Below are 56138 nucleotides of genomic sequence, written 5' to 3'. Positions count from 1 at the left end.
GTCGCTGATGCCCAGCCGTTGGGCCAGCTGGGCCACGTGGGGCCCATCGGGCAGGCTGGCCTGCGTGTCGAGCCAGGCCGAGGCCTGGCGGGCCAATGTGCGCGAGGCATCCATCACGGACCAGGCCAGGCGCTGGCCCGGCGCCACTTCCGGGCGGCATTTCAGGCAGGGACGGAAGCGCGCCGCTTCGGCCTGGGCCGCGCTTGCGAAAAAACGGCAGTTGCGTTGCAGCGGCGTGCGTACACGGCACACCGGCCGGCAGTAGACGCCGGTGGAGGTGACGCCCACGAAGAGCTGCCCGTCGAAGCGGGCATCACGCGATTGCAGGGCGGCGTAGGCGGCGTTGTCATCCAGCATGCAGCCATTATGGGCGTCGCCCGGCGCAGGACTCGCCGTTTTCGGACATGTGGTCGAGCCCGATGGCGACCCTCCCTACAATGAGCGGTTGGACCAGACCGGACAGAAGGGACCACCGTGCAGCCAGCCGCATCGATCTTCAAGGCCTACGACATCCGTGGCATCGTCGGGACCACCCTGGACGAGGCCGTGGCCGAGCACCTGGGCCGCGCCTTCGGGACCGAAGCTCGAGCGATCGGCGAAAAGGCGGTGGCGGTGGGCCGTGACGGCCGCTTGTCGGGCCCGTCGCTGTCGGCGGCGCTGATCCGGGGCCTGCGCTCCACCGGCGTCGATGTCATCGACCTGGGCGCCGTGACCACGCCGATGAGCTACTACGTGGCCGCCACGCGGGGCGAGCAGGGCTGCCATTCGAGCATCCAGGTGACGGGCAGCCACAACCCCAAGGACTACAACGGCTTCAAGATGGTGCTGGCCGGGCGTGCCATCTATGGCGACGAGATCCAGGGTCTGCGCCGCCGCATGGAGGCCGAGGACTACGTGCAAGGCGAGGGCGCGCTGCAAGTGCTGGACGTGCTGCCCGAGTACACCCGGCGCATCGTGGGCGACGTGACGCTGGCCCGTCCGATGAAGATTGTCGTCGATTCCGGCAACGGCATCCCGGGCGCCTCGGCGCCGGGCATCCTGCGCGCCCTGGGCTGCGAGGTGATCGAGCTTTATTCCGAGGTGGACGGCGACTTCCCCAACCACCACCCCGACCCGTCCAAGCCCGAGAATCTGGCCGACCTGATCGCCGCCGTGCGTGAGCATGGCGCCGAACTGGGCCTGGCGTTCGACGGCGACGGCGACCGTCTGGGCGTGGTCACGCGCGAGGGCCACAACATTTACCCCGACCGCCAGATGATGCTCTTCGCGCGCGACATCCTGCAGCGCAACCCCGGCGCGACCATCATCTACGATGTCAAATGCAGCCAGCGCCTGGCCCAGGTGATCCGCGAGGCCGGTGGTGTGCCAATGATGTGGAAAACCGGTCATTCGCTGGTCAAGGCCAAGCTGCGCGAGACCGGCGCACCGTTTGCCGGCGAGATGAGCGGGCATGTCTTCTTCAAGGAACGCTGGTACGGCTTCGACGACGCCACGTACACGGCTGCGCGCTTGCTGGAGATCCTCAGCCGCCATGAGGACCCGAGCGCCGTGCTCGATGCACTGCCTACCAGCTACAGCACGCCCGAGCTCAACATCGCCTGCGCCGAGGGCGAGCATCATCGCCTGGTGGAACAGCTGCGCGAGACGGCTCGCTTCGACGGAGCGCGCGAGGTGGTGGACATCGATGGCCTGCGGGCCGAATTCGACGATGGCTTCGGGCTCGTGCGGGCGTCCAACACCACGCCGGTGCTGGTGCTGCGCTTCGAGGGTCAGACGCCGCAAGCGCTGGAGCGCATCCGCGAGCAGTTCCTGGCGGCCGTGCGCGCGGTCAAGCCCGACGCCCAAATCGGCGGGGCGGCCCATTGACCACCCCCGGGCTGCGCCTGGCGGAACGCTGGGCGCTGCGAACCTATGCCGCGCTGTTGTGGCTGCTGCAGCCGGCCTATGGTCTGAAGCTGTGGTGGCGGGGACGCCGCGAGCCGCTGTACCGCTGGCGGATGGGCGAACGCTTCGGCTGCTATCGCGACCCGGCCCCGGCGCCCGGTGCGCTGTGGCTGCACGCGGTGTCCCTGGGCGAAACGCGTGCGGCCGCGGGTCTGATCGAGGCCTTGCGTGCGAGGCAACCGGACGTGCGTTTGCTGCTCACGCACGGCACGGCCACGGGCCTGGAGGCCGGCCGAACCCTGCTGCGCGAAGGTGATGCCCAAGCCTGGCTGCCCTACGACACGCCAGGGGCGGTGCGGCGTTTCCTGGCTCATCACCGCCCGACGCTGGGCCTGTTGATGGAGACCGAGGTGTGGCCGGTGCTTCAGCAGGCGGCTGTCCGGCACGGCGTGCCGATGGTATTGGTGAATGCACGCCTGAGCGAACGCAGCCTGCGCCAGGGGCAGCGGTTGCGAGCCCTGATGCAGCCGGCGGCGCGCAGCCTGGCCCTGGCCCTGGCGCAGACCGAAGGCGATGCTGCCCGCCTGCGTGCGATGGGGGTGATGCGGGTGGAGGTCTGCGGGAATCTCAAGTTCGACATGACCCCGCCCGAGGCGCTGATGACCCAGGGTCAGGCTTGGCGCCAGCAATGGCAGGGCGGGTTGCCGCGGCCGGTCGTGCTGGCGGCAAGCACCCGCGAAGGCGAGGAAGGACCGCTGCTGGCCGCCTGGCGCAGCCTGCCGGTGCCGCGTCCGCTGCTGCTGGTGGTGCCCCGCCACCCTCAGCGCTTCGACGAGGTGGCTGCGCTGATGTGCGCTGACGGCTGGCACCTGCTGCGGCGCTCGAACTGGGGTCACACCCCCCCGCCGATGGCCGGGGACGTGGACGTGATCCTGGGCGACAGCCTGGGCGAGATGCCCGCCTACTACGCGGCGGCCGATGTGGCCTTGCTGGGGGGCAGCTTTGCGCCGCTGGGGGGGCAGAACCTGATCGAAGCGGCAGCCTGTGGCTGCCCGGTGATCATGGGCCCGCACACCTTCAATTTCGCCGAAGCGGCGGAGCTTGCTCTGCAGGCGGAAGCGGCCGAGAGGGTGACGTCCATGCAGGACGGTGTCGCCCGGGCCGTGCAGTTGGCGACTTCACGGCAAGTGCAGTCGGAGATGTCACAACGCTCGCGCGCTTTCGCTACAGCTCATCGAGGTGCCGCGGCGCGCATGGCACAGCAGATCCTCGCGCTCAGCGGGACAGCAATCCGTTGATCGCAGCGAGGTCTTCGGGCGACAGCACACCGGCGGCCTGACGCAGGCGAAGGCTGCCCACGAGCACGTCGTAGCGTGCGCGAGCCAGGTCGCGCTGTGTGGAAAAGAGCTGGGTCTGGGCGTTGAGCACATCCAGGTTCACCCGCACACCCACCCGGTAGCCCGTCTGGGTGGCTTCCAGGGCCAGCTTCGAGGAAGCCTCGGCCGCTTCCAGTGCCCGCACCTGGGCCTGCAGGGACTGTACACCCAGGTAGGCCTGGCGGGTGCCCAGCGTCACCCCACGTCGAGCAGTCTCCAGGTCGTTGCGCGACTTCTCCTGCAACGACAGGGTTTCCTTCACGCGGTTCTGGACTGCAAAGCCGGCAAACAAAGGCAGGTTGAGTTGCACCCCGACGCTGGCATTGGTGCTGGAACCCGCCGTGCGCTGGGCCTCGTAGAGTGACCCATTGTTGCGGTTGCGCGCCAGCGTGCCCACCAGGTCCACCGTGGGCAGGTGCCCGGCGCGGGCCTTGTCGGTTTCGAGCTGGGCGATCTCGTAGGCGAGCTGGGCGCGACGCACCGTCGGGGCCTCCACGGCCTTGGCCACCCAGACGTCCGGGTCGGACGGGGTCACTGGAGGCAGGGCCACGGGCTGGGCCAGCGGCTGAGGCGTGATGCCGCTGCGACCGACGAGCTGGTCCAGTGCGAGCTGGCGGGTGCGCAACTCATTCTCGGCGGCCAGCTCCTGGGCGCCTGCCAGGTCGAAACGGGCTTGCGCCTCGCGCGTATCGGTGATGGTGGCTGTGCCCACCTCGAAGTTGCGCCGGGCCGAGGCGAGCTGTTCCGAGATGGCGGTCTTGTTGGCGCGTGCCGTGGCCAGTGCGTCCTGCGCAGCCAGCACATCGAAGTAGGCCTGGGCCACCCGCACGATCAGGTCCTGTTCGGCACTTTCCAGCTCGGCGCGTGAAATCTGGAGCGCCCGGTCCGCCTGGTCGATGCTCACACCATTGCCGCGATTGAAAAGCGGCTGCTTGGCCTGCAGCGCCAGCTGGTGGGAGGTGCCGGACAGATCAGTGCCCTGGGGTGGATCGGACTCCGTGCGGGTGCTGGAAGCGCCGAGACCCACGGTAGGCAAGCGCAGGGCGCCCGACTGAGCGGCGCGGAATTCGGCCGACTCCGCCTGGGCCCTGGCCGCCAGATAGGTGGCGTCGTAGCCTCGCGCCGCCTCATAGACCTCCATCAGGCTCTGGGCCGGCACGGCCGCTGCCCAGAGCAGGCCCACCCCCAGCAGGAGCGGCCGCAGCGGCACAGACAGGCTGCGCATCACGGCGTTCTTCGGGGAGGAAAGGTCTGAGCGCGGACGCGAGGGCATGGAGGATCCTTGTGTCAGAAAGTGAAGCGCGAGGGCTCATCGAAGCCCAGCAGGCGCGCAGCGACGGTGTCGAAGATCTCGACGGTGCGGAATTCATGTTCGCCCGTGCGCGTGACGATGACCGCGCGCATCACCGGTTCCTGGCCGACGATGGCCGCAAGTCGGCCGCCCACCTTGAGCTGGGACAGCAGGCTTTGCGGCACCTGGGCCACCGAGCCCGAGGCCAGGATGGCGTCGAAGGGGCCCTCGGCCAGCACGGTCTTCGAGCCATCGGCCTGACGGACCTCGGCGTTGTGCACGCCGGCGCGACGCAGGTTCTCGGCGGCCATGCGGGCCAGCTCGGGATGAATCTCCAGGCTCACCACGCGCTGCGCCTTGTGGGCCAGCAGCGCGGCCATGTAGCCCGAGCCAGCGCCGATCTCCAGGACCTTCTCATGCTTGCCCAGGGCAAGTTCCTGCAGGAGCCGGGCCTCGACCTTGGGCTGCAGCATGCACATGCCCTTGGCACCGCCCTCGAGCAGGGGCACTTCCATGTCGACAAAGGCCATGGCGCGGTAGGCGGCGGGCACGAAGTCCTCGCGGCGCACCACCGAGAGCAACGACAGCACCGACGGATCCAGCACCTCCCAGGGGCGGATCTGTTGCTCGATCATGTTGAAGCGGGCTTGTTCGATGTTCATGACTGGGTCCTGAAGGCCGTTCTAGGGGAAGACACGGATTTTATTTCGCCTCGCTCGTGAGGTCCGTCGGCACGGGCGGAGTTCCCGCACCGAACTTGCGCCGCAGCCAGTTCGACAGATCGTCGAGGTAGCAATACACCACCGGCACCACCACCAGGGTCAGCAGGGACGACGTGATCACGCCCCCGATGACAGCCTGTCCCATCGGGGCGCGCTGCTCGGCGCCTTCCGACAGCGCAAAGGCCAGCGGCACCATGCCGAACACCATCGCCAGCGTGGTCATCAGGATGGGGCGCAGGCGCACGCGGGCCGCCATCATCAGGGCTTCCTCACGCCCCAGGCGCTGGCCTTCCAGCCCTTCGGCGCTGTGGCCTTCACGGGCGCGATTCGCAAAGTCCACCAGCAGGATCGCGTTCTTGGTGACCAGGCCCATCAGCATGATCACGCCGATGATCGAGAACATGTTCAGCGTCGATCCGAAAACCAGCAGGATCAGCACCACGCCGATGAGGGTGAGCGGCAGCGAGGACATCAACGCAATCGGTTGCACGAAGCTCTTGAACTGCGAGGCCAGGATCATGTAGATGAAGATGACGGCCAGGCCCAGGGCCGACAGCGCATAGGCGAAGGACTCCTGCATGTCGCGTGTGGAGCCGCCAAAGCTCACGCGATAGCCGGCCGGCAGAGCCAGACGGTCGATCACCGTGCGGATGTCGGCTGACACCTCGCCCAGCGAGCGTCCGGTCACGTTGGCTGTGATCTCCACTTCGCGGTTGAGGTCGCGGCGATTGATCTGGCTGGGGCCCACCGAGGGTACGAGGTCGGCCACTTGCGACAGGCGCACGATGCGCGCGCTGCCATCGGCCTGCTGGCCCACGGCCAGGCCGAGCCCGGCCAGATCGTCTGCCTGCATGCGAGCCTGCGGCGCCAGCCGCACCTTCACGTCATAGCTCTGGTCGTCCTCGGCGCGCCAGTTGCCCACGGTCTGGCCGGCCACCAGGGCGCGAAGGCTGCTGGTGATGGCGCCGACGCTCAACCCCAGGTCGGAGGCAGCGTCACGCCGCACCTGCACGTCCACCGTGGGCTTGTTCGGCTTCATGCTGGTGTCCAGATCCACCAGCCCGGGAATCGTGCGCAACTGATCGAGCAGGGCCTGGGTCTGGCGCTGGAGTTCGCGCAGGTCGTTGCCTTGCAGCGACAGCGAAATGGGCTTCTGACCCCCCACCGCATCGAGCAGGCCCACTTGCGTGACGGTGATGCCGGGCACGGTGGCCAGTCGCTCGCGCAGCGGAGCTGACATCTGATCCACATTGCGTTCGCGCTGGTCGCGATCCACCAAGCGGACATAGAGGCTGGCCTGGTTCTTGTCAGGCGCCGAGCCGGTGTTGATCGTGGCCACGGTGTAGCGCACCTCGGGAAACTCGCGCAGGATGGCGTCCACCTGGCGCACCTTGGCCTCGGTGGCTTCCAGCGAGGAGCCGGTGGCCGTGTAGAAGCTCACGTTGGTGTCGCCGAAATCGGCCTTGGGCACGAACTCGGTGCCCAGCAGCGGCACGAGGGCGAAGCTGGCGACGAGGCTGGCCACCGCAATGCCCATCGTGGCCGCCTTGTGCCGCAGCGACCAGGCCAGAATATCCTGGTAGGCCTCACCCAGCCAGTGCGAGAAGCGGTCCATCGCGCCGGTCACACGTCCCAGTGTGCGGTCGTACAGGCTCTTGCGCGTGCTGGCATGCGGCATCACCGCCGGGTCATGCCACACGCTGGAGAGCATGGGGTCGAGCGTGAAGCTCACGAACATCGAGATCATCACCGCCGCGACCATGGTGATGCCGAACTCGTGGAAGAACTTGCCGATGATGCCGCCCATGAAGCCAATGGGCAGGAACACGGCCACGATGGACAGGGTGGTGGCCAGCACGGCCAGGCCGATCTCGTTGGTGCCGTCCAGGGCGGCTTCGCGCGGGCCCTTGCCCATCTGCATGTGGCGCACGATGTTCTCTCGCACGACGATGGCGTCGTCGATCAGCAGGCCCACGCACAGGCTGAGGGCCATCAGCGTGACCATGTTGATGGAGAAACCGAACGCATGCATCACGCCGAAAGTACCGATCAGCGCAATGGGTAGCGTCAGGCCGGTGATCACGGTGGAGCGCCAGGAGTTCAGGAAGAGGAAGACGATGGCGACCGTGAGCACGGCGCCTTCGATCAGCGTCTGCCGGACATTCTTCACCGCCACGCGGATGGGCCGTGAGTTGTCGCTGACCACGTCCAGGGCCATGCCCTCCGGCAGCTCGGGGCGGATCTCGGTCAGGACTCGGTTCAGGCCATCCACCACCTCGATGGTGTTCTGCCCCTGCGCTTTCAGCACCGTGAGAGCGAGCGTGCGCTGCCCGTTGTAGAGGGCCAGCGACTCGATTTCCTGTGGACCATCCACCACGCGCGCCACCTGGCCCAGCCGAACCGGCACGGCGCTGCCGGCTCCGCGCCGGGCGACGATGATCTGGGCGAAGTCCTCGGGTCGTTGCATCCGGGCGTTGACCTGCACCACCCGCTCGGACTGCCCCGTGCGCAGGGCCCCAGCCGGCAGATCCCGGTTTTCCGTGCGCACGGCCTGCACCACCTGGTCCACCGTCACGCCCAGGGCCTCCATGGCCTGGGGGTCGAGGTAGATGTTGATCTCGCGCTTGACCTCGCCCACCAGCGAGACCGAGCCCACACCGGGCACGTTCTCGAGGCGCTTCTTCAGGATCTGATCGGCGTAGGTGCTCAGGTCCACGGCGCTGCGCGAGCCGTCCGGCGAGGTCAGCGCCAGGATGTAGATCGGCCGGCCCGCCGGGTCAAAGCGCAGCACGCGGGGTTCCTCCACCTCATCGCGCAGGGCCGGCCGCAGGATGGACATCTTCTCCCGCACATCGTCCGCGGCGCGGCGATCATCCACGTTGAGGTTGAACTCGATGATCACCACCGAGCGGCTCTCGTAGCTGCGCGAATACAGTTTCTTGATGCCGGCGATGGAGTTGACGGCTTCCTCGACCTTGCGCGTCACCTCGGTCTCGACGATCTCGGGCGACGCGCCGGGGTAGTCGACCTGGACCACCACGATGGGGAATTCGATGTCGGGGAACTGATCGACCTTGAGCCGCTGGTACGAGAACAGGCCCAACACGACGAAGGCCAGCATGACCATCGTGGCCATGACCGGGTTCTGGATGGAGACGCGGGTGAACCACATGGTATGCGTTGGTGCTGATGATCAGCGTGCCGGCTGAGACGCCACTTCGGTCACACGCACGCGCACGCCATCGCGCACCAGGCCGACCGATCCGGCCAGTACACGGTCCCCTGCGGCCAGGCCGTCCACGATCTCGACCAAGGTTTCGCCGCCGTTGGCATCGCGTGCCGTGCGGCCCGTCCTGACCTCGCGCTGCTCGACGCGATCGTCATGCACCACCAGCGCGATCGTGCGACCGGCGTCCTGGCGCAAGGCCGACGCCGGGAGTGCCAGGCCGCGAGTGCGATCGAGCACGATCTCGCCCGTGGCGAACAGGCCCTGACGCAGGGCCGGGTGGGGGTCGAGCGCGAGATAGACCAGCACAGCGCGGGTTCCCGGCTGGGTGCTGGGGTTGATGCGTGCGAGCGTGGCCTGCACCGGTTCGGCCAGGCCATCCACGCGCAGACGGGCGCGGGCCCCTACGGCCAGCTGGACCACCTGCTCGGCTGGCACGGGGGCCTCCAGTTCCAGGCGGGTCAGGTCCACGATGTCCACGATGCGGGCTTCCACGGCGACGCGTTCACCGGGCTGGGCATTGCGCGCCGCAACGACGCCATCGATGGGCGCACGCAGCACGGTGTCATTGAGCGCCTTGCGCGCCAGATCCACGCCGGCACGGGCCTGCTGGAGCCCTGCACGGGCCGCGGCCGCGTTCGAGACGGAGGTGTCCAGGGCATTGCGCGAGATGAAGCCCTGGTCCACCAGGGCCCGGTTGTTCTGGAGGCTGCGCTCGGCAATGTCGAGCTGGGCCTGAGCCGCCGCCACTTGCTCCTGGGACTGCCGCAGGCGCGCCTCGTACTCGGCCGGATCGATGCGCCCGAGCACCTGGCCGGCTCGCACCGACTCTCCCTCACGCACGGCCAGCTCGCGCAGTTCCCCGGCCACCTTCGCCTTCACCTGGGCGCTGCGCACGGCACGCAGTCCTCCGGACACCGCCACCGACTGGTCCAACTCCGTTTCCTTCACGGTGACCAGATCGGTGGGCGCCAGCTCGATCTGGGACGGGGTGCTGGTGTTCTGGCTGGCCAGAGCGGCGGCCGCTCGGCGATGCTGGACGGCGCGCAGCGCACTGGCAGCCACGATGGCCACGAGCAGGATCACAGTCAGCCAGAGCGCGGTGCGCTTTGAAGTGCGGTTCATGAGGTGGAGGCGCTCAATGCTGACCGGGCTGGCAGCACAGCCCATGGAGCATCAGGTCGATGTGGTTGTGGATGAAGGCGCGAGGGTCCTGGGTGGCCACGTCGCCCGAGCAGGCCCCCACCGAGTGCTTGTGCAGACACAACATGAGCATCGGGAAGATGAGTGCGTGAACGGTGTCGTCCAGCGGGACCGCACGGAACTCCCCGCGAGCAATGCCACGCTGCAGCAGGGCCTTGAGCAACTGCCGGCCGGGTTCGATCACTTCGGCAGCGTAGAACTCCGCAAACTCCGGGAAGTTACGCACCTCGGTGATGATGAGCTTGAAGATGCCCGACGCCTGGGTCTCCCCCACGCGCTCCCACCAGGTCATGGCCAGCAGGTGCAGCAGTTCATGCGTCGAGCCGGGGAATTGCGCCACCAGATCACCACCCTGGGCGATCGTGAGGGACAGGTTGTGCCGGATCACCGCCTTGAGGAGTTCTTCCTTGCTGGGGAAGTAAAGGTAGACGGTGCCCTTGGACACACTGGCCAGGTTGGCCACGTCCTCCATCTTCGTTGCAGCGAAGCCCTTCTCGACGAACACCTGCAGCGCAGCATCAAGCAACTCCTGCGGTCGGGCTTCTTTGCGACGCTTGCGGGCGGGTTCGGTGTCCGGCGTGGCGACAGGTGTGGAAGTGGGCATCTGAAATACTGACTGACGAGTCAGTAATGTATCCCTCTGCGCACCAGGGGTCAAGTCGGGGCCTTGGGCGTGTCCAGCCCCGCATTGCGGGAGCGGCTCCCGAGGGGCATTGGCTAAGATGCACGGTTTGCTTGGATGCCCGTGGGGAGGTGGTTTGGATCTGGTATTGCTGTGGAAAGCTGCCCTGATGGGTGTGGTGGAGGGGCTGACCGAGTTCCTGCCCATCTCATCGACCGGGCATCTGATCCTGGTGGGCGCCCTGCTCGACTTGCAGGGCGACAAGGCCAAGGTCTTCGAGGTGGTGATCCAGGTCGGGGCCATCCTGGCCGTGCTGTCGGTGTATGCGGCCAAACTGCGCGAAGTTCTGGTCGGTCTGCCGCGGGGCGAAGAACGTGCCCGCCGCTTCACGGTCAACGTGCTGCTCGGCTTCGCACCGGCGGCTGTGATGGGAGTGCTCCTGGCCGATCTGATCAAGAACGTCCTCTTCAACCCCCTGGTGGTGGCCACGGGGTTCATCGTGGGCGGGCTGATCATCCTGTGGGCCGAACACTGGCAGCGCGACGGCCGCCATGTGCGCGTTCACGAGGCTGATGATGTGGGCTGGCGCGATGCGCTGAAGGTGGGCCTGGTGCAATGCCTGGCCCTGATCCCGGGCACGAGCCGCTCGGGGGCCACCATCATCGGTGGCATGTTGCTGGGTCTGTCCCGTAAGGCGGCCACCGAGTTCAGCTTCTTTCTGGCGATCCCCATGATCGTCGGTGCGGCCGTCTACGACCTGGCGCGACACCGCGCGCTGCTGCAGATGGTGGATCTGCCCTGGTTCGCCGTGGGCCTGATCGTGTCCTGGCTGTCGGCCTGGGTCTGCGTGCGCTGGCTGCTGCACTTCGTGGCCCGGCACAGCTTCGTGGTCTTCGGCTGGTATCGCATCGCCTTCGGGCTGGTCGTGCTGGGCACGGCCTGGGCCGGATGGGTCGACTGGCACCTCTGAGTCTGCCCCCGGGGCGAGGGGCCTCTCACAGGCGGGTGAACACCAGGTCCCACACCCCATGGCCCAGCCGCAGGCCCCGGTTCTCGAACTTGGTCACCGGGCGGTAGCTCGGGCGAGGGGCGTAGCCGACCGCCGTGTTGCGCAGTGCCGGCTCGGCCATCAGCACCTCGAGCATCTGCTCGGCATAGGGCTGCCAGTCGGTGGCGCAGTGCACGTACCCCCCCGGCTTCAGCCGTGAGGCCAGCAGCGCCACCAGCGGCGGCTGGATCAAACGGCGCTTGTGGTGACGCTTCTTGTGCCAAGGGTCCGGGAAGAACACGTGAACGCCGTCGAGGCTGGCCGGGGCGATCATGTGCTGCAGCACCTGCACCGCATCGTGTTGCACGATGCGTACGTTGTCCAGGCCCTGCTCGCCGATCCGCTTCAGCAGTGCGCCCACGCCGGGCTCATGCACTTCGCAGCCGATGAAATTGCGGTCCGGCAGGGTTTGGGCAATCTGAGCGGTGGCTTCGCCCATGCCGAAGCCGATCTCCAGCACGATGGGGGCATCGCGCCCGAAGACACGCGACCAATCCAGCGGATCGATCTGGAAGGGCACGAGGAAGCGCGGCGCCCAGGTCTCGAAGGCTCGGGCCTGGCCTTCGGTGGTGCGGCCGCCTCGTTTCACATAGCTGCGCACGCCTCGGCGGAAGACCGGCGCGGCTTCGTCGGGAGCCTGAGGAGGCGGGGGAGGGCTGGGGGTGTTCATCGGGCCGCGATTCTAGAGCGCGCCCGAGGTGTCAGGTCGTTGCCGCCCGAGGTTGGGTGCTGAGCTTGAGCTTGCGGTAGATCGCCTTGATGTGGTCGTTCACCGAGAGCCACTTGATGCCCATGAGGCTGGCGATCTCCTTGACCGTGAATCCCTTGCTGAGATAGGTGAGCACTTCGTTCTCGCGCGGGGTGAGGCGATCGTGCTCCGACAAGGCCGGGCTGGGGTCCAGCGGTGTATGACCCGAGTCTCCAAACTGCGAGCTGCTGTAGCCGGTGTCGCGGAAATGTGCGAGCAGGCGGCGGGCGATGGCCGGAGACAGGGGCGGTTGCCCACGCACGATGCGTTGCAACTCCTCCACCAGCACCTCGTAGCGATCTTCCTTCAGCAGATAGCCATCGGCACCTTGCTGCAAGGCAGGAAAGAGGTGCTCGTCGTCGGCGTAGAGCGTGGTCACCACCTTGAGGGCCGGATAGTTTGACATCTGGCTCAGCAACTCCAGCCCGCTGCCATCGGGCAGTTCGAGGTTGACGATCACGAGGCCAAAGGGTGGGGTGGATCCCTTGGGAGCGTTGGCGTCGAGCAGCGGGCCTGCGGTGTGCAGGTCACCGGCCTCCGACAGATCCAGCGCATCGCTGAAGCTGTCGCGCACCACACGGGCCAGGAAGCCGCGGGTCATGGGGTTGTCGTCGACGATCAGGACAGGAACGGCCATGGCGCGCGCGGACAAAATGCGAAGGAAGGCTGGCATGGTAGCCCAGGCCTGGGCCTCCACCCACCCTCGGAATGGAGGGTGGGCCTTCAGCGGCTCAGGCGGGGTTGGTCAGCACCAGCTTGCCTCGCACCTGCCGGGCGGCCATCAGGTCGAAGGCCTTGGGCAGGTCGGTCATGGCCAACTGGTGCTCGATCACGGGACGGATCTTGCCTTGGGCGTACCAGGTGGCCAGCTCGGTCAGGGCCTGCGCATTCCGCTGGGGCTCGCGACGGGCGAACTCGCCCCAGAACACGCCCACGATGGAGGCGCCCTTGAGCAAGGCCAGGTTCAGGGGCAGGGAAGGAATGCTGCCCTGGGCGAAGCCGATCACCAGGTAGCGTCCGCGCCAGCCGATGGAGCGGAACACCGGCTCGGCGAGATCGCCGCCGACCGGGTCATAAACCACATCGGGCCCCTTGCCGTCGGTCAGGGCCTTGATCTCGTCGCGCAGGTGGCCCGTGCTGTAGTTGATCGTGGCATCGGCCCCGATCTCCCGACACAGGGCGCATTTGTCATCCGACGAAGCGGCCGCGATCACGCGGGCGCCGGCGGCCTTGGCGATCTGGATGGCCGCCGTGCCCACGCCGCCCGCAGCACCCAGCACCAGCACGGTTTCGCCGGGCTTCAGCGCGGCGCGGTCCATCAGCGCGTGGTGGCTGGTGCCATAGGTGCACAGGAAGGCCGCGGCGTCAGGAAAGCTGAAGCCCGCCGGCAGCGGCACCACCGAGGCCGCCGGCACGACGGCCTGCGTGCCGAAGCCGCCCAGCCCGCCAAACGCCGCCACGGCATCGCCGGGCTTCACATGTCGCACGCCCTCACCCACGGCCTCGACCACGCCCGAGAACTCCGAGCCCGGAACGAAGGGCAGGGGAGGCTTCATCTGGTACTTGTTCTGGACGATGAGCAGGTCCGGGAAGTTCAGGCTGGCCGCGCGGATGGCCACACGCACCTCACCCGCCTTGGGCTCGGGCGTGGGCACTTCCTTCCAGGTCAAGGCCTGCGGGCCGATGGGGTTGTCGCAGATCCAGGCATGCATGCGCGTGTCTCCTTGGTCGTGGTGTTGATCGATGATAAGCAGCCCGGTCGGGCGGGCGAGTCGCCGAGGTGACGAATCCCTACAATCTCCCGCCATGCGCATCCTGATTGCCAACGACGACGGTTACCTCGCACCCGGCCTGCAGGCCCTCGTCGAGGCCTGCAAGGGCCTCGCCGACATCGATGTGGTCGCCCCGGAGCAGAACGCGAGTGCCACGTCCAATGCCCTCACGATCAACCGCCCGCTGAGCGTGTTCACCTCGGCTCAGGGCTATCACGTGGTCAATGGCACGCCGTCGGATTGCGTGCACGTGGCGCTCACCGGCATTCTGGGGCGCCGTCCGGACCTCGTCGTCTCAGGCATCAACAACGGTGCCAACATGGGCGAGGACACCTTGTATTCAGGCACCGTGGCGGCGGCCATGGAGGGCTACCTCTTCGGCATTCCCGCCATTGCCTTCTCCCTGGTGGACAAGGGTTGGCAGCATCTCGACACGGCCGCGCGCGTGGCGCGCGAACTGGTCCAGCAGGCGCTGGCCCGGCCAGCCACCTCCGGCCCCTACCTCTTGAGCGTGAACATTCCCAACCGCCCCTATGAGAAGCTCACGGGTCGGCAGGTCTGCCGCCTCGGTCGCCGGCACGCCAGTGCGGGGGTCATCCGCCAGGCCAACCCGCGAGGCGAACCGATCTACTGGATCGGCCCAGCCGGCGACGCGCGCGAGGCGGGAGAAGGGACGGATTTCCATGCCGTCGCTCAAGGGTGTGTGTCCATCACGCCGCTGCAGTTCGACCTGACCGATCACGCGGGCGTGCCCGCTTGGCGGGATTGGCTGGCCCGGGCGTGAGCAAACACCTGCACTGGAGCCGCTGACATGGCCGATTCCCGCCAGCGTCCGCGCACGTTTCCCCTCAGCCTGGACAAGGTGGCACCCAAGGCCACGCCTGCCGCCGCGCCGCCGCGGCGCAGCGATGAGCTCCTGCGCCCCCAGCGTCCGGTGGAGGCGGCCGCCAGGGATCAGCGCCAACGCAGCGCTCCGGTCGGCCTGGGTCTGGACTCCGACTACGTCAGGCGCCGCATGGTCGATCGCCTGCGGGCCCAGGGGGTGCGCGACGAAGGCGTCCTGGCAGCGATGTTGCAGGTGCCTCGGCATGCGTTCGTCGACACGGCCCTGGCCACCCAGGCCTACGAGGACACCAGCCTGCCCATCGGTTTGCAGCAGACCATCTCGAAGCCTTCGGTGGTGGCGCGCATGATCGAGCTGATGTGCGCCGGACGTGGGCCGGCAAGCATGGGCCGGGTGCTGGAGATCGGCACAGGCTGCGGCTACCAGGCCGCGGTGCTCAGTTTTGTTGCTCGCCAGGTGGTATCGGTGGAGCGCCTCAAGCCGCTGCATGACAAGGCGCGTGAACTTCTGGCGCCTTTGCGGCGTCACAATCTGCGCCTGGTGTATGGTGACGGCATGCTCGGGCATGCCCCGAATGCCCCGTACGACGGCATCATCGCAGCTGCCGGGGGGCAGTATCTGCCCCAGGCCTGGCTGGATCAGCTCGCACCGGGGGGGCGTTTGGTCGCGCCCATGGTGGCCCCTGGTGGGGGCCAGGTGCTGGTCCTGGTTGAGAACCGCGAGGGCCGTTACGTGCGCAGCGAGCACGAAGCCGTGCATTTTGTCCCCTTAAAATCAGGCACGACCTGAGTTCTTGCAAAGGAAGTCATGAGTTTCCGTTCCCCAGGCCGTCCGTGGTGGTTCGTCACTGTGAGCATGGCAACGGTGGTTCTGCTGTCTGCCTGTGCCTCACCACGTCATCGCGCGCCGGTCGAAGAGCGCAACCTCAACGCCTTGGGCACGCCGCCTGCTGCCGCCAACGGCATGGCGACCGCTCCCGCGACGAACCCGAATGCCGGCCAGCCGGGCTATTACACGGTCAAGCCCGGCGACACGCTCATCCGCGTCGGTCTCGAAACGGGCCAGAGCTGGCGGGACATCATGGCCTGGAACAACCTGGAGAACCCCAACGTTCTCGAGGTCGGCCAGGTCTTGCGTGTCGTCCCGCCAGCCGCCAACGCGGCGGTGGCGTCCACCAATCCGATCAGTACCGCGCGGGTCGAGTCCCGACCCCTGGACGCCAGGGCGCCGGCGCCAGCAGCATCCGGGCCGGCTCCCGCCACGCCTGCGGCCGCCGCACCCGCGGCTCCGGCGGCTGCCACCACCCCCGCTGCGCCAGCCCCCGCTGCGCCGGTGGCGACCGGGCCGGCTCGCGAGGTGGATGACATCAACTGGACCTGGCCCGCGGCCGGCACGGTCGTGGCGACCTTCGACGATGCCCGGAACAAGGGGCTTGGCATTGCCGGCAAACCGGGCGACCCTGTCTTCGCCGCCGCCGACGGCAAGGTGGTGTACGCTGGTTCGGGCCTTCGCGGCTATGGCAACCTCGTGATCGTCAAGCACAACAACAGCTACCTGACGGCCTACGCACACAACCAGGCCCTGCTGGTGAAGGAAGATCAGTCTGTGAGGCGGGGGCAAAAGATTGCGGAAATGGGCTCCACCGACGCCGATCGCGTGAAGCTGCACTTCGAGATCCGCAAGGAAGGCAAGCCGGTCGACCCGGCTCGTTATCTGCCCCCGCGCTGAGCGCCGATCCAGGATCCTCCCATGACCAGGAAGCGTGCCGAACCCAACGGACATGCGAGGCCTGGACTGCAAGGGGAGGGAGCTGATCCTGCCGCGGAGTCGCCGGTGTCCGATGACGACATCGCTCCGGTGCCGCCGGTCGGTGCGGCCGATGGCGAGCGCGAACTCGATGCCGGTGAGCCGGAAGTCGGCAACACGCTGCAGACCTATCTGCGCGAGATCCGCCGCACTCCGCTGCTGACACCCGAGGAAGAGTTCGCCACGGCCACGCGGGCGCGGGAGGGTGATTTCCAGGCGCGCCAGGCCATGATCGAGCACAACCTGCGCCTGGTGGTCAGCATCGCCAAGAACTACCTCGGGCGTGGCCTGCCCATGACCGACCTCATCGAGGAAGGCAACCTCGGCCTGATGCACGCCATCGGCAAGTTCGAGCCCGATCGGGGTTTCCGCTTCTCGACCTATGCCTCCTGGTGGATCCGCCAGAGCATCGAGCGGGCCATCATGCACCAGGCCCGTCTGGTGCGCCTGCCGGTGCACATCGTGCGTGATCTGAACCAGGTGCTCAAGGCGCGTCGTCAGATCGAGGCCCGCAGCGATCGCCTTGTCGAGGGGGACCGCCCGGCGCGGGTGGAGGACGTGGCGGCCCTGCTCGGGCGACCCGTCCAGGAAGTCGCCGAGTTGCTGCGCTTTGCGGAGATGCCCACGTCCCTGGATGCCCCGCTGGAGCGCGATGCCTCCGAAACGATGATCGACATGGTGGCCGATGAGCAGGCCACTGACCCCATGGGCCTGGCTCTGCACAATGAGGTCGAGCAGCTGCTCGACACCTGGCTGGCCGAACTCAGCGAGCGTGAGCGCGAAGTGCTGGCAGGCCGCTACGGGCTGCGCGACCGTGAGCCCGAAACCCTGGAGGTGCTGGCCGAGCGACTGGGTCTCACGCGCGAGCGCATCCGCCAGATCCAGCAGGAAGCCCTCGTGAAGCTCAAGCGTCGCATGGCGCGCCAGGGCGTGGATCGCGACTCGATCTTCTGAGCCGCGCCGGGCGCTCGGGCAGGGATAATCCTGCCCATGAGTGAACCGAACGAATGGCTGCGCGTCGAGTCCCTCGACCTCGAAGCGCAGGGTGTGGCCCATGACGGCCAGGGCAAGGTGGTCTTCATCGAAGGTGCGTTGCCGGGCGAGGAGGTGCAGGTCAAGGTTGTGCGCCGCAAGAACCAGTGGGAGCAGGCGAGCGTCGTGGCCATGCGTCGCGAAAGCTCTCAGCGGGTCATGGCTCGTTGTCCCCACTTCGGTACCTGCGGCGGCTGCAAGATGCAGCATTTCCATGTGGCGGCGCAGGTGGCGGTGAAGCAGCGTGTGCTGGAGGACAACCTCTGGCACCTGGGCAAAGTGAAGCCCGAGCGTGTGCTGCGGCCCATTGAAGGCCCCGCCTGGGGCTACCGCTATCGCGCCCGGCTGTCGGTGAGGCATGTGCCCAAGAAGGGCGGGGTGCTGGTGGGTTTTCACGAGCGCAAGTCCAGCTACGTGGCCGACATGCAGCGCTGCGAGATCCTGCCTGCGCATGTCAGTGCCTTGCTGATGCCCCTGCGTGCCTTGGTGGCATCGATGGACGCCCGCGACCGCCTGCCTCAGATCGAGGTGGCCGTCGGCGACGCCGCCGAACGCACGGTGACGGCCCTGGTGCTGCGCCACCTCGAACCGCTCAGCGAGCCCGACCTGATGCGTCTGCGCGATTTTGCGCGGACCCACGACGTGCAGTGGTGGCTCCAACCCAAGGGGCCCGATACCGTGCATCCGCTCGACGCGATCGACGTACCGTTGTCCTACCGGCTGCCGGAGTTTGACGTCGAGATGCCCTTCCGGCCCACCGATTTCACCCAGGTCAATCACCACATCAACCGCGTGCTCGTGGGCCGCGCGCTGCGCCTGCTGGAGGTGTCGGCGCAGGAGCGGGTCATCGACTGGTTCTGCGGGCTGGGCAACTTCACATTGCCACTGGCGCGCCACGCGCGCGAGGTGCTCGGGATCGAAGGCAGCGAGACGCTCGTGCAGCGTTCTCGGGAGAACGCGGCTCTCAATGGGCTGGCCGAGCGAGCCCGTTTCGAGGCCCGTAACCTGTTTGAACTCGAAACGGCCGACCTGATGCGCTATGGCCCGGCCGACAAGTGGCTGGTGGACCCGCCCCGCGAAGGCGCGTTCGCCCTGAGCAAAGCCCTGGCCGACATTCATCAGGAGCCGCAATCGGCGCCAGGTTTCGTTCCGCCCCGGCGCATCGTCTATGTGTCCTGCAACCCAGCCACCCTGGCCCGGGACGCAGGATTGCTGGTGCACCAGGCCGGCTACCGTTGCACCCAGGCGGGTGTGGTGAACATGTTCCCGCACACGGCGCACGTCGAGAGCATCGCCGTGTTCGATCGAGAGTGAGTTGGCGCCTGCGCGGCGCGCCAATGAAACAAGGGCCCTCGAGAGGGCCCTTGTCCGTTGCGCAGCGGTCCGGGTCAGTCGCCGTCGCCGCCGAAGATGCCCAGAAGGGCCAACAAGGACTGGAACACGTTGTAGACGCTCAGGTAGATCCCCAGCGTGGCCATCACGTAGTTCGTCTCGCCGCCATCGAGGATGCGCTTCACGTCGTACAGGATGAAGGCCGAGAACACGCCCAGGCACAGCACCAGCAGGGTCAGCATCAACGCCGACGATTGCAGGAAGAAGTTGGCGATGAAGCCGACCAGCACGATCAGGGCACCCACGGTGAGGAATTTGCCCATGCCGCTGAGGTCACGCTTGACCACCGAGGCCAGGCTGGCCATCACGAGAAAGATGCCAGCCGTGCCACCGAAGGCCATCATCACCAGCGTGGAGCCGTTGCGAAAGCCCAGCACCGCACCAATCATGCGCGAGAGCATCAGGCCCATGAAGAAGGTGAAGGCCAGCAGCAACAGCACGCCGGTGGAAGAATCCTTGGTCTTCTGGATCGCGAACATGAAGCCAAAGGCCCCCGCGAAGAAGACGATCATGCTGATGCCAGGGCTCAGCAGGGTGGTGATGCCGGTGGCGACCCCGATCCAGGCGCCCAGCACCGTGGGCACGAGCGACAGCGCGAGCAGCCAGTACGTGTTGCGCAACACGCGGTTGCGCTGCTCGGCCAGGACGCCAGAGCCGGAATAGGCGGCTTGCAGACTTTCGTTCATTGATCAGCTCCTCTCTCAGGATTGTGTTGCGGACGCGGCTTTCACCGCGACTTCCTTCAGATCACGGCGGCCGATTCTAGTTCCCTGCGATCCAGGCACCAAATTCGTCCCGGCGAGGCCCATCTCGGGTAGGCTTTGCACGACGGCGGGGCAGGCTCGCCTTACATTTGTGGATGGACACATGAAGCAAAAACACCAGTTGACGCTGGAAGACGTCAAGAAAATCGCCCAGGCCGCCGAGGCAGAGGCCCTGGCCAACCACTGGGCGGTGAGCATCGCCATCGTCGATGACGGCGGGCATCTGTTGTGGCTGCAGCGCCTGGACGGTGCCGCACCCATCTCCGCCCAGATCGCGCCGGCCAAAGCTCACACCGCGGCCCTCGGGCGCCGTGAAAGCAAGGTGTATGAAGACATCATCAACCAGGGCCGCACGTCCTTTCTCAGCGCTCCCGGGCTCCAAGGGCTGCTCGAAGGTGGGGTGCCCATCCTCGTGGAAGGGCAGTGCGTGGGGGCCGTGGGGGTGAGCGGCGTCAAGTCCATCGAGGACGCCCAAGTTGCCAAGGCGGGCATCGCCGCCTTGCTGGGCTGACCTGACTTCGCGGGCCAGCGCTCCGGATGGCGCGCTCCCGCGGACGATCACTTGGTGAGAATCAGCTTGCCGAACTTGGTGGCACGCAACTGGTAGAGCGCACCGTTGTGCTCGATCTGGACCGACTTGCGGCCCTGCAGCAGTCGGCTGCTGGACAGCGCCGGCTCTGCCGCGGATCCCGCGGGCGGGGGGGACGTGTCGGCCATGCCGCTGTGCTCCGAGGGCTGGGCCGCAGGCGGCCGGGGTGGGGTCAGGGTCGATTTCATTTCACAGACCTTCGCGGCCGCTCTGGCCGTGGGTGCATGACGTTGGATTGACATCGCGGGCGCCTCAGGACAGCGCCCACCAGGCGGCCGCAGCCACCACCAGCAGACTGAGCAACCACTCCACGGAAGCCCTCCCGCCGGGTTCAGGCCGGAACCAGAGCCCCTGCCGTGGCAGGCGGGCGGGACACCATGCCCCGCCCCGGCGCGCAAGCTTCCAGCGTGGCTTGCGCACAATCGGCGCAGCGGCCACAACAGGTGGCCACCCCCAGCTCCATCTGAAGCTCTTCGAGGGACGCGCAGCCACCAAGGGCGGCCCGCTGGATATCGCGTTCCGAAACACGACGGCACACACACACGATCATCGGGGCTTCCTTCAGGGGATTGATCGAGTAAGAGTATAAATAAGAATGATTCGCAATACAACAGTGACCTCTGTAGAAAACCCTGCAAAGGCTTGCAATCGGTTGCGATTCCAGGGGTGGATTCCCACCTCTGGGGGGCGCCAGGCCAACGGCGGCACCGCATACTGCCGCCGCGGCGCCCCTGGATGGGCGTTGCGTGTTCATTGCTTGTTCACCCACCTGTCCACGATCTGCCATGACGCCTCCACTTCACCCCGTCGTCTGCCAGCCCTCCATCTGCGCCCTGCGGCCCGTGGGGAGCTTTGCATGAAGCCCTTGCAGGCGGCAGCGGCTCAGGGTCGCAACAACGCCACGGCCGGCGTCTATGGGGCGCGTCTGCGGTTCTGGTTTCCGATCTTCCTGTTCGCGCTTGTGCTGGTGGCTTACTTCTGGCGCAGGGGGGAAGACTGGCGCTGGCCCGAACTCGCCTGGGCGGTGGCGGCCTTGCTGCAGGCGGCGATCCGCTGGCCGCACGTGCAGGCCAACCGGGCGAACCAGGTTCGGATCCAGCGCGTGGACCGCCTCGAACAATGGCTGATGTTCGCCGTGTTCATGGGGCTGCTATGTCTGCCTTTGCTGCATCTGGCCACCCCCTGGTTCGACGCGCTGGACTACCGCCTGCCTGACGGGGCCCCTTGGGTGGGGGCGGTGATGATGCTGGTCTCACTGGGCTATTTCCATCGCGCCCATGTGGACCTGGGGCGGAACTGGTCGCCATCCTTGGAGGTGCACACCGAGCATCGTCTGGTCACCCAGGGGGTCTATGCGCGCGTGCGGCATCCGATGTATGCCTCGATCTGGCTGTTTGCGCTGGCGCAGCCACTGCTGGTGCACAACTGGCTCACCGGCGCCTTCGGGGTGCTGGCCTTCGGCTTGCTGTACGCGTTGCGGGTGCCCCGGGAAGAGGCCCTGATGCTCGACACTTTCGGCGACGAGTACCGGGCCTACATGCAGCGCACCGGCCGTCTGTGGCCAGTGCCGCAACGCTGAGTCACGACACTTCGCCCATCTGGGACTGCAGGTAGTTTTGCAGTCCCACCTTGCCCACCAGTTCGATCTGGGTTTCCAGGAAGTCGATGTGTTCCTCGGTGTCGTCGAGGATGTCCTGCAGCAGGTCGCGTGAGACGTAATCGCGCACCGTCTCACAGTGGGCGATGCCGTCCTTCAGGGTGGTCTGCGCCGCAGTTTCCAGCTTGAGATCGCAGTTCAGGATCTCCACCACGTCCTCGCCCACCAGGAGCTTGCCCAGATCCTGCAGGTTGGGCAGGCCATCGAGCATGAGGATGCGGTCCATCAGCCGGTCGGCGTGCTTCATCTCGCCGATCGACTCCTCGTATTCCTTCTTGGCCAGCTTGTCCAGGCCCCAGTGTTTGAGCACCCGGTAGTGCAGGAAGTACTGGTTGATGGCTGTCAGTTCGTTCTTGAGCTGGGCATTGAGGTATTCGATGACCTTGGCATCACCTTTCATGGGGACCTCCTCTGGGGATGAACGGATGGTGGCGTGTACGCACTCATTCTGAACGGCCCGGCGCAGAAGCTCAATCCATTCGGTTCGCCTCACGGTGGAGAAGCTCGGCTGCGCAGGCTATAATTGATAGGTTTACCTGCAACCACCCCCCGCCTAGCGAAACTCCCCGCCGTTTCCTCACCGGACGTCTGCTGGAAGAGCAGCGCTGGGCGCGCACAACACCGGAGAACCCCGTGCTGCCGCAACTGCCCCAAGCTCTTTTAGCACTCGCAGACGGCACGGTCTTTCGTGGCACCTCGATCGGCTCGGCCGGTCATACGGTTGGTGAAGTGGTGTTCAACACCGCGCTCACCGGCTACCAGGAAATCCTCACCGACCCCAGCTACTGCCGGCAGATCGTCACGCTGACGTATCCGCACATCGGCAACGTGGGGGTCAACGACGAGGATGTCGAGGCCTCGAAAGTCCATGCCGCCGGCCTCATCATCAAGGACCTGCCGGTCCTGGAATCGAACTTCCGCAAGACCCGCACCCTGTCGCAGTATCTGGCCGACGAAGGCACGGTGGCGATTTCGGATATCGACACGCGCCGCCTGACCCGCATCCTGCGCACCACCGGGGCCCAGAACGGCTGCATCCTGGCGCTGCCGGCCGGGCAGGCCCTCACGCAGGCTCACGTCGAGGAGGCCATCGCCAAGGCCAAGGCGGCGCCCAGCATGGCGGGCCTCGACCTTGCCAAGGTCGTGAGCGCCACCGAGCGCTACGACTGGACACAGACCGAATGGCGGCTGGGCAGTGGCTACGGCACGCAGGCCGCGCCGCGTTTCCACGTGGTGGCCTATGACTTCGGCGTGAAGTACAACATCCTGCGCATGCTCGCCGAACGGGGCTGCAAGGTCACGGTGGTGCCTGCGCAGACGCCGGCCCGCGAGGTGCTGACCCTGCGTCCGGACGGCATCTTCCTGTCCAACGGCCCCGGCGACCCGGAGCCTTGCGACTATGCGATCGCGGCCGCGCGCGAGCTGATCGACACCGGCATCCCGACGTTCGGCATCTGTCTGGGGCACCAGATCATGGCGCTGGCCTCGGGTGCGCGCACCTTCAAGATGAAGTTCGGCCACCACGGGGCCAACCACCCCGTGAAGGATCTGGACAGCGGTCGCGTGAGCATCACCAGCCAGAACCACGGCTTTGCGGTGGATGAGACGACGTTGCCAGGGAACCTGCGCGCCACCCACGTGAGCCTGTTCGACGGCACGCTGCAGGGCCTGGCCCGCACCGACAAGCCGGCCTTCTGCTTCCAGGGCCACCCCGAGGCCTCCCCAGGACCCCATGACATCGGCTATCTCTTCGACCGGTTTGTGTCGCTGATGGAGAACAAGAATGCCTAAGCGCACAGACATCCAGAGCATCCTCATCATCGGCGCCGGCCCGATCATCATCGGCCAGGCCTGCGAGTTCGACTACTCCGGCGCCCAGGCCTGCAAGGCGCTGCGCCAGGAAGGCTACAAGGTCATTCTGGTCAACAGCAACCCGGCGACCATCATGACCGACCCGGACACGGCCGATGTGACCTACATCGAGCCCATCACCTGGCAGGTGGTCGAGCGCATCATCGCCAAGGAGCGTCCGGATGCCATCCTGCCCACCATGGGTGGCCAGACCGCACTCAACTGCGCACTCGACCTGCATCGGCATGGCGTGCTGGCCAAGTACGGCGTCGAGATGATCGGCGCCAACGAGCATGCGATCGAGAAGGCCGAGGACCGCCTGAAGTTCAAGGAGGCGATGACCAAGATCGGCCTGGAATCCGCCAAGTCGGGCATTGCCCACTCGATGGAAGAGGCCTGGGCGGTGCAAAGGCGCATCCAGGCCGAGATCGGCGGCTCCGGCTTCCCGATGGTGATCCGGCCGAGCTTCACGCTGGGCGGCACGGGCGGCGGCATCGCCTACAACCCCGAGGAGTTCGAGGAGATCTGCAAGCGCGGCCTCGACCTCTCGCCCACCAACGAGCTGCTCATCGAGGAGTCGCTGATCGGCTGGAAGGAGTATGAGATGGAAGTCGTGCGCGACCGCGCCGACAACTGCATCATCGTGTGCTCCATCGAGAACCTCGACCCGATGGGCATCCACACCGGCGACTCCATCACGGTGGCACCCGCGCAGACGCTGACCGACAAGGAATACCAGCTGATGCGCAATGCCTCGGTGGCCATCCTGCGCGAGATCGGCGTGGACACCGGCGGCTCGAACGTGCAGTTCTCGATCAATCCGCGCAACGGCCGCATGATCGTGATCGAGATGAACCCGCGCGTGTCGCGTTCGTCGGCGCTCGCCTCCAAGGCCACGGGTTTTCCCATCGCCAAGGTGGCGGCCAAGCTGGCCGTGGGCTACACGCTGGACGAACTGCGCAACGAGATCACCGGCGGCGCCACCCCCGCGAGCTTCGAGCCGAGCATCGACTACGTCGTCACCAAGATCCCGCGCTTCGCCTTCGAGAAGTTCCGCGAGGCCGACCCGCACCTGACCACGCAGATGAAGTCGGTGGGCGAGGTCATGGCCATGGGCCGCACCTTCCAGGAAAGCTTCCAGAAGGCCCTGCGCGGCCTGGAGACCGGAATCGACGGGCTGACCGAACGCAGCACCGACCGCGAGGAGATCGTGCAGGAGATCGGCGAGCCCGGCCCCGAGCGCATTCTCTTCCTGGCCGATGCCTTCCGCATCGGCATGAGCCTGGATGAGGTGTACGAGGAAACGGCCGTCGATCCCTGGTTCCTGGCCCAGATCCAGGAACTGGTGCGCCTCGAGCAGCAGCTGGGGGGGCGGACCCTGGCCTCGTTGTCGGCCGAGGAGCTGCGCTTCCTCAAGCGCAAGGGCTTCTCGGACAAGCGTCTGGCCAAGCTGCTGGGCACCAACCAGCATGAGGTGCGCAAGGCTCGTCACGCCCTGGGCATCCGCCCGGTCTACAAGCGCGTGGACACCTGCGCGGCGGAGTTCGCCACCCAGACCGCCTACATGTACTCCACCTACGACGAGGAGTGCGAGGCCGAGCCGACGAGCAAGAAGAAGATCATGGTGCTGGGCGGCGGGCCCAACCGCATCGGCCAGGGCATCGAGTTCGACTACTGCTGTGTCCACGCTGCGCTCGCGATGCGCGAAGACGGCTACGAGACCATCATGGTCAACTGCAACCCCGAGACCGTCTCGACCGACTACGACACTTCCGACCGTCTCTACTTCGAGCCGGTGACCCTGGAGGATGTGCTCGAGATCGTCGAGAAGGAGAAGCCCGTTGGCGTGATCGTGCAGTACGGTGGCCAGACGCCGCTGAAGCTCGCGCTCGACCTCGAGGCCAATGGCGTGCCGATCATCGGCACCACGCCTGACAGCATCGACATCGCCGAAGACCGCGAGCGCTTCCAGCAACTGCTGCACACCCTGGGGCTGAAGCAGCCGCCCAACCGCACCGCGCGCACCGAGGAACAGGCCCTGCAGATGGCCCAGGACATCGGCTACCCGCTGGTGGTGCGTCCGAGCTACGTGCTGGGCGGCCGCGCGATGGAGATCGTGCACGGGGACAAGGACCTGGAGCGCTACATGCGCGAGGCCGTGCGGGTGAGCGAGAAGTCGCCCGTGCTGCTCGACCGCTTCCTCGACGATGCCATCGAGGTCGATGTGGACTGCATCGCCGATGGCGAGTCGGTGATGATCGGCGGCATCATGGAACACATCGAGCAGGCTGGTGTGCACTCGGGCGACTCCGCCTGCTCGCTGCCGCCCTACACGCTGCCTGCCAGCCTGCAGGACGAGCTGCGCCGCCAGACCGCCCTGATGGCCCAGGCCCTCAAGGTGGTGGGCCTGATGAACGTGCAGTTCGCCATCCAGGGCGAGGGCGACGCGGCCACGGTCTACGTGCTGGAAGTCAACCCGCGCGCCTCGCGCACCGTGCCCTATGTGTCCAAGGCCACGGGCCAGCCGCTGGCCAAGATCGCCGCGCGCTGCATGGCCGGGCGCAAGCTGAAGGACCAGCAGGGCCTGGGCGGGCGCCCGCCGCACGAGGTGATCCCGCCGTATTACTCGGTGAAGGAAGCGGTCTTCCCCTTCAACAAGTTCCCCGGTGTCGACCCGGTGCTGGGCCCCGAGATGCGTTCCACCGGCGAGGTGATGGGGGTGGGACAGACCTTCGGCGAAGCCATGCTCAAGAGCCAGCTCGCCGCCGGCTCACGCCTGCCGGCCAAGGGTACCGTGTGCATCACGGTGAAGGATGCCGACAAGCCCCGGGCGGTCGAGGTGGCACGCGAACTCCACGCCCTGGGCTTCCAGCTGGTGGCGACCAAGGGCACCGGTGCTGCGATCGCCGAGGCAGGGATTCCGGTGCGTGTGGTGAACAAGGTCAAGGACGGCCGCCCTCATATCGCCGACATGATCAAGGGCGGCGAGATCCAGCTGGTCTTCACCACCGTGGACGAAACCCGCACGGCGATTGCGGATTCCCGCTACATCCGCACCGCCGCCCTGGCCAACCGCGTGACCTACTACACGACCATGGCAGGGTGTGAGGCGGCCGTGGAAGCGATGAAGCACCAGGCCGACCTGGTCGTCTACTCGGTGCAGGAATTGCACAAGGCGCTACACTAAACTCAAATTTTTCAGACCCCAGGCCGCCGCCGGCCGTCCCGCAGTGGACCCGGCGGCGGCTGATTTTTTACTGACCCACCGTTCCAGATCCAAGAGCAAGCCTATGGCCACCATTCCATTGACCAAGCGCGGCGCCGAGAAGCTCAAGGCCGAGCTGGTGCGCCTGAAGACCGTGGAGCGCCCGGCGGTGATCAACGCCATTGCCGAGGCCCGCGCCCAGGGTGACCTGTCCGAGAACGCCGAATACGACGCGGCCAAGGACAAGCAAGGCTTCATCGAAGGCCGCATCCAGGAAATCGAGGGCAAGCTTGCCGTGGCACAGATCATTGACCCGGCCGCACTCGATGCCGGCGGGCGTGTGGTCTTCGGCTCGACCGTCGACCTCGAGGAAGAAGAGTCCGGCGAGGCCGTGACCTATCAGATCGTCGGCGACGATGAGGCCGACCTCAAGCAGGGCCTGATCTCCATCAGCTCGCCCATCGCCCGCGCCCTCATCGGCAAGGAGGCGGGGGACGTGGCCGAAGTGCAGGCCCCGGGCGGGATCAAGCGCTACGAGATCGTCGAGGTTCGCTACGTCTGACGGGAGGCCTGCCGTGCTGCAGCGATGGATGGCGTGGTTGGCGGGCCTGTGGGCCGGCCTGGTGCTGACCATCGGCGCGGTGGCGGCCCCCTCGGCCTTCGCGGTTCTGGAGCGGGCCCAGGCGGGCCGCTACGTGGCACGGGTCTTCGCGATCGAGGCCTACGCCAGTCTGGCCTTGGCCGTGGTGATGATCCTGCTGGCCCGTGCCCAGGCGTCGGCCACGGCGGGGGAGGGTGCCGGGTCGCGGTTCAGCCTGGAACTCGGTCTGGCACTGGGAGCTCTGTTCTGCACCGTGGCGGGCTATTTCGCCGTCCAGCCCCTGATGGATGCAGCGCGGGCCGGCCAGGGCAGCCTGTCCTTTGCGGCCCTGCATGGCATCTCGCTCGGCTTTTTCGGCCTGAAGGGTGTGTTGCTGCTGGTGCTGGCCTGGCGGGCGAACGCGCCGGCCCGGCGCTGAGCTGGCACGGGATCAGGATTCGAGGGCGCGCTTCTTGCGGCTGGCCACACGTTCCTTGGCGCGCTTGACCGTGCCGCCCTGGGTGAGACGCTGGTTGCCCAGCACAGTCACCTTGCGTACTTCGGGGCGCTGGCCGCCCCGCTTGGAGTATTTCAGGACCTTGACCACCTTGGGGCCGGCCTTGCGTTGTTCGTCCGGGGTCTTCTCCTTCGGGGGAATCGGGCGCCACAGCACCAGCAGCTTGCCGATGTGCTGGATGGGGGCGGCTCCGAGCTGATCGCTGAGCTGGGCCAGCATGTCTTCGCGGGCCTGGCGGTCGTCGGAGAAGACACGCACCTTGATGAGGCCGTGGGCCTTGAGGGCGGCGTCGGTCTCCTTCAGGACGGCCTCGGACAGACCCTCGGCACCGATCAGGACGACCGGGTCGAGGTGATGGGCCTCGGAGCGCTTTTCCTTGCGCTGGGCCGGAGTGAGTGTGATCGCGGGCATCCGCCTATTATCGTCGGGCAATGAAGATCAAGACAAAAAGCAAGAAGGTCAACAAGGCGTGGCTGCACGACCACCTGACCGATCCCTATGTGAAGCTGGCCCAGAAAGAGGGTTACCGCGCGCGCGCGGCCTACAAGCTCAAGGAGATTGACGAGACCCTGGGACTGCTCAAGCCCGGGCAGCTTGTCGTGGACCTGGGGGCTGCACCGGGCGCGTGGAGCCAGTATGTGCGGCAGCGCTTTGCACCCAAGGAGGCGGGCAGCGGTGGGGCCGCCGTGGGCGCGCTGAACGGGCAGATCATCGCCCTGGACCTGCTGGATTTCGAACCCATCGAGGGGGTCCAGTTCATCCAGGGCGATTTCCGCGAGGAGGCTGTGCTGGCGCAACTCGAAGCGGCCGTCCAGGGGCGCGCCGTGGACGTGGTGATTTCGGACATGGCTCCCAACCTCTCCGGCATCCCTTCGTCGGATTCCGCCCGTATCGCCCATCTGGTGGAACTGGCAGTGGAGTTTGCCACCCGGCACTTGCACCAAAATGGTGCAATTGTTTGCAAAGTCTTCCACGGCAGCGGTTACAGCCAGCTGGTTCAGCTTTTCAAGCAGCATTTCCGCGTGGTCAAGCCGATCAAGCCCAAGGCCTCGCGGGACAAGTCTTCGGAAACCTTCCTGGTCGGCCTCGGTCTGAAGCAAAGCGGCAAGTCGTGACGCTATCGCGGTCATAGCGCAGGCGTTGCAACACGATGCGCTGGCATGGGTCAAACTTCGGCAGGAAACGGGGTCACCTGTCGAGAGTCGCAAGGCTTGACTCGTCTAGAATGACCCTCATCTTGCTTGTCAATAGGCAATTCATGTTGTTCGGATCGGAGAAGGAGCCGCGGTGAACAATCAATGGTTCTCGAAGGTGGCTGTGTGGCTGGTGATCGCCCTGGTGCTGTTCACCGTCTTCAAGCAGTTCGACCGCACGGCGGCCACCACCGGGCAGATCGCGTACTCCGACTTCCTGGATGAGGTGCGTGCCAAGCGCATCAAGAGCGTGACGCTGCAGGAAGGCGCCGGCGGCGGCACCGAGATCGTGGCGATCACCAACGATGATCGCCGCATCCGCACGACCGCCACCTACCTCGACCGGGGTCTGGTGGGTGATCTCATCAACAACAACGTGCGCTTCGATGTGAAGCCCCGTGAAGAGCCGTCCCTGCTGATGAGCATCCTCATCTCCTGGGGGCCGATGCTGTTGCTCATTGGTGTGTGGATCTACTTCATGCGCCAGATGCAAGGCGGCGGCAAGGGCGGGGCCTTCAGCTTCGGCAAGTCGCGCGCCCGCATGCTCGACGAGACCAACAACTCTGTCACCTTTGCCGACGTGGCCGGCTGCGACGAGGCCAAGGAAGAGGTCAAGGAGCTGGTCGATTTCCTGAAGGACCCGCAGAAGTTCCAGAAACTGGGCGGCCGCATTCCGCGCGGCGTGCTGATGGTCGGCCCCCCGGGTACCGGCAAGACGCTGCTGGCCAAGTCCATCGCCGGCGAAGCCAAGGTGCCCTTCTTCTCGATCTCCGGTTCCGACTTCGTCGAGATGTTCGTCGGCGTCGGTGCAGCTCGCGTGCGCGACATGTTCGAGCAGGCCAAGAAGAACGCGCCTTGCATCATCTTCGTCGACGAGATCGACGCCGTGGGCCGCCACCGCGGTGCCGGCCTGGGCGGCGGCAACGACGAGCGCGAGCAGACGCTCAACCAGATGCTGGTCGAGATGGATGGTTTCGAGACCAACCTGGGCGTGATCGTGATCGCCGCGACCAACCGGCCCGACATCCTCGACCCGGCACTGCTGCGCCCGGGCCGCTTCGACCGCCAGGTCTATGTGACGCTGCCGGACGTGCGCGGGCGTGAGCAGATCCTCAATGTGCACATGCGCAAGGTACCCATCGGCACGGACGTCAAGCCCGACATCCTTGCCCGCGGCACGCCGGGTTTCTCGGGCGCTGACCTGGCCAACCTTGTGAACGAGGCGGCTCTGTTCGCTGCGCGCCGCAACGCCCGCGTCGTGGAGATGCAGGACTTCGAAAAGGCCAAGGACAAGATCCTGATGGGCCCCGAGCGCAAGTCCATGGTCATGCCCGAGGAAGAGCGCAAGAACACCGCCTACCACGAGGCTGGCCATGCCCTGGTGGCGAGGCTGCTGCCCAAGACCGACCCGGTGCACAAGGTCACCATCATTCCGCGTGGCCGCGCGCTGGGCGTGACGATGCAACTGCCCGAAGGCGACCGCTACAGCATGGACAAGGAGCGCATGCTCAACACCATCGCGGTGCTGTTCGGTGGGCGCATCGCTGAAGAGGTCTTCATGAACCAGATGACCACCGGCGCCAGCAACGACTTCGAGCGGGCCACGCAGATCGCCCGCGACATGGTCACCCGCTACGGCATGACCGATGAGCTGGGCCCGATGGTCTATGCCGAGAATGAAGGCGAGGTCTTTCTGGGTCGATCGATCACCAAGCAGGTGAACGTCTCCGAGGAGACGATGCAGAAGGTCGACAAGGAGATCCGCAAGATCATCGATGAGCAGTACGCCCATGCACGCCGTCTGATCGAGGAGAACAAGGACAAGATGCACGCGATGGCTAAGGCCTTGCTGGAATGGGAAACCATCGACGCCGAGCAGATCGACGACATCATGAACGGCAAGCCGCCGCGTCCGCCCAAGGACTGGACGCCCAGCAGCACGAAAGGGGCTGGAGGGCCGACCCCGCCGGTCAACCCTGATCAGGCGCCGGCAGCGGCCTGAGCTGAAATACGAGTCGCACACACTCGACGGGGCTTCGGCCCCGTTTGCACTTTCCGAGCTCCCATGCATTGGCAGACCACCCGTTACGACATCGACCTGAGCCGCCCCCGGGTGATGGGGATCGTGAACATCACGCCGGATTCGTTTTCCGATGGGGGGCAGCACGGCGATACGCGGTCGGCCTTGGCGCACTGCGAGCAGCTGCTGCGAGAGGGGGCGGACATCCTTGATCTGGGGGGAGAATCCAGCCGACCCGGGGCCGAGGCGCTCCCCCTGGAAGAGGAACTGAACCGTGTGCTTCCGGTGCTGCGCGAGGCCGTCCGGCTGGGAGTGCCGGTCTCTGTGGATACCTACAAACCCGAGGTGATGCGTGCAGCGCTCGACACAGGCGCGGACATCATCAATGACATCTTTGCTCTGCGCAGTCCCGGCGCCGAGGCTGTGGTCGCCGAGCATCCTCGCTGTGGGCTGTGCCTGATGCACATGCAGGGCGAGCCCAGATCGATGCAGGCCGCGCCACACTACGATGATGTGGTCGCCGAGGTCCACGAGTTCTTGCGGGAGCGGGCCGAGACGCTGCGCATCCAGGGCGTGGCAGCCGCACGCGTGGTGCTGGACCCAGGCTATGGCTTCGGCAAATCCGTCGAGCACAATTTCGAGTTGCTGCGCCGGCAGGCTGAACTGCTGGCCTTGGGCTACCCTGTGCTGGCCGGCTGGTCGCGCAAGTCGTCGCTGGGGGCCGTCACCGGTCGCCCGGTGAGCGGGCGGCTGGCGGCCAGCGTGGCCGCAGCGCTGGCCGCCGTGGAGCGCGGGGCCCGCCTCGTGCGCGTGCATGATGTGGCTGCCACGGTGGACGCCCTGAAGGTGTGGTCCCACGCCGGGCTGCCACGGGCGCAAGAGGCCGTGGCATAGTCCTTGTCCTTCAAGCGGTCATCCATTCATGAGTCAACGACAATTTTTCGGTACCGACGGCATCCGCGGCACCGTCGGCCAGTTTCCCATCACACCGGATTTCGTGCTGACCCTCGGGCACGCCGTGGGGCGTGTGTTGCGTCGTGCCCATACCGGCACCGGACGACCGACGGTCCTGATCGGCAAAGACACCCGCATCTCCGGCTACATGCTCGAATCCGCGCTGGAGGCCGGGTTCTCGTCGGCCGGCATCGATGTGCTGCTCAGCGGCCCCTTGCCGACACCGGGCGTGGCCTATCTGACGCGTGCGCTGCGGCTGGATCTGGGCGTGGTGATCAGTGCCTCCCACAATCCCTACGCAGACAACGGCATCAAGTTCTTCTCGGCGCAGGGGGAGAAGCTCCCCGATGCATGGGAATTGGAAGTCGAAGCGCTGCTGGGCCAGCCCGCACAGTGGGCTGACTCGGCCGCGCTGGGCAAGGCCCGCCGACTGGACGATGCGCAGGGGCGCTACATCGAGTTCTGCAAAGCCAGCTTCAGCACAGACCTGTCACTCAAGGGCTTGCGCATCGTCGTCGACGCCGCGCATGGTGCGGCCTACCAGGTGGCGCCCAATGTGCTGCATGAGTTGGGGGCCGAGGTGGTGGCCATCGGCTGCGCACCTGACGGCTACAACATCAACGCCGGTCATGGGGCCACAGCGCCCCGGGCCTTGATCGAGTCAGTGCGCAAGCATGGTGCTCACTATGGCGTCGCGCTCGATGGCGATGCCGACCGCGTCTTGCTGGTCGATGCCACCGGGCGCCTCTACAACGGTGATGAACTGCTGTACGTGATGGTCGCTGACCGGCTGCGACAGGGGCAGGCCGTGCCGGGTGTGGTGGGCACCTTGATGACCAACCTCGGTGTGGAGCAGGCCCTGGCTCGGCGGGGCGTGCCTCTGGTGCGTGCCAAGGTGGGTGACCGTTACGTGCTTGAAGAACTGGTGGCTCGGGGGTGGCTGTTGGGTGGCGAAGGATCTGGCCATTTGCTGGCGCTTGATCGGCACACCACGGGCGACGGCATGGTCAGCGCGTTGCAGGTCCTCCAGGCCACGATGCGTTCAGGACAGACGCTGGCCGAACTGCTGGCCGACGTGCAACTCTTTCCCCAGACGCTCATCAACGTCCGTTTGCAGCCGGGTCAGGACTGGCGCCAGAACGCGCGGCTTGCTGCCGAGCAGGCGTCCCTCACGCAGGAACTGGCCGACACCGGCCGGATCCTCATCCGTGCCTCAGGAACGGAACCTTTGTTGCGGGTGATGGTGGAAGCACGTGATGCGGCGGTCGCCCAGACCAGCGCCGAGCGCCTGGCCGCGGCGGCCCAGGCGGGCTGAAGTTCCTCTACTGGCTGATGCGGAACTCGATGCGTCGGTTGCGGGCCCGTCCTTCGGCGGTTTGATTGCTCGCAACCGGACGGGAAGCTCCGGCGCCGGAGATGCTGATCCGCTGGCCATCAATCCCCTGGGATTGCAGGTAGGCCCGGACCGCGTCGGCTCGGGCCACAGACAGCGCCAGGTTTGCGTCCGGCGCCCCGAGGGCATCGGTGTGACCGATGACCTCAATGCGTCGTGCACTCAGCCTGACGAGGGTGGGCAGCATGCCATCAAGCACCGCCCGGCCCGCCGGTGTGAGCACGGAACTTCCGGGTTCGAACTCCACGATCCGATTGGCGAGTGCCTGATCCAGCAGCGTCTGCTCGTTGGTTCCGACGCGCAAGGCGTTGCGCACCGTATAGGTGGGGTTCAATCGTGTCGCCACGGCACTCACCACTTGCTGGCGCTGGGCCTCGTTGGTCACCTCCCCTTGCAGATCAATCTGGGTGCCTCGGATCGCCAGTTGTCCACGGCTGACCTGCCGGAGCTCCGGTCCGAGGATGTTCTGGACGTGCTGGGTCCACTGCGGTGGGGCGATGACGCTGCCAACGGCGATCTGGTCGACCACCCGATGTGCGCCATAAAGGTCGTGCAGCCGCTGCAGCACGGCGGCGCGTGTGGCCTCGTCGGGAACGGTTCCGGAGACCAGGACTTGTTCGGGCGAAGGTTCGGTGCGTCCTCCTGCCAGGCTGGGGGAGGTGACGGCACCCCACAAGCACAGTGCTGCTGCCAGGCCGGATAAAGCGCAATGATGAGGCATGGTCCACATGTCGTATCTCAGACGAGAGCACTCAGACTCCCAGAAAAGTTTCACGAAAGGTCTGGCGCGCCTGACTGAGCGTGAGCTGCGGGTCCCGCAGATAGCTCGACAGCTTCTTGAGGCCATAGTCGGTATCCACCGAGCGTTCGACCCAGTCTGAGCGAGAGAACTCGATGTTGTCGTGGGAGCAGCTCTGTGGGTCGAACACGGTGCGCAGGCTACGGGGGCATGCGCCGTTGAAGCCCACGATCAGGATGGGCGTTCCCTGCGTGCGGGTGACGAAGATGCCGAGTTCAAGCGCGCTGCGCCTGACAAATCCAGCAATGAGGTCCAGCCAGAACGCAGCAATGAAAGGTCGATACAGGGGGTCCTTCACAAGGGGCAGCATCACCCCTCGCTCCAGCCGCGCAGCGCCATGCGTCAGTACGGGCTGCAACAACAGGCCCAGGGCCAGAAGGGTCTGGCGCAGCGAGGAGAGGGGTCTTCCGTCCCCCAGCAGCGCCTCCAGGGAAGCCAGGGACTGGGTCTGCAAAAACTCCTGGAAGTGCGGTGTGGGTACCGGGAGCGGTTGGTGGAGTTGCTGCTCCGCTTTGGCCAGAGCGTCGTGAATACCGTCAGCGTCCTCACAGGCATGGGCGAGTTGAGAGGCTTGTTCTAGACGTGTCCACAAGCCCGACAGGGTCAAGGGGCTGGTCCCCAGAAAGCTTGCTGGCTCAGGCACATCGAAGGATCCGGCCACGATGAAGGGGTAGCGCCGACCGGAAGCGTCATGGCTGGGCATCAGGTGCCCGGCCAGTCCGACGGTGCGGCGGGCACCCAGGAAGGCAAACTGAGCCGGGGGAGCTTCGTCGTACACCTGCTTCCACCGAGGATCACTGGCCATCAGCTCCATGGTGCGTGACATCCATCGATCCAGCGTCTGGACCAGCGGGGTACTGGCCGAACTGCTGCGCAGAAAGTCGCCTCGGGATGGCAGTTTGCCGAAATAGACGAACTGGATCGGTGCGCGCGAAGCGGTCATCGGGCCCCTCCGGACGTCACGCTGGTCCGGGCAAATCCGTTGCCTGCAATGGTGCGTGGTAGCGGAGCGCTGCCCAGGCCAGCCGAGCCGTTGCCTTGCCCTTTTGCGGTGGCACCGGGAGTGGCGATGATGCGCAGATGCACCGCAACGCTCTGGTTTCCGCGCGTCCATCGCAACTCGTGGGTCTGGTCATCGATGCGGCGGCGCTGGGCACTGTTGACCATGCGCTCCAGTCCGAAGCGGCCAGGTTCGTGCAAGAACTCCACGGTGGTGCCGTCAAAGCTCACGCCATGCAGACGCACCCCGAGAGTGTGCTGCGGACCGGGCCACACGAAGTGTGTCCAGGTTGCCGCTGCATTGCGGTAGCGCAGGGCCTGGCCATCGATCTCCAGGCTGTACTCGGTCAGGCCTGGAGCGGGCTGGGGCAGGATCTGGAAGAGGGTCTGTTCGGCAGAAGCCTCCGCGTGCTGTGTGGATCCCGAGCCTGCTGCAGCCCCCAGCGGACCGACCCAGTTGGCGAATCGAGCCGTGAATTCCGGATTGAGCCGGATGCCCATGTCGGCCCAGGTGCGCGGTGCCAGGGTATCGCCACGCCGGATCACCAATGGGCCCAGCGTCTTGTCTGCAAAACGGGCGACCGCCCCCTCCGGGCCGAAGATCTTGGCGAGGTCTGAGGCCGAAGCTTCCACACGAGCCTGCGGCTTGAAGGGATAACGGTCGGCCAGCGTGGCCTCGAAGGGCCCATGCACCTGGGCCTCCCAGATACGGTTGATTTCGTCCTCGGCCGAAGGGATGAGGATGTCGTAGGCCTGCATCAGTGGGCGGACAAGGAGTGGGCGCAGGCCGTCCCTGGCACTGTCTCCCAGGCCATTGAGCATCTGCTCGTCCACAAGCTTGAGCAATTCCGACAACTCGGACTGTCCCTGGAGCGTCTGCTGCAGCAACTGCACGCTGGCCGGGCCGGCCTCGCCCTGGGTATGGATTTGGTTGAACCGGCTGCGAAGCCTGGCCAAGCCTTCCAGGTAGGTGCGCATCAGGCTTCCGCCATCGTCCCGGGCGACCATCAGGCGCGAGATGCCTGAGAATGCCTGACTGACCAGCAGACCCTGCGCGCGATCCGGCGGTGCAGACCCTTCCGCGCCGGTCTGGACATTCACCTGCGGCGGTGCGCGGCGAAGCACCACCTGTCGGAACCACTCCGCAAAGCCACGACGCATGGCGGCCGAACGTTCGGTCGTGATGGGCGGCTGGTCCCAGGCTGTTTCCTCGTGCACCACCGCCACGAGGCGCCCCAGCGGAGAACTGGCCGGGTCGCCCAATCGGTTCATACGCACGACGGCCTGCTCGAAGCTGCCAAAGGGCTGAACGTTCACGCCTTGGACGAAACGTTGCCATTGGGCGATGTATTCCGACTTGTAGGCCTCGGTCAAGGCCTTCTGGATCTGCTCCGGGCTGCCATCGAGTGTGAGATCGTTATGCACCGTGCTCTTGAGGACCCAGTCGTCCGTCTGCAGGGCCTGATGGGCCGCGTCACGGATGGCACCTTGCACGTACTCGCGCCAGGCCTGGCGAGTGAAAGCACCAGAGACGGCATGGCTGCCGGACAACAGATCCCGGTCGGCTTCTCCCAGTGCCCGAGCCACCGTCATGGGGGCGAATCGGGTGGAGGCGCGGGCCTTGATCTCGGCATACACGCGTTCACGCGCGGGCATCCCGCGTACCACGCCGCGCAGGGCGCCTCGCGTCTCGTCCACCAACGCAAGGTTGTTGGTCAGCTGGGGGAAGGCGGGATCCTGCGTCTGGGTCACTGTATGGGCGATCAGACGCTCTGCCACCTCCAGCATGCGCTCGCGGGCCATGCCGCCTCGGTTCACCTCCAGCCACCCCCGCCAGAATCGGGTGATCTGGTCACCCAGGTGACCGGGTTCGGCGCGCTGACGGTCCGCGAGCATGAGATAGGTCTTGAGCGCGTTGTAAGCATCCGTGACGCTGGTGGGTGAAGCCGCGGTGTACGCGGAGCTGGCGGCTGCCGGGGCAACGGCAGCGGTGGTCGCTGAAGGAGAGCCTTCCTGTAAGAGAGCAGCGTTCTCGCGCACTGCAGCCAAATAGGCCTCGATGCTCTCAGCCACGGGCTTGAGCATGACTTCACGCACGCCGTGGAAGTACTCCCGCCGCAGCAGTTCCTCAAGCTGAGAACCCTGCTGGAGGCCGAACGAGAGCGCCCACGGACGGTTGCGCTCGAGGGCCTGCACCTGGATGAGTCGGTCTTGCAAGATCAGGAGGGCCTCGAGGCGGGACGCAAGATCAGGAGACGCGGCCTGCAGGCGTGTCACCTGGTCCAGATCGCGCTGCAGGTTGGTCACCCACTGCCGGTTGTTTGCATACGACCAGGTCCACAAGGCGAGGCACAGTCCGAGCGTGGCCATGCCCGCAATGACGGTGACCTGGCGCCAGCGTTGCGTGGACTTCGATCGGTGCTGACGCACGAGGTCGCGATCGGCGAAGATGACACGCGAAAACAGTTCCTTGAGAAAGAAACCGGCATGCGAGTAGACGCTGGCGGTCGTGCCAGACTGTAGTGACAACCCGAAGCGGCGCGCCACACGCTCGCTGGCCCGGCTGGAAGACTCGCCTTCCTGCACGGCGCTGGTGAAGTAGAAGCCGCGGAAACTGGGGCGGTATTGGTAGGGGTTGTCCTCGAACAGGGTGGCGATGAACACCGACAGCGCAGGCTTGAGCCCGGCGAATTCCAGCGGGAAAGTGAGGACGCCGGGTGGAAGCTTCTCGCCCCGATGCAGCGACATGCGTGCCACGGAAGCTGCCTTGAGACCTTCGTAGAGTTCGTCGAAGTGCCGCTCAAAAAGGCCCAGGGTGTCTGCGCGCCCCTCGGCGTCGTAGGGCAGGGTGGCTCCCCACACGCGATCGCGTTCGCTGCGCTCGCGGTCCTCGAAGAACTCGACGAAACCGCTGATGAGATCGGCCTTGGTGAACATCACATAGACCGGCGCGATCACCTCCAGCTTCTCGGTCAGTTCCTGCATGCGGTGGCGCAACTGCTTGGCCAGATGGATGTTCTGCTCAGGCCGCTGGGAAGAGAGCTCAGCCACGCTGACTGCAATCACGATGCCGTTGATCGGCGCCTTGGGACGGTACTTTTTCAGCAGACCGAGAAAACCCAGCCATTCCCCGCGATCCTCTTCGTGGACGCTGTAGCGGCCCGCGGTATCGATCAGGATGCCTTCGGCCGTGAAGAACCAATCACAGTTCCGGGTCCCTCCGATGCCTTGGATGATGTTCCCAGCGTCGTCCGAGAACGGGAACCGCAACCCTGACCTCACGATGGCCGAGCTTTTGCCGGCAGCAGGGTTGCCGATCACCATGTACCAGGGAAGCTCGTAGAGTGCGGCTTTTCCGGAGGTTTGCCCGAGACGGGATCCCTTGATGGTCTGCAGCGCCTTGCGCATGCGCTCGCGGAGCACCAGCACATCTTCCCGATGCTTGCGGGCTTCTTCCAGTCGGGAGGACTGGGCGTTCTGTGCATCGAGTGCCTCTTCCAGCTCGCGTGAAGCGCGCCGTGAGCGCCACCGCCTCACGAGCCACGAAGCCAGCATGACGACTGCGATCATCAGAACGAGCGCGACGGCCCAAATCATCGGGAGGTCGAAGCTCAGGGCACCCACGGTGACGAAACCCATCAGCGCGAGCCAGCCCATGATCCGCAGGAAGACGGGGTGGGACAGGAAGTTCAGGAGGCTTTGCATGGTGGAACCGGGGAATGTCAGATCAGCCCTGGTCGAGGGTCTGCCCGGAAGGAGTCAGAAGGGCCACGGCTGGCCTGAGGCCAGACAGCAGCATCATCGTCGGAGCTTGAGAAGCTGCCTGGCTGGCCAGGGCCAATGCAACGAGGGACGTGGCAGCGCCCAGGTCGCCGCAGGCCACACCCATACGGCACAGACGCTGTGAAAGATCCAGTCCGGGCAGTCGCTCGACAAGGCAGTCCAGCACATCGCGTGCAGATGGACCTGTCAGACCGATGTCAGAGACTGCCCAGGTGACGCGCTTACAGGCTTCAGGGCCCTCAAGCGCCCGCTCGACGAGTTCCCGCAGCGAGGGCGAGCCTGTGGGGGCGGCTGCATCGCCAGAAGGCTGCGTGGGGGTGAAGATTTGCACCCGTGCGCACTGCCGTTCGGCCGTCGGCATCATCGACGGTGCACCCTCGGTGCTTCGACGCAAGGCCAGCGCTGCAGCACCTTCTCCGGGAGGCAGAGGGGGGGCTCCGCGCGAAGCATCCACTCCAGCCTCTGCATCCACACGAGAGTCGCAGGCCAGTGCGAGCACGAAACCTGTAGGCACATCGTTGCACCGTGACGTACTGGCGTGAACAAGCAGGCGCTGCAGTGTGGTTGCAGGCTCACTTGCACCAACCAGGTGAATGCGAGGGGCGGGGGTACTGGCTCCTTGCAACCCCGACAGCGCTGCTGCAAGCCAGGCCTGGGCCTGTGCCCGCTCCCGCTCAGACCAGTGCGTGGGAACCATCCAAAGCACGTCGAGGCCATCAGCCGCTGGCTTGCGAGCAAGCGTGTCCTGCAAACCCTCCAGCGCGATCAACTGCAGTGCCAGGGCGCGCTGGACACTCGGGCGTGGCAGAGGTGATTGCGGCTGCACCGCACTCAAGGCAGATGCCAGACCATCGAGTTCGAGATCCTGGCAGCGGGCGCTGAGGCGAGGCAGGCCGCGGTCATCGATCAGTTCGGGGTCTGGGGACGGCAGCGGGGGAGCATCGCAGAGAGTCTGCAGCACTGTCGCGGTGTCCCGACCTGCCACGGTGGCTACCGCGCATGCCAGGATGTTCAAGGGCGCTGGCGAGGCCGTTGGGTGGGGTGCTTCTTCTGTGGGGGCGTGGACGGATGCCGCGCTGCTGGGCGATGCGGCGGCAGGAGCCTTGATGTGGCGGTTGGACAAGGCGTGGAACGACCCCAGAGTGATGGCGCCAAAGCCGACCAGCAGGAGCCACGGCATCCAGGGGCGACCACCCGCGTCGTGGGCACCGTCGGGTGGCGACGTGACGATAGCGGCAACGATTGCCAGCACGAGGGCGAGCACGGCCAAGCCGAACCACATGGTCTTGCGCATGGGCTGAATTCCGGCAGGCTGCGATCAGCCGACAGTGCTGATGGATTGGGAGGCGATCAGTGTGGCCCCGCAAGCCGTAAGGTCTCCATGGCGTGCGGCAGGCTTGCCATCGATCAGCATCGTCGGATCACCGGTGGCGATCGTGGTGACACGACCATGGCCCTTGCGAGGGCAGGTGACTTTGTCGCCAACGCGCGCGATGCGTTGGCCGTGGGTATCGGTCGAGGCTGAAGCTTCCACGACGGTGCCGCCGTGGCTGGTCTTGTCGCCGAGCACGATGAATGGACGTGACATGTGCACTCCCTGCACGTTGATGTTCTGTTGTGACACGAAGTCTAGCGATGGTGACGTGTGTAACCTGTTACTGATGGTGTCGTCTGCCGATCGCAATGGATCGCAACTCCACGTGGCCGTAGTCGCGCATCTTCCAGCGACCGCCCCAGGTGAGCCCTGCGGATTCGGCCAACTCGCCATAGAGTCGGTAGCCCTCCATGGCCCATGGATCTTTTTCCGAGAGGACCAGCTTGCCGTCACGCAGAAAGGCGCTGTCGGCGGCCAGACCGTGCTGGTGATAGCTTTCGTGAGGACCCGCGTTGGTGACATGCACCCCCATCGATTGCAGCTGTGCCTGCCGCTGAGGACTTCGATATCCCTCGATCAGCACCATCTCGTAGCCGTACCGCTCCTGCATCAGGCGAAACACGAGCAGCAGACGTTGACGGAAATCCTCGTCCAGCAGCGACCAGTCACGACTGGCCTGCGCAAGACCAGGTCGCAGCGTTTCGACTTCCGTCGTCTCGAACACGGCTGGCGGTGGTGGCGCGGGTGGGCTGAGACGTTCTCCTTCCAGAAGCCAGGCCACGTGGTCGTTCACCGCGCGAGTCTGCACATGGGCGATCCCATGGTCGGCAACGCGTCGCTCGTCGTGTAACCACCACGCAAGTGCGGGGGGGAGACCGACCAGCAGCAACGCCATCAGCGTCTCTTGCCATCGGAACTGGTTCTCCGGAAGACGCGCCAGGCCAACCAGGTGCTGTCGGATCTCTGTGCCAATCGGTTGGCGTGGTTCGTTGCTTTGGCGGTGGCGACGGCGTGAGTTCCAGGCCCCGAGGCGTCGGCGGATCCATTCGCCTGAGACGGCGCGCAACTCCGGCAGGGCCCACCAAGACAAGGCCAGGCCGCCAAGGATCGCGAGGGTCAGGATCCAGGGCATCAGGGAATCTCCTTCGTTGTAACCGGTCATTGCGGTATCACACAAAGCCGTGAGGCCTTTCTAGAATCGAGGCCGCGCTGCGCTCGCATCTGTGCATGTGCTGCGCACCAGGGAGCACATATGGATAACAAGTTGCACACCCCTTCCGGACAAGGGCTCGTCCCCAGTCTGTTCGCATCGCCGTCCGGCCGGGCACCCTCGGATGTGAATGAGTTGGACGATGGTCCAGGCATCCTCGACGTGGTTGACCATCGCCAGCGAGCCCAGAGCAAGCCTCGCTCGCTCATCAGACTGTGGATGACGTTGGCAGGCGCCTTCGCCGTGGGCATCGTGGGCTGGGTGTGGTGGGTGGGGTCATCGCGGCCCGCGAGACCATCATCATGGCCAGCCACACCAGTGGCTGTCGATGTCAGCAACGTGTCGCAGCAGCAAGCGCGCATTGCCGCACCTTGGCCAGATCCCAAGGCCGTGGCGGCGCCGGATGCCGCCCGCATTGAATCGGTGGAACTGCAGGTCTCCAATGACCGGGCCATTGAAGATGCCGTGTCTGAAGCCGTCCACCCGCTCTCTGAGGTTCCGCCGCAAGCTTCACCCTCGCGGTCGAGCGAATCACGCAGGCCGTCGGCCGTGCCCGTCGTGCGTGAAACGAACCCAGCCAGCAAACGCATCGCAGGGCGTCGTGCGACCGACCCGGATGCAGAGGTGATCGAAGTGCTGATGACGCGTGCAGCGCCCGCAGGTCTGGGCTCGTATCGTTCCAGCACGGCGGGTGCGGGCGCACCGCCAGCCAGCCAGGATGTGGTGCTGATCCAGCCCACGCTTCCAACAGAGGAATTGCTGCGTCGCTGCAACTCGCTGGGCGGGCTGGAAGCACAGCTTTGCCAGGCCCGCATCTGCCAGGCGCGAGGTGCCCAGCACGCCGGCTGCGCTGTTGACGGACTGAACTCCGGGCGTCCGTGAAGGGCTGCAGCCTGCTGGGCTGGCCGCGTCGCAGACCTTTCGGTCATGGAAGCGTGATGACGAGGTGTGCCGCCTGTGGTGGCAGCTGAACGAGTTGCTGGTACTCGGCCAGCGTGCTGCGGGTTTGGTGAGAGAGCGTTGTTCTCAGGCCGGCAAAAGCGGCCAGTGCGAGCAGCAGGAATCCGCCTGCCAGCACCCACAGCGGTGTGACCGAGCGCAACACATGCCGGATGCGATCCGGAGGGGCCCAGTGAGGTGCAAGGCTGGACTTGCGACCTTTCAGGTGGGCAATCTCGTCACTCAGCCGTGCGGTCAGGTAGCCAAGCTTTTCAGGTCCTTCCAGGAGATACTTCCCTTGGAAACCGAGCAGCAGGCACATATGGAAGACTTCGAGTGCGGCCAGTCGGGCAGCACCTTGTTGGCGAAGCTGTTCCAGATGCACGAAGAAGTTTTCGCCGGCCAGCTGGTCACCGAAGAACTGGAGCTGGAGGGGTTGCCGCTCCCATTCGTCTCGGACCTTGAATGACGACGTGAGGACGGTTTCGTCCACCAAGGCGCAAAAGGCGTACTTTGCCAAGTAGACATCCTCCGCGCTGGCGTCCGCCTGCATCGAGTTGCGTTCGAACTCGGTGAGGAAGTCCCGGATGCTATTGCGCAGGGTCTGTGCGTCGGTGGGGCTGTGCTTGTTCTTGAGCAAGAAAAGCATGTAGAAGCCCTCGTAGAGCAAGTCCACGAGACGGCCTGATGGGTGATGAGGCCCTGCTTTCGCTGCAGCGGGCTGCAGAACCTCGGTATCGGCGAAGAGCGAAGGCGCTTGTGTGTGGGTCATGGGTTGACAGCGATCAGTTCGAGCTTCAAGTCTGGCCATCCTTGCGGCACATAGAAAGCCACCGCCTGAGACTTCAGCATCCGTTCGTACAGCGGTCCTCGGGCTTCGAGCGAGAAGTACTGCATGCCTGGGCGCACGGGGATGGCTGCAGGCACCTGCTGTGCGTGCAGCAAGCGCACCCCGGGCATGGCAGACAGCACGAGCTTGTCAACGTCGTCGGGCCCGCCGACCTTGATGCGCAGCGGCGCAGACTCGATCAACTCCGATGCGGGCAAAGCTGCCGAGATGCCAAGGAAAAGAGACGTTGAAGCCTGGATCTGTTCACTGTCGATGCGGCCGACGTGGAAAGACGGCTTGCTTTCATGCAATGCTATGGCGAAGTAGCGCGTGGAGATCACTGCCTCCAGCAGCTCGCGCACGATGTGGTCGACCTGGGTGAAGCAGGTTTCCGGGTGATTGTGGTCATAGGCAGGCAGGTCCGCCAAGGTGTAGGACTTCGAAAAGGTCGTCAGTGCTCCGGCCAGTTCGAGCAAGCCCTGGTAGAGACGTTCTGGATGGAGACCGGGGTGCCGCGCGAGGTGCGCCAGCGATGCGTAAGCCATGTTCACCGTGTGCAGCAGCCAAAACGAGGCAACGTCCCCGGAACGGAACTCAATGATGTGCTTTGATGGTTCTCGGTGCAGACCGATCAGGGCATCGGCCTTGGCCTGGAGCGCTTCCAGGAGCCTGCGCAGCATCGCCAAAAGGGAGGCCGACGACTCAATGCAGACCGAAGGAGGCATGAACTGGCGGTCCATCTCGAACCCTCCGGAGGCCTTGCGCCGAACGCGCAGCAAGGGCAGGCTCACCACATGATCACGCGCTGCATGCTCGGTCAGGAGATGCGCGGTCTTTTTGAGCAGCACCACTTCGGCGGCCACGGCGTCGGTGAACCAGTCCGCAGCTTCATCCTCGCGGCTTTGCTGGTAGCGCATGTCCATGCCGCTGTGTACGTCGGTCTCGTGGTGGTTGCGCCCCGTACGGCGCATGGGTGCCACTGCGACGTGGAAGACCGTGTCGGCATGCTGGGTCTCCAGCTGACTCAGGTTGACAGCGTCGGGAAGGATGTCGTCGCGCGGCGCGTCGTAGAGGTCACCGTCGGGCAGGATGGCCTGAAGTTCCAGAACGCGCAGCAGGCCCGTGCGCAACGCATCCTCGTCGATGCGCAGGTGGCGGATGCCCCATGCATAAGGGTGCACGGCCTGCATGGCTTGAGCCAGGCGCCACTCGTGGTAGGCATCCTGTCGTTGGAAGTGTTGAGGTCGCAGGAACAGGCCTTCGCCCCAGAGAATTTTTGAAGAATGAATCACAGGCGGTTCGAGAAAGTAAGGGGCCTTACCGAGCCGTGCACGTCGCGGCCGCTGGAACGGACTGAGCCAAGGATTGACTGAGTTCCCGGCCAGTGGCCACGCTCATCGTGCAAGCATGCAGGCCCAGAGAGATTCCAGTTCCAGCTACATCGCCGGCGGCGAAGACCGCGCGCCAACGCTGAGCATCAGGCGTGCGGAAGAGCGCCACCACCCCGAGAAAGGGTGCGTCCGCAGGCATGACCTCTCGCCACTCGCGCTGCTGACCTGGAAGCATCTGGATCTCGCGCGTTTCGATGAGCTCATCGCCCAACAGTTCGCGCTCGCGCGATGAAGAGGTGAAGGTTTCGTAGGGAGCGGAGAGAAAGGCCTCGGTTCCCCGGAGCTTGTAGATCCGGGTCACCAGGGACAGCGGCTGTCCGGAAGGATTCACGTTCAGCGAACTGCTCGCATGCATGCGGACCGTGACCGTGGTGGCACGGTTTGCGGCTGCAGGAGGATCGCTTGGCGCCAGCCCCACGAGACGCAGCGCGCGGGTGGCAAGACCTCCTGTGCCTTCAGTCATCTTGTCAGCGCTGGCGCAACCACCGATGGTCCCGAGAGCGATCACCCAGAAGAGGTGAACGAGCAACGTGAACATCGGTGGCGCGCGGCGCAACATGGCTTTTTTCCCTGAGACGATGCTTGTTGTGATGCAAAGCGGGCCGAGTCTAGGAAAGTTGTCGGGGAGAAGGCACTCACCCGTTCGGGGGGGATATGGTGACGCACTGTTTCAACAGGTAATTCTGTGTAACGCTGCCCCGGAAGGCCTAGCCGCAAACGGTGAAGCTGCGCTTTAATCCGCAGCCATTCGAGCGGGACGAAGGTGCAGCACGAAGACCGTCATCAGCGGCAGATGCGCAACCCGCCACAGGACCAACGACAGGTGAGGGGTCTTCTTGATGGACCAAAAAGCACTCAAGGCGGCGCTGCGTCACGTTTGCGCCACAGGCGCAGTGATGCTGCTGGCGGCGTGTTCCAGCACACCCATGGCGACCGACAAACATGCGCCAGTCGATTTGCCTCAGGCGCTTTCCCAGGCCCGCTCCGCCCAAGAAGCGGGTGATCTCAGCCAGGCATTCAGCCTGCTTGAACAGGCTGCCAGAGCCCACCCCGCGGCCAAGGAGCCCTGGGTGAGACAAGCCCAGATGCATCTCGAGGCCCGTCGGTACGGACAGGCCATCGTGGCGGCCCAGGAGGCGTTGCAGCGAGACCTCGCCGATACCACCGCGCACAGCATCATGGCCGTTGCCGGTCTGCGTTCCTCGGCCCTGGCGCTGAGCCACCTCAGAGAGCGCAATGCCGTGCAGGGAAGCACACGCGAGGAGGCCCAGTCTTTGGCGCAAACCATTCGCGAAGCGGTCGGTGAACCGCTGCTGGTGCCGCCCGCGGCGTCCATCCAGCCCGACACCCCGTCGCAGAGGACGGCGCCAGTCGCCGGCCGCCGCAAAGAGGCCGCGGCGGTTCCCGCATCCCGACCCTCGGTCCGGGTTCCCGACGAAGTTCCCCCCAGGCCGGCAGCCGCTGGCTCCCGCAATCCCTTCAGCGCCCTTCAGTAAGCGCTCATCCATCAGCAGGAACATTCATGGCCAAGAAAGACAGCGTTCAGAAGCGCCTTGAGAAGGTGCGCCCGCCTCGGGTCCAGTTGACCTATGACGTCGAGATCGGCGATGCCATCGAGCAGAAGGAGATTCCCTTCGTGGTGGGTGTCCTGGGCGACTTTGTGGGGAAGCCCTCCGACGATGCTCCACCGCCGCGGCTGAAGGACCGCAAGTTCGTCAATGTCGATCTGGACAACTTCGACGAGGTGATGGCGGGGATGGCGCCTCGGGCCTCCTATCGTGTTCGTAACGTGCTCAGCGAAGAGGGCGGAGAGTTTGCCGTCAATCTGGAGTTCAAGCAGATCGATGACTTCCGGCCTGAATCCGTGGTGGCGCAGGTAGAGCCGCTGCGCCGGCTGCTGGAGGCGCGGACCCGACTGGCTGATCTGCGCAACAAGCTGGCTGGCAACGAGAAACTCGAGGACTTGCTCGACGAGGTGCTTCGCAATACCGATCAACTGCACCGCCTGGGTCAGGAAGCCCAGACGACCAAGGAGTGAAGCCATGAGCGCACAAGTTCTTGCCCCGGCACCCCAGGCCCGTGCTGACGAAGGTTCTTTGCTGGATCGCATCGTCGAGCAAAGCCGTGTGGCCAAGTCTGCGACCGAGCATGAACGGGCCCGGGACATCATTTCCGAGCTCGTTCGCGAAGTGCTTCAAGGCACGGTTGTTCTCTCCGAGAATCTCTCGGCCACGCTCGATGCCCGTGTTGCACAGATCGATGCGCTCATCTCCGCGCAGCTCAGCGAAGTGATGCATGCGCCCGAGTTCCAGAAGCTCGAATCCACCTGGCGGGGGCTGCACTATCTGTGCAAGCACACGTCCACTGGGTCGATGATGAAGATCAAGGTCATGCACGCGACCAAGAAGGAGCTCGTGCGGGACTTCAACACGGCCATCGACTTCGACCAGAGCACGCTCTTCAAAAAGGTCTATGAGGAGGAATTTGGCACGTTCGGCGGCTCCCCCTTTGGCGCATTGATCGGCGACTACCAGATCGGCCGCCAGCCGGAGGACATGTACTTTGTCGAACAGATGTCCCACGTGGCCGCGGCGGCACACGCCCCGTTCGTGTCCGCAGCATCTCCGGAACTGTTCGGCCTGGAAGAGTTCACGGATCTGGGCAAACCTCGCGACCTGGCCAAGGTCTTCGACACGGTCGAGTATGCAAAGTGGAAGTCCTTCCGCGAGTCTGAGGATTCGCGCTATGTGGGACTGACCCTGCCGCGCTTCCTGGGCCGTTTGCCCTACAACCCGAAGGACGGTACCACGGTCGAGGGCTTCAACTTCGTCGAAGATGTGGATGGAAGCCACCATGACCGTTACCTGTGGGTGAACACCGCGTATGCCTTTGCGGCTCGTTTGACGGCGGCTTTCGAGAGTTATGGGTGGTGCGCGGCGATCCGCGGCGTCGAAGGCGGTGGTCTGGTGGAAGACCTTCCCACCCACACCTTCAAGACCGATGACGGTGAAATCGCCTTGAAGTGCCCTACCGAGATTTCCATCACGGACCGGCGAGAGAAGGAGCTCAGCGACCTGGGTTTCATTCCCCTGGTGCATTGCAAACACACCGACTATGCGGCCTTCTTCGGTGCGCAGTCCACCCAGAAGCCCCGCAAGTACGATCTCGATGCGGCCAATGCCAATGCCGTTCTTTCCGCGCAGTTGCAGTACATGTTCGCTGTGTGCCGCATTGCGCACTACATGAAGGCGATGATGCGCGACAAGATCGGCAGCTTCGCCTCGGCCTCCAATGTCGAGGACTACCTCAACCGATGGATCTCTCAGTACGTGACCTCGGATGATGCGGCGTCCCAGGAGACCAAGGCCCAGTTCCCCTTACGGGAGGCTTCAGTGCAGGTGTCGGAAGTTCCAGGCCGTCCCGGCGTGTACCGGGCGGTGTCATTCGTTCGTCCTCACTTCCAGCTGGACGAACTTTCCGTGTCCTTGCGCCTTGTGGCTGAATTGCCGCAAGGTGGCAAGGGCTGATTCACAACGCTCCATCCATATCAGCGGAGGACTATTTAATGGCAAAGGACATTTACGTCGAATTCAAGGGAAGCGACATCAAAGGCGACTCCCGCGACTCCAAACACAAGGACACCGTCGAGGTCTATACCTGGAGTCACGTGGTCCGTCAGCCGAAGTCAGCTACGGCATCCACCGCGGGAGGCCACACGGCCGAGCGTTGTGAGCACGGTGAAATGACCTTCACGAAGGACATCGATGGCGCCACCCCGAAGTTGCTGCAAGCCTGCTCGGCCGGCACCATCATTGGCGATGTCGTCGTGTACTTCTACCGTGCACATGGCGGCAAGAACAACGTGGGCAGCCCTTCGGGCACGCAGAGCCGTCACCAGTACCTCAAGGTGGAACTGAAGAACGTCATCGTTTCGTCGGTGGCTCCCACGGTCAATGGTGAGGGTGTGCCGTCCGAGACTTTCACGCTGAAGTATTCGGCTGTGCGCTGGACCTACGACGAACTGAACATCACCGGCGACAAGTCCGGCAAGGTGAACATCACCGGTGCGTGGGATCTGGCCAAGAACGTGCCCAACTTCAGCTGATCCAGAGGGCTCAACGAAGAGAGGCGGACTCGTCCGCCTTTCTTTTTGTCCCTCACGAGATGCCCCATCCAACGCCATGCAGCGCTATCGACCCTCGCTCCTGGATTGTCTGATCGACGAGGATCCTGGTGAGTCTTCCTCCCATGCCTTGCCTTGGCTGTCTTTGGAGCAGATGAAGGACCGTGTGGCTCGCGATCTTGAGGCCTTGCTCAACACGCGAAGCTGCTTGACCGCGGAGACCTTCGACGATTGGCCGCTGAGCGCCCGTTCTGTGCTGTCCTACGGGATGGTGGACTTCTCTGGGATGAGCCTGGCGAGTCCGGATGATCGGCGGCGCATCTGTCGATCGATCGAAGCCGCCATCTCAGCGCACGAACCCCGGCTGAGCGCCGTGGAGGTGTCCCTGGAGACAGGTGAGTTCGCGTCCCAGAAGATTCATTTTTCCATTCGTGCCTGGCTGGTGCTTGAACGCAGCCGAGAGCCTGTGAACTTCGATGCGGTGGTGAACCAGACGAACCAGCACTACCGGGTACGTCGATCCGCGCGCCACACACCCTGGGGAGATTGAGCATGCAAGACCTGTTGCCGCACTACGAGCGAGAGCTGGCCGTTCTACGCAATCAGTCCCGGGAGTTTGCCCAGCGCTACCCGAAGATCGCCTCGCGCCTTCAGTTGAATGGCGAGTCGTCCGAAGACCCGCATGTGGAGCGGCTCATCGAGTCCTTCGCGTTCCTGGCTGCACGAGTCCACAAACGGCTCGACGATGATTTCCCGCTGTTCACGGAATCGCTCCTGGAGGTTCTCTACCCACACTACATGAGACCCTTTCCGTCGTGCTCGATCGCGCAGTTTCATCTGGGTGCAGCCGCTGCGCAGATGAGCGAGCCGGTGCGAGTGCCGAGAGCGGAGCTGCTCAAGAGCCGTCCCCTGGGGGGTGTGACCTGCCAGTTCCGCACCGCCTACGATGTGGACCTGCTGCCTGTGCGCTTGGTGCAGGCCGAGTTCCGCATGGCGATGCGCACCCCCATGGGCACGCGTTGGCCTGCCGGGACGACCGCCGTGATCTCCCTGCACTTCGAGGCGTCGTCCCCGCAGTTCTCCCTGGCTTGGATGTTCGGCCGCCAGTTGCGGGTGTATCTGGACGGTGAACCGTCGATGGTCAGTGCCCTGAGAGAAGCCCTTTGCGCGCACTCACTGGGCGTGATGCTGGAGTACGGGGAAGGGCAGACCTGGTCCGGACCGCACCCTGAGCGGCCCTGTGTGGTGGGCTTCGAAGACGATCAGGCCTTGATCGAGCAGGACGCCCGCTCTCATCCAGCCTATCGGCTGTTGACCGAATACTTCGCGTTTCCCGACAAGTTCAACTTCGTGGATCTGCCCTGGCCGGGTCAACCGATGACAGGCTCGGCCACAGTGGGGGCCATGCTGCGCCGCGCGACCCTGCACGTGCCCGTGAGGGGCCTGCGAGCAGATTCCGACGCTGCGCGACTTCTTGAGGGTCTGCAGGCGAGCCACCTGCAGCTTGGCTGCACCCCGGTGGTGAACCTGTTCCCGACACCGGCGGATCCGATCCGCGTCACGCACACCCGCACCACTTATCCTGTCCTCGTCGATGCCCGCCGGGCTCATGCCTACGAGGTGTGTGCTGTCTCCCGGGTATGGAGCGTGCGCCAGACACCCCACGGAGAGCGGGCTGAGGAGTTCAGGCCTTTCTACTCCTTGCGCCATGATGATCTTGCCCGTGGAGAGGTGGCTGCCCGCTACTGGTACACGCAGCGCGATGCCGCTGTAGCTCAGCGCAGTCCAGGTTACGAAGTTGAGATCGGCTTGGTGGACCCCGAGTTCAACCCGGCCGAAGCACAGCAAGAGACCCTCTCGATCGAGGTGCTGGCCACCAACCGGGATCTGCCGGCGCAACTGGCCATCGGGCAGCCCGGAGGCGACCTTTCGGTCGAGGGGGGAAGCTTGGCCAAGGAGATCCGTCTGCTGCGCAAGCCGACCACCTCACAGCGCTTCGAGCGGGGGAACGGTGCGCTGTGGCGTCTCATCTCGCACTTGTCGCTCAATCACCTGTCGCTCAGTCGCGGCGGTCTTGATGCACTCAAGGAGATGCTCAGGCTCTATGACCTGCCGCGCAGCGCGATCAACCAGCGTCAGGTGGATGGGATGGTGGCTGTGGACTATCGTTCGGCCACGACCTGGTTGCCAGGACGCCCCTACGCCACCTTCGTGCGTGGCACGGAAGTTCGCCTGACGGTGGACGAATCCAGCTATGTGGGTGTGGGTCTGCACTTGTTCGCGCAGGTGATTGATCGGTTCGTCGGGTTGTATGCGCATCTCAACAGCTTCACGCAACTGAAGCTCGTCTGCGCCCGCACGGGCGAGGAACTGCTCTCATGCTCTCCACGCAGCGGCGCTCAATCTCTCCTGTGATCGATCGGCTGCTGGCTGATCCCCATCGCCACGAATTCTTCCAGGCGGTGCGACTGCTGGCGCGCTGGCTTGTCCAGCAGGAGGGCTTGGACGACGAAGACGTTCTCGTTCACCGCTTGCGCTTCCGATCTTCTCTTTCCCTGAGCTTTCCAGCCAGCGAGATCGAGGCCTTGCGGGTGGTCGACAGCCACACCTCGCAGGACCCTTCGGTCTCGGGGATTCCACGTCGCTTCGAGATCACGCCCGCCTTCATGGGGCTGCTGGGCGTGCATGGCAGCCTGCCGCTGCATTACACCGAGACACTGGTTCACCGTGAAGTGTTTGCACGAGATGCCGGTGCCCGTGCGTTCCTCGACCTCTTCAGCCACCGAGCCGTGGCGCTGTTCTATCTGGCATGGAAGAAGCACCGACTGCCCATCGGCTATGAAGCGGAGCAAGGCGAGCGCTTCCTGCCCTTGGTGCTATCGATCGCCGGATTGGGGCACCCAAACCTGCGCGATCGTTTGCTGGGCGAAGCAGGAGGGGGCGTGCATGATGAATCCATCGCTCATTTTGCCGCCGCCCAACAGCGGCGACAGATCTCCGGACCGCAATTGCGAGCCTGGGTGTCGGCCCACTTCGGTGTGCCGGTCGAACTGGAGTCCTTCGTGGGGCGCTGGGTTCGTCTGCCTGCAGGGGCACGCACCCGGTTGGGCGAACCGGGGGGCGTGCTGGGCCACAGCGCCGTGGTTGGCGAGCGCCTGTGGCAGCGGGATCTGAGGGTGCGTCTGCGTCTCGGTCCGCTCAGCCGCCAGCGATTCGACCACTTCCTGCCTGGTGCCCCCGGTGCGCGGGCGTTGCGGCAGTTGCTCACTCTGGCTTGCGGAGTTTCTCTGGAGTTCGAGGTCTGTCTTTGCCTGAGCCGCGAACACGTCCGGCCCACGCAGCTTCACTCCAGGGCCGACACGTCGGGGGCCCGCCTGGGGTGGACCTCCTTCCTCAGCACGCGACCCGCCGATCGCGATCGCGAAGACCTTGTGTACGACGCCATGGCCTTGGCCTGATCCGTCCATTTTTCTTCGACCATCATGTCAGCTTCCCTCAAGACACTGATCACCAAGCTCAATGACGTCACGCGCCAGGCGGCCGAGCGGGCTGCCAGCCTGTGCATGAGCCATGGACACCACGAGGTGGACATCGAGCATGTCCTCCTGGCCTTGCTCGATGAACCGCGCAGTGACCTGGTCCTTCTGTGCGACCGTTGTGAGGTGTCTCCCTCCAGACTGCGCCGTGATCTGCAGTCGGCACTGGCCCGGCTTCCCAGCGGCAACACCCGCACCCCGGTGTTTTCTCAGCGCCTGCCGCTCTGGCTGGAGCATGCGTGGCTCATCGCCTCTTTGGACAACCACGCAGCCCGCATTCGCAGTGCGCACCTGCTGTTGGCGCTGATCACCGACCCAGGCTTGAGCCAGATGGCGGCCCGTGCCTCAGCGGCGTTGCTCGAGTTCCCGGCGCACGAGCTCAAGCATCGGCTCGATAGCCTGACCGATGGTTCCGCTGAGGCCTCCACAGGGCTGGATCTCACGGCCGGTGCCTCGGTGCCGCCGCTTCAGATCGCTCCGGGGGATTCTTCTGCCTCCACACCCGCACTGGATCGCTACACAACCAACCTCACGCAGCGAGCACGTGATGGCGCGATCGACCCCGTGGTGGGGCGTGAGGCGGAGATCCGCCAGGTCATCGATATTCTCTTGCGTCGTCGCCAGAACAACCCCATCCTCACCGGTGAAGCAGGCGTCGGGAAGACCGCCGTGGTGGAGGGGCTGGCGCTGCGCATTGCCGCAGACGATGTGCCCGAGCCGCTGCGAGGCGTGGCTGTGCACGTCCTTGATCTGGGCCTGCTCCAGGCCGGGGCATCGGTGAAAGGTGAGTTCGAGAATCGACTTCAGCAGGTCATCGACGAGGTCAAGCGCAGCCTGCACCCCATCGTGCTCTTCATCGACGAAGCCCACACCATGATCGGCGCGGGCGGCCAGGCCGGTCAGAATGATGCGGCGAACCTGCTCAAGCCTGCGCTGGCCCGCGGAGAACTCCGTACCGTGGCAGCAACCACCTGGGGTGAGTACAAGAAGTACTTTGAGAAAGACGCGGCCTTGGCTCGCCGCTTCCAGGTGGTGAAAGTCGAGGAACCCTCCGAGCCTGTGGCGGCCGACATGCTGCGGGCCATGGTGCCGCTGATGGAGCGGCACTTCAAGGTGCGCATCTGCGATGAGGCGATCGTCGAAGCCGTCCGACTGTCTCACCGATACATCAATGGCCGCCAGTTGCCCGACAAGGCCGTGGGCGTGCTCGACACGGCGTGCGCGCGCGTCGCCTTGGGGCGCCGCGCCACTCCGGCTGTCATCGAAGAGGGCCGTCGCCGCCTGAGCGCTTTGGAGGCGGAGCGTCAGGCCCTGACCAAGGAGGCGGCCAGCGGCAGCGACCACCGCACACGTCTGGCCGAGCTCGACACCGAGGTACGTTCTGTTCAGTCCACGCTGGAGGCTGATCTGGTCCGTTGGGCGCGGGAGCAGGACTTGGCGGCGGAGATCGAGAGCCTGCGTGAACGCCTGGAGCAAGGCGGCGACGGCGATGAAGCGCCGGTGTCCGAAGGCGCTTCGGCGGCCTCCCCGTCGAAGGCGCGCAAGAAAGGGGAGCAAGCCCTGCGCCTGAGCCCCTGGCAGGCGGCGCTGCAGGCCAAACTGGCCGAACTCGCTGCGATCCAAGGCGAATCGCCGCTTGTCCCGGTGCAGGTGGACGCCCAGGCCGTGGCCCAGGTGGTGGCGGCCTGGACGGGTGTCCCTTTGGGCAAGATGGTCAAGGACGATATCCAGGCCGTGCTGCAGTTGCAGGAGACCCTGGAGTCCCGTGTCATCGGGCAGCCGCATGCCCTGGCCGCGGTGGCCCAATGCGTGCGCACCGCGCGTGCGCAGCTGGAGGACCCGAACAAACCTCAGGGCGTGTTCCTCTTCGTGGGCCCCAGCGGTGTGGGCAAGACGGAAACCGCCCTGGCTCTGGCCGAAGCCCTCTACGGCGGGGAACGCAGCCTGGTCACCATCAACATGAGCGAATACCAGGAAGCGCACAGCGTCTCGGGCCTGAAGGGCTCTCCGCCCGGCTATGTGGGCTACGGCGAAGGTGGCGTGCTCACCGAGGCCGTGCGCCGCAAGCCCTACAGCGTGGTGCTGCTCGATGAGGTCGAGAAGGCTCACCCCGATGTGCTGGAGCTTTTCTACCAGGTGTTCGACAAAGGCGTGATGGAAGATGCCGAAGGCCGTGAGATCGACTTCCGCAACACCCTGATCATCCTCACCTCCAACGTGGGATCGTCCACGCTGATGCAGGCCTGCCTGAACAAGACAGGCGACGATCTGCCCAGCCCCGAGGCCTTGGAGGAACTGCTTCGGCCGCAGCTTTACAAGGCCTTCAAGCCCGCCTTCCTGGGGCGGCTCAAGGTGGTGCCTTATCGGCCGCTGTCAGACGACGTCCTCGAGCGCGTCATCCGACTCAAGCTCGACCGCGTCGGCGAGCGCTTCCAGACGAACCACAACGCCAGCTTCGAATACGACGACGCGCTGGTCGAAGCGGTGCTGGCGCGTTGCACCGAGGTTGACACGGGCGCCCGCAAGGTCGATCACCTGCTCGGCAGCAGCCTCTTGCCCGATCTGGCCCGGACGGTGCTCGCGCGCATGGCTGAAGGCCAGCCCATCGGCCGCGTGAAAGTCGGTGTGGGCAAGGATGGTCAGTTCAAGTACCGCGTGAGCTGAGCGCCATGAAGTCCTGAGGGAGTGAAGCGATGACCCATCTGTCCGACCTGGCCCAGGTCGTGCGTGCCGCGCTGGCGGGTTTCAGCCAGCACGACCGGCTGCTGCGTCTGCACACCCCGCTGGGCCCGGAGGTGTTGCTGGCCGAGGAGGCCACTGTCACCGAGAGCATCGGCCCCTGCGAGGGCGTGTGCGGCTTGCGCATCGAACTTACGGCCTTGAGCGTGAGCGCCCACCTGGATCTGAACGAACTCATCGGCCAACCTGCACGTCTGGACCTGCTCACGGCCGCCAGCCGCACCGAGCTGCGACCCTTCCACGGCCACATCACCCGCGCCAGTTTGTTGGGCTCTGACGCCGGGTGGGCGCGTCATGCGCTCGTCATCGAACCCTGGGTGAGCCTGCTGGCCCACCGGGTGGACAGCCGCTGCTTCCAGGGCCTGAGCGTGCCGGCCATCGTGGATCAAGTCTTTGCCCGCTACCAGAACCAGGCCGCGCTGATGCCCGCCTGGCGCTGGGCACTGGCCGACACCCAGGCCTACCCGCAACGGTCCCTGTGCATCCAGTACCAAGAGAGCGACCTCGCCTTCGTGTCCCGCCTGCTGCGAGAAGAAGGCCTGTTCTGGTGGCTCGAACACGAAGCCGGCCAAGGCCAGACCCTGGGCCGCCACACCCTCGTGATCGCCGACCACAACGGCGCCCTGGCGCCTGCCCGGCCCGAGTGCGTGCGCTACACCCAAGCCGTGGCGAGCACAACCGAAGACAGCGTGCACCACTGGATCGAACAACGGCGCAGTCACGCCG

The 56138-nt window shown here is 65.4% G+C and carries 51 protein-coding genes (2 of these 51 cut by a window edge); 28 read left to right on the top strand and 23 right to left on the bottom strand.

Annotated elements, in window-relative coordinates:
- Positions 1 to 357, bottom strand: partial view of an Ada metal-binding domain-containing protein gene (locus C1704_RS02430; protein WP_104300650.1) — the 5' portion only. Its footprint begins 1155 nt before the window's first position; 357 of the gene's 1512 nt are visible here — the first part of the coding sequence; it begins with the start codon at positions 355 to 357; its stop codon lies off the left edge, out of view.
- Positions 358 to 474: 117 nt separating this feature from the next.
- Between C1704_RS02430 and C1704_RS02425 the strand changes: the two genes are divergently transcribed.
- Entirely contained in the window at positions 475 to 1866 is a 1392-nt protein-coding gene (locus C1704_RS02425) for a phosphomannomutase/phosphoglucomutase (protein ID WP_104300648.1), read from the top strand.
- A complete protein-coding gene (locus C1704_RS02420; protein WP_245876354.1) occupies positions 1863 to 3182 on the top strand; it encodes a 3-deoxy-D-manno-octulosonic acid transferase in 1320 nt (439 codons plus the stop codon). The genes C1704_RS02425 and C1704_RS02420 overlap by 4 nt, the downstream gene beginning before the upstream one ends.
- Here the strand turns inward: C1704_RS02420 and C1704_RS02415 are convergent.
- The 5 genes from C1704_RS02415 to C1704_RS02395 form a co-directional block, all read right to left on the bottom strand.
- Positions 3160 to 4485, bottom strand: coding sequence for a TolC family outer membrane protein (locus C1704_RS02415; RefSeq protein WP_245876353.1), 1326 nt, complete (start codon positions 4483 to 4485; stop codon positions 3160 to 3162). The two genes, C1704_RS02420 and C1704_RS02415, sit on opposite strands and share 23 nt — an antisense overlap.
- 62 nt (positions 4486 to 4547) lie before the next feature.
- Complete coding sequence (locus tag C1704_RS02410) at positions 4548 to 5213, bottom strand: protein-L-isoaspartate O-methyltransferase family protein (RefSeq protein WP_104300645.1); 666 nt, start codon at positions 5211 to 5213, stop codon at positions 4548 to 4550.
- A gap of 40 nt (positions 5214 to 5253) precedes the next feature.
- The gene (locus C1704_RS02405; protein ID WP_104300643.1) at positions 5254 to 8445 is read right to left on the bottom strand and encodes an efflux RND transporter permease subunit; all 3192 of its coding nucleotides are present in this window, start codon (positions 8443 to 8445) and stop codon (positions 5254 to 5256) included.
- Between the two features lie 21 nt (positions 8446 to 8466).
- Positions 8467 to 9624, bottom strand: a complete 1158-nt coding sequence (locus tag C1704_RS02400; protein ID WP_104300641.1) for an efflux RND transporter periplasmic adaptor subunit — start codon at positions 9622 to 9624, stop codon at positions 8467 to 8469.
- A 13-nt stretch (positions 9625 to 9637) separates the two neighbouring features.
- The gene (locus C1704_RS02395; protein WP_104300639.1) at positions 9638 to 10306 is read right to left on the bottom strand and encodes a TetR/AcrR family transcriptional regulator; all 669 of its coding nucleotides are present in this window, start codon (positions 10304 to 10306) and stop codon (positions 9638 to 9640) included.
- Positions 10307 to 10460: 154 nt separating this feature from the next.
- Between C1704_RS02395 and C1704_RS02390 the strand changes: the two genes are divergently transcribed.
- Complete coding sequence (locus C1704_RS02390) at positions 10461 to 11294, top strand: undecaprenyl-diphosphate phosphatase (protein WP_104300637.1); 834 nt, start codon at positions 10461 to 10463, stop codon at positions 11292 to 11294.
- Between the two features lie 25 nt (positions 11295 to 11319).
- Here the strand turns inward: C1704_RS02390 and trmB are convergent, their stop codons facing one another.
- The 3 genes from trmB to C1704_RS02375 form a co-directional block, all read right to left on the bottom strand.
- Positions 11320 to 12042, bottom strand: coding sequence for a tRNA (guanosine(46)-N7)-methyltransferase TrmB (gene trmB, locus C1704_RS02385; RefSeq protein ID WP_104300635.1), 723 nt, complete (start codon positions 12040 to 12042; stop codon positions 11320 to 11322).
- Between the two features lie 31 nt (positions 12043 to 12073).
- Positions 12074 to 12757 carry a LuxR C-terminal-related transcriptional regulator gene (locus C1704_RS02380; RefSeq protein ID WP_104300633.1) on the bottom strand — a complete coding sequence of 228 codons (684 nt, stop codon included), beginning with the start codon at positions 12755 to 12757 and terminating at the stop codon, positions 12074 to 12076.
- Between the two features lie 94 nt (positions 12758 to 12851).
- A complete protein-coding gene (locus C1704_RS02375) occupies positions 12852 to 13832 on the bottom strand; it encodes an NADPH:quinone oxidoreductase family protein (RefSeq protein ID WP_104300631.1) in 981 nt (326 codons plus the stop codon).
- A gap of 94 nt (positions 13833 to 13926) precedes the next feature.
- On the opposite strand from C1704_RS02375, the gene surE reads away from it, so the two are divergent.
- From surE to rlmD, 5 genes are read left to right on the top strand one after another with little or no spacing between them, the layout of a single operon-like run.
- On the top strand, positions 13927 to 14676 hold the full coding sequence (surE, locus tag C1704_RS02370; protein ID WP_104300629.1) for a 5'/3'-nucleotidase SurE: 750 nt from the start codon (positions 13927 to 13929) through the stop codon (positions 14674 to 14676).
- Positions 14677 to 14703: 27 nt separating this feature from the next.
- Positions 14704 to 15525 carry a protein-L-isoaspartate(D-aspartate) O-methyltransferase gene (locus C1704_RS02365; RefSeq protein ID WP_104300627.1) on the top strand — a complete coding sequence of 274 codons (822 nt, stop codon included), beginning with the start codon at positions 14704 to 14706 and terminating at the stop codon, positions 15523 to 15525.
- Between the two features lie 18 nt (positions 15526 to 15543).
- Positions 15544 to 16464, top strand: coding sequence for a peptidoglycan DD-metalloendopeptidase family protein (locus tag C1704_RS02360; RefSeq protein WP_419186774.1), 921 nt, complete (start codon positions 15544 to 15546; stop codon positions 16462 to 16464).
- Positions 16465 to 16485: 21 nt separating this feature from the next.
- The gene (gene rpoS / locus C1704_RS02355; RefSeq protein WP_104300624.1) at positions 16486 to 17496 is read left to right on the top strand and encodes an RNA polymerase sigma factor RpoS; all 1011 of its coding nucleotides are present in this window, start codon (positions 16486 to 16488) and stop codon (positions 17494 to 17496) included.
- A gap of 36 nt (positions 17497 to 17532) precedes the next feature.
- A complete protein-coding gene (gene rlmD / locus C1704_RS02350) occupies positions 17533 to 18888 on the top strand; it encodes a 23S rRNA (uracil(1939)-C(5))-methyltransferase RlmD (protein WP_104300622.1) in 1356 nt (451 codons plus the stop codon).
- A 74-nt stretch (positions 18889 to 18962) separates the two neighbouring features.
- On the opposite strand, the gene C1704_RS02345 is transcribed toward rlmD, so the two are convergent.
- Positions 18963 to 19652: a Bax inhibitor-1 family protein gene (locus tag C1704_RS02345; protein ID WP_104300620.1), complete on the bottom strand. Its 690-nt coding sequence runs from the start codon at positions 19650 to 19652 to the stop codon at positions 18963 to 18965.
- A gap of 181 nt (positions 19653 to 19833) precedes the next feature.
- On the opposite strand from C1704_RS02345, the gene C1704_RS02340 reads away from it, so the two are divergent.
- Positions 19834 to 20241: a GlcG/HbpS family heme-binding protein gene (locus C1704_RS02340; protein WP_104300618.1), complete on the top strand. Its 408-nt coding sequence runs from the start codon at positions 19834 to 19836 to the stop codon at positions 20239 to 20241.
- 47 nt (positions 20242 to 20288) lie between these two features.
- On the opposite strand, the gene hemP is transcribed toward C1704_RS02340, so the two are convergent.
- Both hemP and C1704_RS02330 read right to left on the bottom strand, forming a co-directional pair.
- A complete protein-coding gene (hemP, locus tag C1704_RS02335) occupies positions 20289 to 20507 on the bottom strand; it encodes a hemin uptake protein HemP (protein ID WP_104300616.1) in 219 nt (72 codons plus the stop codon).
- 143 nt (positions 20508 to 20650) lie between these two features.
- Positions 20651 to 20869, bottom strand: coding sequence for a (2Fe-2S)-binding protein (locus C1704_RS02330; RefSeq protein WP_104300614.1), 219 nt, complete (start codon positions 20867 to 20869; stop codon positions 20651 to 20653).
- 306 nt (positions 20870 to 21175) lie between these two features.
- Between C1704_RS02330 and C1704_RS02325 the strand changes: the two genes are divergently transcribed.
- A complete protein-coding gene (locus C1704_RS02325; RefSeq protein WP_170064603.1) occupies positions 21176 to 21898 on the top strand; it encodes a protein-S-isoprenylcysteine O-methyltransferase in 723 nt (240 codons plus the stop codon).
- A gap of 1 nt (position 21899) precedes the next feature.
- Here C1704_RS02325 and bfr read toward each other — a convergent pair whose 3' ends face one another.
- Positions 21900 to 22376: a bacterioferritin gene (bfr, locus tag C1704_RS02320; protein WP_104300610.1), complete on the bottom strand. Its 477-nt coding sequence runs from the start codon at positions 22374 to 22376 to the stop codon at positions 21900 to 21902.
- A gap of 233 nt (positions 22377 to 22609) precedes the next feature.
- Here bfr and carA point away from each other — a divergent pair, with 233 nt between their 5' ends.
- The 4 genes from carA to C1704_RS02300 all read left to right on the top strand — a co-directional run bounded on the left by carA (position 22610) and on the right by C1704_RS02300 (position 28051).
- Positions 22610 to 23767: a glutamine-hydrolyzing carbamoyl-phosphate synthase small subunit gene (gene carA, locus C1704_RS02315; RefSeq protein ID WP_104300608.1), complete on the top strand. Its 1158-nt coding sequence runs from the start codon at positions 22610 to 22612 to the stop codon at positions 23765 to 23767.
- Positions 23760 to 27014 (top strand): carbamoyl-phosphate synthase large subunit, encoded by a 3255-nt coding sequence (carB, locus tag C1704_RS02310; RefSeq protein WP_104300606.1) that lies wholly within the window; start codon positions 23760 to 23762, stop codon positions 27012 to 27014. Before carA ends, carB begins: the two co-directional genes overlap by 8 nt.
- A 103-nt stretch (positions 27015 to 27117) precedes the next feature.
- Positions 27118 to 27594, top strand: coding sequence for a transcription elongation factor GreA (gene greA, locus C1704_RS02305; RefSeq protein WP_104300604.1), 477 nt, complete (start codon positions 27118 to 27120; stop codon positions 27592 to 27594).
- 13 nt (positions 27595 to 27607) lie between these two features.
- A complete protein-coding gene (locus tag C1704_RS02300; protein ID WP_104300602.1) occupies positions 27608 to 28051 on the top strand; it encodes a DUF4149 domain-containing protein in 444 nt (147 codons plus the stop codon).
- A 12-nt stretch (positions 28052 to 28063) separates the two neighbouring features.
- On the opposite strand, the gene C1704_RS02295 is transcribed toward C1704_RS02300, so the two are convergent.
- Entirely contained in the window at positions 28064 to 28540 is a 477-nt protein-coding gene (locus tag C1704_RS02295; protein WP_104300600.1) for a YhbY family RNA-binding protein, read from the bottom strand.
- A gap of 20 nt (positions 28541 to 28560) precedes the next feature.
- Here C1704_RS02295 and C1704_RS02290 point away from each other — a divergent pair, with 20 nt between their 5' ends.
- The 4 genes from C1704_RS02290 (at position 28561) to glmM (ending at position 33611) form a co-directional block, all read left to right on the top strand.
- Positions 28561 to 29244 (top strand): RlmE family RNA methyltransferase, encoded by a 684-nt coding sequence (locus tag C1704_RS02290; RefSeq protein ID WP_104300598.1) that lies wholly within the window; start codon positions 28561 to 28563, stop codon positions 29242 to 29244.
- Positions 29245 to 29416: 172 nt separating this feature from the next.
- Positions 29417 to 31324 (top strand): ATP-dependent zinc metalloprotease FtsH, encoded by a 1908-nt coding sequence (gene ftsH / locus C1704_RS02285; RefSeq protein ID WP_104300596.1) that lies wholly within the window; start codon positions 29417 to 29419, stop codon positions 31322 to 31324.
- Between the two features lie 63 nt (positions 31325 to 31387).
- Positions 31388 to 32236: a dihydropteroate synthase gene (folP, locus tag C1704_RS02280; RefSeq protein WP_104300594.1), complete on the top strand. Its 849-nt coding sequence runs from the start codon at positions 31388 to 31390 to the stop codon at positions 32234 to 32236.
- A 28-nt stretch (positions 32237 to 32264) separates the two neighbouring features.
- The gene (gene glmM, locus C1704_RS02275) at positions 32265 to 33611 is read left to right on the top strand and encodes a phosphoglucosamine mutase (RefSeq protein ID WP_104300592.1); all 1347 of its coding nucleotides are present in this window, start codon (positions 32265 to 32267) and stop codon (positions 33609 to 33611) included.
- 7 nt (positions 33612 to 33618) lie between these two features.
- On the opposite strand, the gene C1704_RS02270 is transcribed toward glmM, so the two are convergent.
- The 6 genes from C1704_RS02270 to C1704_RS02245 all read right to left on the bottom strand — a co-directional run bounded on the left by C1704_RS02270 (position 33619) and on the right by C1704_RS02245 (position 41777).
- Positions 33619 to 34419: an OmpA family protein gene (locus tag C1704_RS02270; protein ID WP_104300590.1), complete on the bottom strand. Its 801-nt coding sequence runs from the start codon at positions 34417 to 34419 to the stop codon at positions 33619 to 33621.
- A 22-nt stretch (positions 34420 to 34441) separates the two neighbouring features.
- Positions 34442 to 35431, bottom strand: coding sequence for a type VI secretion system-associated protein TagF (gene tagF, locus C1704_RS02265; protein ID WP_104300588.1), 990 nt, complete (start codon positions 35429 to 35431; stop codon positions 34442 to 34444).
- The gene (tssM, locus tag C1704_RS02260) at positions 35428 to 39192 is read right to left on the bottom strand and encodes a type VI secretion system membrane subunit TssM (RefSeq protein WP_104300586.1); all 3765 of its coding nucleotides are present in this window, start codon (positions 39190 to 39192) and stop codon (positions 35428 to 35430) included. The genes tagF and tssM overlap by 4 nt, the downstream gene beginning before the upstream one ends.
- A gap of 22 nt (positions 39193 to 39214) precedes the next feature.
- Positions 39215 to 40564, bottom strand: a complete 1350-nt coding sequence (locus C1704_RS17390) for a hypothetical protein (RefSeq protein ID WP_146076020.1) — start codon at positions 40562 to 40564, stop codon at positions 39215 to 39217.
- Between the two features lie 24 nt (positions 40565 to 40588).
- Positions 40589 to 40858: a PAAR domain-containing protein gene (locus C1704_RS02250; protein WP_104300582.1), complete on the bottom strand. Its 270-nt coding sequence runs from the start codon at positions 40856 to 40858 to the stop codon at positions 40589 to 40591.
- A gap of 67 nt (positions 40859 to 40925) precedes the next feature.
- Positions 40926 to 41777 carry a M15 family metallopeptidase gene (locus C1704_RS02245; protein WP_104300581.1) on the bottom strand — a complete coding sequence of 284 codons (852 nt, stop codon included), beginning with the start codon at positions 41775 to 41777 and terminating at the stop codon, positions 40926 to 40928.
- A gap of 120 nt (positions 41778 to 41897) precedes the next feature.
- Here C1704_RS02245 and C1704_RS02240 point away from each other — a divergent pair, with 120 nt between their 5' ends.
- Positions 41898 to 42737, top strand: coding sequence for a hypothetical protein (locus C1704_RS02240; RefSeq protein WP_146076019.1), 840 nt, complete (start codon positions 41898 to 41900; stop codon positions 42735 to 42737).
- A gap of 43 nt (positions 42738 to 42780) precedes the next feature.
- Here the strand turns inward: C1704_RS02240 and icmH are convergent, their stop codons facing one another.
- Genes icmH through tssJ form a run of 3 tightly spaced genes read right to left on the bottom strand, consistent with a single transcriptional unit; the run spans position 42781 to position 45573 of the window.
- The gene (gene icmH, locus C1704_RS02235; protein ID WP_104300577.1) at positions 42781 to 43566 is read right to left on the bottom strand and encodes a type IVB secretion system protein IcmH/DotU; all 786 of its coding nucleotides are present in this window, start codon (positions 43564 to 43566) and stop codon (positions 42781 to 42783) included.
- Entirely contained in the window at positions 43563 to 44915 is a 1353-nt protein-coding gene (gene tssK, locus C1704_RS02230) for a type VI secretion system baseplate subunit TssK (protein ID WP_104300575.1), read from the bottom strand. Before tssK ends, icmH begins: the two co-directional genes overlap by 4 nt.
- Before the next feature lie 25 nt (positions 44916 to 44940).
- Entirely contained in the window at positions 44941 to 45573 is a 633-nt protein-coding gene (gene tssJ / locus C1704_RS02225) for a type VI secretion system lipoprotein TssJ (protein WP_104300573.1), read from the bottom strand.
- A 280-nt stretch (positions 45574 to 45853) separates the two neighbouring features.
- On the opposite strand from tssJ, the gene C1704_RS02220 reads away from it, so the two are divergent.
- The 9 genes from C1704_RS02220 to C1704_RS02180 form a co-directional block, all read left to right on the top strand.
- Positions 45854 to 46510 (top strand): tetratricopeptide repeat protein, encoded by a 657-nt coding sequence (locus tag C1704_RS02220; RefSeq protein WP_146076018.1) that lies wholly within the window; start codon positions 45854 to 45856, stop codon positions 46508 to 46510.
- A gap of 26 nt (positions 46511 to 46536) precedes the next feature.
- Positions 46537 to 47052, top strand: a complete 516-nt coding sequence (gene tssB / locus C1704_RS02215) for a type VI secretion system contractile sheath small subunit (RefSeq protein ID WP_104300569.1) — start codon at positions 46537 to 46539, stop codon at positions 47050 to 47052.
- A gap of 4 nt (positions 47053 to 47056) precedes the next feature.
- Positions 47057 to 48541 (top strand): type VI secretion system contractile sheath large subunit, encoded by a 1485-nt coding sequence (gene tssC / locus C1704_RS02210; RefSeq protein WP_104300567.1) that lies wholly within the window; start codon positions 47057 to 47059, stop codon positions 48539 to 48541.
- A gap of 38 nt (positions 48542 to 48579) precedes the next feature.
- A complete protein-coding gene (locus tag C1704_RS02205) occupies positions 48580 to 49119 on the top strand; it encodes an Hcp family type VI secretion system effector (protein WP_104300565.1) in 540 nt (179 codons plus the stop codon).
- Between the two features lie 76 nt (positions 49120 to 49195).
- Positions 49196 to 49687 carry a type VI secretion system baseplate subunit TssE gene (gene tssE / locus C1704_RS02200; RefSeq protein WP_104300563.1) on the top strand — a complete coding sequence of 164 codons (492 nt, stop codon included), beginning with the start codon at positions 49196 to 49198 and terminating at the stop codon, positions 49685 to 49687.
- A gap of 2 nt (positions 49688 to 49689) precedes the next feature.
- The gene (tssF, locus tag C1704_RS02195) at positions 49690 to 51552 is read left to right on the top strand and encodes a type VI secretion system baseplate subunit TssF (protein ID WP_104300561.1); all 1863 of its coding nucleotides are present in this window, start codon (positions 49690 to 49692) and stop codon (positions 51550 to 51552) included.
- Entirely contained in the window at positions 51516 to 52595 is a 1080-nt protein-coding gene (gene tssG, locus C1704_RS02190) for a type VI secretion system baseplate subunit TssG (RefSeq protein ID WP_104300559.1), read from the top strand. The genes tssF and tssG overlap by 37 nt, the downstream gene beginning before the upstream one ends.
- A gap of 24 nt (positions 52596 to 52619) precedes the next feature.
- Positions 52620 to 55337 (top strand): type VI secretion system ATPase TssH, encoded by a 2718-nt coding sequence (gene tssH, locus C1704_RS02185; RefSeq protein WP_104300557.1) that lies wholly within the window; start codon positions 52620 to 52622, stop codon positions 55335 to 55337.
- 29 nt (positions 55338 to 55366) lie between these two features.
- Positions 55367 to 56138 carry the beginning of a type VI secretion system Vgr family protein gene (locus C1704_RS02180; RefSeq protein ID WP_104300555.1) on the top strand. Its footprint extends 2090 nt past the window's final position, so only the first 772 of its 2862 coding nucleotides appear in the window; its start codon is at positions 55367 to 55369; its stop codon lies beyond the right edge, outside the window.

This window comes from Caldimonas caldifontis (assembly GCF_002930615.1).
Lineage (GTDB): Bacteria > Pseudomonadota > Gammaproteobacteria > Burkholderiales > Burkholderiaceae_C > Caldimonas > Caldimonas caldifontis.
The sequence above is the reverse complement of the archived record's forward strand: the minus strand, read 5'-3'. Positions and strand labels throughout refer to the sequence as shown.

What these genes read in the sequence shown, in the direction of transcription:
- C1704_RS02415 (WP_245876353.1), bottom strand. Translation starts at nt 4,485, where the DNA reads ATGCGCAGCCTGTCTGTGCCGCTGCGGCCGCTCCTGCTGGGGGTGGGC.
- C1704_RS02410 (WP_104300645.1), bottom strand. Translation starts at nt 5,213, where the DNA reads ATGAACATCGAACAAGCCCGCTTCAACATGATCGAGCAACAGATCCGC.
- C1704_RS02405 (WP_104300643.1), bottom strand. Translation starts at nt 8,445, where the DNA reads ATGTGGTTCACCCGCGTCTCCATCCAGAACCCGGTCATGGCCACGATG.
- C1704_RS02400 (WP_104300641.1), bottom strand. Translation starts at nt 9,624, where the DNA reads ATGAACCGCACTTCAAAGCGCACCGCGCTCTGGCTGACTGTGATCCTG.
- C1704_RS02395 (WP_104300639.1), bottom strand. Translation starts at nt 10,306, where the DNA reads ATGCCCACTTCCACACCTGTCGCCACGCCGGACACCGAACCCGCCCGC.
- trmB (WP_104300635.1), bottom strand. Translation starts at nt 12,042, where the DNA reads ATGAACACCCCCAGCCCTCCCCCGCCTCCTCAGGCTCCCGACGAAGCC.
- C1704_RS02380 (WP_104300633.1), bottom strand. Translation starts at nt 12,757, where the DNA reads ATGGCCGTTCCTGTCCTGATCGTCGACGACAACCCCATGACCCGCGGC.
- C1704_RS02375 (WP_104300631.1), bottom strand. Translation starts at nt 13,832, where the DNA reads ATGCATGCCTGGATCTGCGACAACCCCATCGGCCCGCAGGCCTTGACC.
- surE (WP_104300629.1), top strand. Translation starts at nt 13,927, where the DNA reads ATGCGCATCCTGATTGCCAACGACGACGGTTACCTCGCACCCGGCCTG.
- C1704_RS02365 (WP_104300627.1), top strand. Translation starts at nt 14,704, where the DNA reads ATGGCCGATTCCCGCCAGCGTCCGCGCACGTTTCCCCTCAGCCTGGAC.
- C1704_RS02360 (WP_419186774.1), top strand. Translation starts at nt 15,544, where the DNA reads ATGAGTTTCCGTTCCCCAGGCCGTCCGTGGTGGTTCGTCACTGTGAGC.
- rpoS (WP_104300624.1), top strand. Translation starts at nt 16,486, where the DNA reads ATGACCAGGAAGCGTGCCGAACCCAACGGACATGCGAGGCCTGGACTG.
- rlmD (WP_104300622.1), top strand. Translation starts at nt 17,533, where the DNA reads ATGAGTGAACCGAACGAATGGCTGCGCGTCGAGTCCCTCGACCTCGAA.
- C1704_RS02345 (WP_104300620.1), bottom strand. Translation starts at nt 19,652, where the DNA reads ATGAACGAAAGTCTGCAAGCCGCCTATTCCGGCTCTGGCGTCCTGGCC.
- C1704_RS02340 (WP_104300618.1), top strand. Translation starts at nt 19,834, where the DNA reads ATGAAGCAAAAACACCAGTTGACGCTGGAAGACGTCAAGAAAATCGCC.
- hemP (WP_104300616.1), bottom strand. Translation starts at nt 20,507, where the DNA reads ATGAAATCGACCCTGACCCCACCCCGGCCGCCTGCGGCCCAGCCCTCG.
- C1704_RS02330 (WP_104300614.1), bottom strand. Translation starts at nt 20,869, where the DNA reads ATGATCGTGTGTGTGTGCCGTCGTGTTTCGGAACGCGATATCCAGCGG.
- C1704_RS02325 (WP_170064603.1), top strand. Translation starts at nt 21,176, where the DNA reads ATGAAGCCCTTGCAGGCGGCAGCGGCTCAGGGTCGCAACAACGCCACG.
- bfr (WP_104300610.1), bottom strand. Translation starts at nt 22,376, where the DNA reads ATGAAAGGTGATGCCAAGGTCATCGAATACCTCAATGCCCAGCTCAAG.
- carB (WP_104300606.1), top strand. Translation starts at nt 23,760, where the DNA reads ATGCCTAAGCGCACAGACATCCAGAGCATCCTCATCATCGGCGCCGGC.
- greA (WP_104300604.1), top strand. Translation starts at nt 27,118, where the DNA reads ATGGCCACCATTCCATTGACCAAGCGCGGCGCCGAGAAGCTCAAGGCC.
- C1704_RS02295 (WP_104300600.1), bottom strand. Translation starts at nt 28,540, where the DNA reads ATGCCCGCGATCACACTCACTCCGGCCCAGCGCAAGGAAAAGCGCTCC.
- C1704_RS02290 (WP_104300598.1), top strand. Translation starts at nt 28,561, where the DNA reads ATGAAGATCAAGACAAAAAGCAAGAAGGTCAACAAGGCGTGGCTGCAC.
- folP (WP_104300594.1), top strand. Translation starts at nt 31,388, where the DNA reads ATGCATTGGCAGACCACCCGTTACGACATCGACCTGAGCCGCCCCCGG.
- glmM (WP_104300592.1), top strand. Translation starts at nt 32,265, where the DNA reads ATGAGTCAACGACAATTTTTCGGTACCGACGGCATCCGCGGCACCGTC.
- C1704_RS02270 (WP_104300590.1), bottom strand. Translation starts at nt 34,419, where the DNA reads ATGTGGACCATGCCTCATCATTGCGCTTTATCCGGCCTGGCAGCAGCA.
- tagF (WP_104300588.1), bottom strand. Translation starts at nt 35,431, where the DNA reads ATGACCGCTTCGCGCGCACCGATCCAGTTCGTCTATTTCGGCAAACTG.
- tssM (WP_104300586.1), bottom strand. Translation starts at nt 39,192, where the DNA reads ATGCAAAGCCTCCTGAACTTCCTGTCCCACCCCGTCTTCCTGCGGATC.
- C1704_RS17390 (WP_146076020.1), bottom strand. Translation starts at nt 40,564, where the DNA reads ATGCGCAAGACCATGTGGTTCGGCTTGGCCGTGCTCGCCCTCGTGCTG.
- C1704_RS02250 (WP_104300582.1), bottom strand. Translation starts at nt 40,858, where the DNA reads ATGTCACGTCCATTCATCGTGCTCGGCGACAAGACCAGCCACGGCGGC.
- C1704_RS02245 (WP_104300581.1), bottom strand. Translation starts at nt 41,777, where the DNA reads ATGCCCTGGATCCTGACCCTCGCGATCCTTGGCGGCCTGGCCTTGTCT.
- C1704_RS02240 (WP_146076019.1), top strand. Translation starts at nt 41,898, where the DNA reads ATGGATAACAAGTTGCACACCCCTTCCGGACAAGGGCTCGTCCCCAGT.
- icmH (WP_104300577.1), bottom strand. Translation starts at nt 43,566, where the DNA reads ATGACCCACACACAAGCGCCTTCGCTCTTCGCCGATACCGAGGTTCTG.
- tssJ (WP_104300573.1), bottom strand. Translation starts at nt 45,573, where the DNA reads ATGTTGCGCCGCGCGCCACCGATGTTCACGTTGCTCGTTCACCTCTTC.
- C1704_RS02220 (WP_146076018.1), top strand. Translation starts at nt 45,854, where the DNA reads ATGGACCAAAAAGCACTCAAGGCGGCGCTGCGTCACGTTTGCGCCACA.
- tssB (WP_104300569.1), top strand. Translation starts at nt 46,537, where the DNA reads ATGGCCAAGAAAGACAGCGTTCAGAAGCGCCTTGAGAAGGTGCGCCCG.
- tssC (WP_104300567.1), top strand. Translation starts at nt 47,057, where the DNA reads ATGAGCGCACAAGTTCTTGCCCCGGCACCCCAGGCCCGTGCTGACGAA.
- C1704_RS02205 (WP_104300565.1), top strand. Translation starts at nt 48,580, where the DNA reads ATGGCAAAGGACATTTACGTCGAATTCAAGGGAAGCGACATCAAAGGC.
- tssE (WP_104300563.1), top strand. Translation starts at nt 49,196, where the DNA reads ATGCAGCGCTATCGACCCTCGCTCCTGGATTGTCTGATCGACGAGGAT.
- tssF (WP_104300561.1), top strand. Translation starts at nt 49,690, where the DNA reads ATGCAAGACCTGTTGCCGCACTACGAGCGAGAGCTGGCCGTTCTACGC.
- tssG (WP_104300559.1), top strand. Translation starts at nt 51,516, where the DNA reads ATGCTCTCCACGCAGCGGCGCTCAATCTCTCCTGTGATCGATCGGCTG.
- tssH (WP_104300557.1), top strand. Translation starts at nt 52,620, where the DNA reads ATGTCAGCTTCCCTCAAGACACTGATCACCAAGCTCAATGACGTCACG.